We start from the raw sequence: 52899 nt of genomic DNA, 5'->3' as shown, positions 1-52899 counted from the left end.
ACTGGCTGATCCGCCGCAACAAGAGCGTGATGGAGAAGGTCCGCGCCTTCTCGGGCGACCTGCACAACGTGCTGCTGGCCGGCAAGAAGTGATCTGCCCCAAGACCTCGCCCTGAAGGCGAGGTCGCCCCCCGAGGGGAGCGAATTTCCCTGGGGCGGCCCGGCGGAAATTCCACCCCCTGATCTACCGAGGAGACACCGCATGGCGATGTCTGTTGGCTCTGCCGAAGACGGCGAAGAGCAGATGAACTCCACCATCAACACCACGCCCCTGGTGGACGTGATGCTGGTGCTGCTGATCATCTTTCTGATCACCATTCCGGCGATCACCCAGTCGATCCAGTTGTCGCTGCCCAAGGAGCGCAACGTGGTGACGGTGACCAAGCCGGAGAACATCCTGCTGGGCGTGTCCAAGGACGGCGACGTCTACTGGAACACCAAGCTGATGCCCGACAACGAGGCGCTGGTCGAGGCGCTGAAGAAGGAGTCGGTCAAGGATCCGCAGCCCGAGGTGCACATCCGCGGCGACGAGAACGTGCGCTACGAGTCCGTGGGCAAGCTGATCGTGGCCTGCCAGCGCGCCGGCATCGCCAAGGTGGCCTTCGTCACCGAGCCGCCGCCCAACCAATAAGGAGAACTGGCCATGGCCATGAGCGTTGGGTCGTCCGACGACGACATGATGGTGGACATGAACACCACGCCGCTGATCGACGTGATGCTGGTGCTGCTGATCATGTTCATCATCACCATCCCGGTGCAGACGCACGCGGTGAAGATGAACATGCCGGTCAACAGCCAGAGCGCGCCGCCGCCGACACCGCCGGAGATCATCCGCATCGACGTGGACTTCGACGGCACCGTCACCTGGAACGGCGAGACGGTGCCCAACCGCGCCGAACTGCAGGCCAAGCTCTACCGCATCGCCCAGCTGCCCGACCAGCCCGAGGTGCACCTGCGCCCGAACAAGCTGGTGACCTACAAGCATGTCGCGATGGTGATGGCCGAGGCGCAGCGCCTGGGCGTCACCAAGATCGGCATCGTCGGCAACGAGCAATTCATGAACTGAGGCTTCGGCCTCGCCTGTGCAGGGGATCGGCCGGACAACGGACCGGTCCCTTGTCACGTTGGAACCCCACTGCCACCTTTTCGACACGCTATGACCTCCCTGCGCGCCCTCACCCTTGCCCTGTTGACCGCCGGCTGCCTGACCGCGGCCCAGGCCCAAAGCCTGCGTCCCGAGGTGGGCAAGCCGCTGCAGCAGGCCAGCGAACTGCTGCGCGCCGGCAAGGCCAAGGAAGCGCTGGCCAAGGTCCGCGAGGCCGACGCCGTGGGCGGCAAGAGCGCCCAGGAGCAACTGATGATCGACCGCATGCGCGGAGCGGCCGCCCAGCGGGCGGGCGACAACGCCACGGCGGCGCAGGCCTTCGAGTCGGCCTTCAACTCCGGCAAGCTCTCGGGCGCCGAGCAGGTCCAGATGGCCGAGTCGCTGGCCTTTGCCTACTCGCAGCTCAAGGACAACGCCCGCGCCTCGCAGTGGGTGCAGAAGGCCCTGTCGCTGGGCAGCCAGAGCGCACAGCTCAAGCAGCTCCAGGCCTACCTGCAGGGCGCCAGCGGCGACTACAGCGCGATCGCCAAGGACGCCCAGGGCGCGATCTCGGCCGCCGAGCAGGCCGGCCGCCGCCCCGAGGAAGGCGACCTGCTGCGTCTGGCCGACGCCCAGCAACGCACCAACAACACAGCGGGCCAGTTCGCCACGCTGGAGAAGCTGGTCGCCTACTACCCGAAGAAGGACTACTGGGCCGCCACGCTGGGCCGCCTGCCGCGCAAGGCGGGCTTCTCCGACCGCTTCTCGCTCGACCTGATGCGCCTGCGCCTGGCCACTGGCAACCTGACCAAGACCGAGGAGTACATGGAGATGGCCCAGCTGGCCTTGCAGGCCGGTTATGCCGCCGAGGCCAAGCAGATCGTCGAGAAGGGCTTTGCCTCGGGTGCCCTGGGCACCGGGGCCGAGGCAGAGCGCCACAAGCGCCTGCGCGATCTGGCGGTCAAGCAGGAATCGGAGTCCTCGGCCAGCGTCGACAAGGACATCGCCGAGGCCACGGCGGCCAAGGACGGCAATGCACTGGTGCAGCTGGGCAGCGTGCTGGCCAGCGCCGGTCAGGCCGACAAGGGCATCAGCCTGATCGAGCAGGGCATCGCCAAGGGCAACCTGAAGCGGCCGGAAGACGCCAAGCTGCGCCTGGGCCGCGCGATGATGCTGGGCAAGAACAAGAGCAAGGCGCAGCAGACGCTGCGCAGCGTCCAGGGCACCGACGGCGTGGCGGACATCGCCCGCCTCTACGCCATTCTGGCCGGCCAGTCCTGAGCGACGTGACGCTGCCGACCTGGCTGGTACCGCTGGGCGGTGGCGTCCACCTGATCGACACCGCCTTCCAGCGCGACCACTTCGACGCCGCCTACCTGGTGGTCGACCAGGGCCGGGCCGCTTTCGTCGACACCGGCACCGGCCACGCCCTGCCCCGCCTGCTCGGCGCGCTGGAGGCCCTGGGCCTGGCGCGCGATGCCGTGGACTGGGTCATCCCCACCCATGTCCACCTGGACCACGCCGGCGGCGTGGGGCCGCTGATGCAGCACCTGCCCCGCGCCCGCGTGCTGGTGCACCCGCGCGGTGCGCGCCACCTGATCGATCCCAGTGCGCTGTACCAGGGCGCGTTGGCGGTCTACGGGCAGGCCGAGATGGACCGCTCCTACGGGCAGCTGGTGGGCGTGCCGGCCGAGCGGGTCGACAGCAGCCACGACGGCCAGCAGGTGGCGCTGGGCGGTCGGCAGCTGGCGCTGATCGACACCCCCGGTCACGCGCGTCACCACCATGCGATCTGGGACCCGGTGACCCGCGGCTGGTTCACCGGCGACACCTTCGGCCTGTCCTACCGCGAGTTCGACGTCGACGGCCGCGCCTGGATCCTGCCCACCAGCACGCCGGTGCAGTTCGAGCCCGAGGCGCTGGTGGCCTCGATCCAGCGCCTGCGCGCCCGGCAACCCGACTGCGTCTACCTGACGCACTACGGCCGCCTGGGTCAGGTGCAGGCGCTGGCCGACAGCCTGCTGGAACAGCTCGCGCAGATGGTGGCCCTGGCCGAGGCGGTCAGCCCCGGGCCGACGCGCCACGCGCAGCTGCGCGAGGGCCTGCTGCAGCTCTACCTGGACGCGCTGGCCCGCCACGGCTGCCCGATGGCGCGGGCTGCGGTGGCCGAGGCCCTGGCGATCGACATCGAGCTCAACGCCCAGGGCATGGGGATCTGGCTGGACCGGCGAGCGGCCTCGCCGTCGAATTGACGGTGGTCAGGCCCGTTGTTCGGCGGGCTGCGCGCCACGCGCGCCCCTAAGCTTCCGGGCAAGACCGTCGCCCCCTGCCTGCCCAGGGCCCGCCCATGCCGTTCACGAGCCCGCCATGCGTCTGAACCTGCCGGTGATCCCGGAGGAATACCTGCTGCCCCCCGGGGCCAGCCTGGTGTCGACCACCGACCTGAAGGGTCGGATCACCTACTGCAATGCCGCCTTCATCGAGGTCAGCGGCTACGCCCGCGACGAGTTGATGGGCCAGCCCCACAACCTGATCCGCCACCCGGACATGCCTGCCGAGGGTTTCCGCGACCTGTGGGCGACGATCGAGGCCGGCCGTCCCTGGACCGGCGTGGTCAAGAACCGCCGCAAGGATGGCCGCCATTACTGGGTCCAGGCGAACGTGACGCCCATCGTCGAAGACGGCCGCCCGGTGGGCTACCTGTCGGTGCGGGGCGTGCCCACGCGCGAGCAGGTGGCCGCCTGCGAAGCGCTGTACGCGACGATGCGCGCGGAAGCCCAGGCCGGCCGACTGCTGCACGTGCTCAAGGCCGGCCGCGTGCTGCGCACCGACTGGCGCGGGCGCCTGGCCGAGGCGCTGCAACTGGGACTGGGCCAGCGTGTGAGCCTGAGTGTCGGCGCCCTCGGCCTGGCGGCGCTGCTGACCGGCGCCGGCCTGTCGCGCCTGCTGGAGGGGCAATGGCTGATCCTGGCCTTCATGGCCGCGGGTGCGCTGGCGGCGCTGGGCGGAGGCTGGTGGATCAACCGCCTGACGACGCGCCCGATGCTGGCGCTGCTGCGCACCGCCAACCGCATGGCCGCCGGTGACATGACCCAGGTCCTGGCCAGCGACCGCGACGACCTGGTCGGCCAGTTCACCCGCGCCCTGAACCAGCTGAACGTGAACCTGCGCTCGATCGTGGCCGACGCCCGTGCCGAGGTCGACCGCATGCGCGCCGCGGCACGCGAGATCGCCGTGGGCAACCAGGACCTGTCGCAGCGCACCGAGAGCCAGGCCGCGAACCTGCAACGCACCGCCTCGTCGATGGAGGCCATCACCGGCACGGTGCGCCACAACGCCGACACCGCACGCCAGGCGGCGCAATGCGCCCAGCAGGCCAATGCCGTGACGCTGGAGGGCGCCGACGCGGTACAGCAGGTGACGGCCACGATGCACGGCATCCGCGACTCCTCGGGCCGCATCGACGAGATCATCGGCGTCATCGAGGGCATCGCCTTCCAGACCAACCTGCTGGCCCTGAACGCCGCGGTCGAGGCCGCACGCGCCGGAACCCAGGGCCGCGGCTTCGCGGTCGTCGCGGGCGAGGTGCGTGCACTCGCGCAGCGCAGCTCGGCCGCGGCCCGCGAGGTCAAGCAGATCATCGACGACTCCAGCCACCGCGTGGCCACCGGCAACCAGTTTACCGAGGCGGCCGGCGGCACCATGGGCCATGCGATGAGCTCGGTACGCCAGGTCGGCCAGCTGATCGACGAGATCAGCCAGGGCGCCGATCGGCAGCTGCGCGACATCTCCGAAGTGACCGCCGCGGTGTCCAGTCTGGACGAGATCACCCAGAAGAACGCGGCGCTGGTGGAGCAGGTGGCGGCGGCGGCGATGCAGCTGGAGTCCCAGGCGATGGCGGTGGCTGACGCGGTGTCGGTGTTCCGCCTGCAGCAGGGCGAACACCGCACGCTGCCCGATGCGGTGGCGCTGCGCAAGGCGGCCCGGGCCGGCGCCTGATTCCGCGTTAAGCTGGCTGGCATGTACCAGCCCGCCCATTTCGCCGAGCACGACCCCCAGACCTGGCTGGCACTGATGCGCGCGCATCCGCTGGCCACGCTGGTGCACCACGACGCCTCCGGGCAGGCCACGATCGACCCGCTGCCGCTGCGCGTGACGCAGCAGGCCGACCGTCTGCTGCTGCAGGGCCATGTCGCGCGCGCCAACCCGCTGTGGCGCCATGCCGATGGCCAGACCGTGCTGGCGGTCTTCCATGGGCCGCAGGCCTATGTGTCGCCAGGCTGGTACCCGTCCAAGGCAGCCACCGGCAAGGCGGTGCCGACCTGGAACTACGTGCTGATCGAGTGCCGGGCCCGGCTGCGTGCGGTGGATGACCCGGCCTGGCTGCGCGCCTTCCTCGACCAGCTGACCGTCGACCACGAGGCGCACCGCGCGCCCGGCTGGCAGCTGGAGGACGCGCCGCCCGACTACATGGCCGCGATGCTGCGCGGCATCGTCGGCGTGGAGCTGCAGGTGCAGGCCGTGGCCGCCAAGTTCAAGCTCAGCCAGAACCGCGACCCCGCTGACCGCCAGGGCGTGCTGGCGGGTCTGGACGCCGAGCCGGATCCGGCCGCTGCGGCCCTGGCCGCGCTGATGCGCCGCTGATCAGCGCGGCCCCGGCCGCACTGGTGCGCCGCTGATCAGCACGGCCCTGGCCGCACTGGTGCGCCGCTGATCAGCGCGGCAGCGCCGCGGCCTCGCGCGCCAGCTGGGTGATGCGGGCCCAGTCACCGCTGCGCACCGCGTCGGCCGGCGTCAGCCAGGAACCGCCGCAGACCTTCACATTGGGCAGCGCCAGGAAGTCCGGCGCGGTGGCCAGGCTGATGCCCCCGGTGGGGCAGAAGGCCACATCCGGAAACGGACCGGCCAGGGCCTTGAGCATCGGGATGCCGCCGGCCGCGGTGGCCGGGAAGAATTTCAGGAAGGACAGGCCATCGGCCTGGGCCGCCATCACCTCGCTGGCGGTGGCCACGCCGGGCAGCAGTGGCAGGCCGATCTCGCGGCAGGCCGCACCCAGCTCGGCGGTGTAGCCCGGGCTGACGCCAAAGACCGCGCCCGCCTCGTGCGCGGCGCGCGCATCAGCGGCGTTGCGCAGCGTGCCGGCACCGACGATGGCGCCCGGCACGGCGCTCATCGCGCGGATGGCTTCCAGCGCCACCGGGGTGCGCAGCGTCACTTCCAGCACCCGAACGCCGCCGGCCACCAGGGCCTGTGCCAGGGGCACGGCGTCGGCCAGGCGGTCGATGACGATGACGGGAATGACGGGGCCGTGGTCGACCAGTTCCAGGGTGTTCATGGTGTGTCAGTCAGGGAAGTCGGGGTTCACAACCAGGTGCAGGCGCCCTGCTCGGCGCTGACCACATGGCGGCGCATGCCGGCGAACAGCTCGCGGCCCAGACCGCGGCCGTGGGCGGCGGCGCGCGCCGGGTCGCGCTGGGCGGGCTCGCGGGCGGCCCAGTCGGCGTCATCGACCAGCGCCTCCAGCGTGCCGGCCACCGCGTCCAGGCGCAGCAGATCGCCGTCGCGCACCCGGGCCAGCGGGCCGCCGGCCAGGGCTTCAGGGCTGACGTGGATCGCCGCGGGGACCTTGCCCGAGGCGCCGCTCATGCGGCCGTCCGTGACCAGGGCCACGCGGTAGCCCTTGCCCTGCAGCACCGCCAGCGGCGGGGTCAGCTTGTGCAGCTCGGGCATGCCATTGGCCTGCGGGCCCTGGAAGCGCACCACGGCGATCACGTCGCGGTCCAGTTCGCCCGCCTTGAAGGCCGCCTGCAGCGCCTCCTGGCTGTCGAAGACGCGCGCCGGCGCCTCGATCACATGCCGGTCTTCCGGCACGGCCGAGACCTTGATCACCGCGCGACCCAGGTTGCCGGTCAACAGCTTCAGGCCACCGGTGGGCGAGAACGGCGCGGCGGCGCCGCGCAGCACCGACTCGTCGGTGCTGGCCGCGGCCGTGGGCTGGTAGGTCAGCGCGGCGCCGCTGATCACCGGCCGCTGTGCCTGGGCCCGCAGGCCGCCCTCGTGCACGGCCTGGGTGTCGTGCATCAGGCCGGCATCGATCAGCTCGCGGATCACGAAGCCGGGGCCGCCCGCGGCCTCGAACTGGTTCACGTCGGCGCTGCCGTTGGGGTAGACGCGGGCCAGCAGGGGCACCACGCCCGACAGCTCGGAGAAGTCGCCCCAGTCGATCAGGATGCCGGCGGCGCGGGCCACGGCCACCCAGTGGATCAGGTGGTTGGTCGAGCCGCCGGTGGCCAGCAGGGCGATCATGGCGTTGACGATGCAGCGCTCGTCCACCTGCACGCCGATGGGCTGGTTGCGGCGGTCGCGGCGCAGCTCCAGCGCAGTGCCCACGGCGGCCCGGGTCAAGGCCTCGCGCAGCGGCGTATTGGGCGGCACGAAGGCGGCGCCCGGCAGGTGCAGGCCCATGGCCTGCAGCAGCATCTGGTTGGAGTTGGCGGTGCCGTAGAAGGTGCAGGTACCGGGGCTGTGGTAGGCCGCCTGCTCGGCGGCCATCAGTTCCTCTCGGCCCACCAGGCCCTGGGCGGCCTGTTCGCGCACCTTGGCCTTGTCGCTGTTGGACAGGCCCGAGCCCATCGGCCCGGCCGGCACGAAGACACAGGGCAGGTGCCCGAAATGCAGCGCGCCGATCAGCAGGCCCGGAACGATCTTGTCACAGATGCCCAGCATCAGCACGGCGTCGTAGACATCGTGGCTCAGCGCGATGGCGGTGGCCATGGCGATGGTGTCACGCGAGAACAGGCTCATCTCCATGCCCTCGAAGCCCTGCGTCACGCCGTCGCACATCGCCGGCACGCCGCCAGCCACCTGGGCGGTGGCACCCAGGCTGAGCGCCGTCTCGCGGATCAGCGTCGGGTAGCCCTCATAGGGCTGATGGGCCGACAGCATGTCGTTGTAGGCGGTGACGATGCCCAGGTGCGGCGCGCGCTCGGCCACCACACGCAGGCGTTGATCGCCAGGCATCGCGGCGAAGGCATGCGCCACGTTGGCGCAGCCCATGCGGTCGGCGCCCCGGGGACGCTGGCGCAACTGCTCGACGCCGTCCAGGTAGCTTCGCCGGCTGTCCTGGCTGCGCTGCCGGATGCGCTCGGTCACGGCATGGACAACGGGGTGGAGCGGGGTGCTTGACGGATTCATCCGGGGGCCCTGGGAAGCGTCTGAGGGGTCTGTAACCATGCCTGCGATTATCAGGTAACTTGGTTACATGGTCAAACCCCCGCGGACACATCCACAATGCGCGCATGCACCTGGCCCTGCCCGACGCCCGCGACCCCGCGCCGCTGCTGGACCGCACGCTGCACGAATGGGGCGGCCACGGACCGCTGTGGCTGTTCGCCTACGGCTCATTGATCTGGAAGCCCGATTTCGACCCCGCCGAGCAGCGCCCGGCACAGGTGATGGGCTGGCACCGCTGCCTGCGCATGCGCTCACGGATCAACCGCGGCACCCCGGAACAGCCCGGCCTGGTGCTGGCCCTGGTGCGCGGCGGCAGCTGCCACGGGCTGGCACTGCAGTTGCCGCCGGCACAGGCCGAGGCCACGCTGCGGCAGCTGTGGCTGCGCGAGATGCCCACCGGCACCTACACACCGCGCTGGCTGCGCTGCCAGACGCCGCAAGGGCCGCTGCGGGCGCTGGCCTTCACCCTGGACAAGCACAGCCCGGCCCATGTCGGCGCGCTGGCTGATCACGACCTGCTGCACATCCTGCGGCATGCCCAGGGTCGCTACGGGCGGACGCTGGACTATCTGGTGCAGACCGAGGAGGCGCTGCGCCGCCACGGCATCACCGACCGCCACCTGGCCCGGCAGGTGCGACTGGCGCGCCAGCACCAGCTACTCTGAGGGCGTCAGCGCGTCCTCGCCTCGGCCCGACAGCTGGGCGCGCAGCGCGGCCAGGTCGGACTCGGTGTCCAGATCCACCAGCACGCCCGGGTCATCGACCTCGATGCCCTGCGTGGGATAGCGCACCAGCAGGCGCCGTGCACCTTCGTCGCCTTGCAGGCGGACCAGTTCGGAATACAGCTCGCCGCCAAAACCCACCGGGTGGCCCCGCCGGCCCCGGAACTGCGCATAGGCAATGGGCTGGCTCTGCAGGGCCGCCGCCACCTGCTGCAGCGTGCGCGGGCGCACCAGCGGCATGTCGCCAGGCAGCATCAGCCAACCTGGCGCCGAGGCGCGGGCCGACACCCCCGCGGCGATGGAGTCGCCCATGCCGCCGCGCGGCTGGCCGCCGGGTCCGCCCAGCACCACCAGATCGCGCCGCGCCACCAGCGGGGCCACGTCCTCGGCCAGGGCCGGCGTGGTGACCACCACCACCGGCAGGCCGCTGGCAATCGCGTGGCGCACGGTCATGGCCAGCACGCTGCCCTCGCCCAGCGGCTCGGCCAGCTTGTGGCGCGGACCGTGGTAGCGGGAGCCCAGGCCGGCAGCCAGCACCAGGACGACAGGAAGCTTGGTCATGACGGCCTGAGCATCGCGCCGCCGACCGGGGGCGCAAAGCTGGGACGTTCACCTAAGGCCTTGCACCTAGGGCCTGTTCCCACTACTGGAAGGGTTGCGAAGGCCCGCCAAATCGGACCAATCTAGACGCAGCGCACAGCCCGCACTGACGTGCGGGCAAGCGGTGCAACGACGAGTGGCCCGATTTGGCGGGCCTTCCCGAAGGGTTGAAGCCCAGAAAGGTCGCATGCGGCGTTGCACATCCGCGCCGGGTATCCAACCCGGCTGTGGTGTGCGCCTTGCCTGCGACCTTTCTGGGCACCAACGCAATCCCTTCCCGTAGTGCGAACAGGCCCTCGGGTTGAGCACGAACACTACACTGGGGGCATGAAGGACATTGCCGACCTGCGCAAGAGCTACGAGCGCGCTGAGCTTGAGGAACACCTGGCCGCCGATGACCCGCTGCGGCAGTTCGAGACCTGGCTGCAGGAGGCCATCGACGCCGGTGTGGCCGAGCCCAACGCGATGACGCTGGCCACGGTGGGCGCCGATGGCCGCCCGTCCACCCGCATCGTGCTGATCAAGGGCGTCGATGCCCGTGGCCTGGTCTGGTACACCAACTACGAGAGCCGCAAGGGCCAGGAACTGGCCGCGAACCCGGTGGCCGCGCTGCAGTTCCACTGGGTGGTCATGGAGCGGGTGGTGCGCGTGGAGGGCCGGGTGGAGAAGGTGTCCGCGGAGGAATCCGACGCCTACTTCCAGTCGCGGCCACTGGACTCGCGGCTGGGCGCCTGGGCCTCGCCGCAGAGCCAGGTGATCGCCTCGCGCGCGGTGCTGGTGGCCAATGCCGCCAAGGCGGCGGCGCGCCATGGCCTGCATCCGCCGCGGCCGCCGCACTGGGGCGGCTACCGCCTCGTGCCGGAGCGCTGGGAGTTCTGGCAGGGCCGCGTGTCGCGCCTGCATGACCGCCTGAGCTACCGGCTGGCGGACGGCCGCTGGCTGCGCGAGCGACTCGCCCCCTGACACTCAGCGGCCCAGCTGCGCCGCCTGGGCATCCATGTCGTCCAGGAAGCGCTGCACATCCAGCGGCTTGGTCCAGTAGTCGTGGAAGCCGGCCGCCAGGGCCGCCTGCATGTCATCGGGCATCGCGTTGGCCGACAGGGCCATGAAGCGCGACCCGGCCAGCGCCGGCAGCTGACGCATCCGCTGCAGCAGCTCCAGCCCGTGGCAATCCGGCAGCTGCATGTCCAGCAGCACGATGCGCGGTGCGTGCCGGGCCGCCAGCGCCAGGCCCTCGGCGCCATCGCCGGCCGTGCGCAGATGAAACCGCGGCCGCAGGCTCAGTGCCTGGCTGACCAGCAACTCGTTGACCGCGTTGTCCTCCACGTAGAGCACCTCGATCGGCCCCTGGGTCGGCGCGCTCGGTGGCACGGGTGAACGGGCCGTGCCCTGGCGCGACGCTGGCACGGTGCTCTGCTCGGGCGGCACCACGGCCGCCAGGTCGACACGGAACACCGAGCCCTGACCGATCTGGCTGCTCACCGCCAGCCGCCCGCCCATGTCGGTGATCAGCTGGCGCACGATGGACAGGCCGATGCCATTGCCGGGAATGCCCTCGCGTTCGGCCCCCAGGCGATTGAAGGGTTCGAACAGGTGCACCTGCTGTTCGGGGCTGAGGCCGCGTCCGTTGTCGCGCACCGCCATCGACCAGGCGGGCGTGCCGTCCAGATCGGCGCCGCTCAGCTCGATCCAGACCTGACCGCCCGCGCGGTTGTACTTGATCGCGTTGGTCAGCAGGTTGGTCAGCACCTGGCCCAGCCGGCGCCGGTCGGCCTGCACCCAGGCCGCGGTGTTCATGGCCTGGCGCGCCTCGATCTGCACGCCATGCGCCTGGGCCAGCGCGTCGACCCACTGGCACACCTCGGCCAGCACCTCGCTGACCGGCACCGGCTGGGTGGTCAGGTGGGTACCGGCGGCGTCGGCGCGTGACAGCGAAAGCAGGTCGTCGATCAGCTCCATCAGGTGGCCGCCAGCGGCCCGGATGCAGCGCAGCCGCTCCTGTTGCGTGGCACTCAGCGCATCCAGCGCCATCAGTTCGGCAAAGCCCAGCACCGCGTTCATCGGTGTGCGCAGCTCGTGGCTGACCCGTGCCATCAGCGCCGACTTGGCCAGGCTGGCCTGTTCGGCGCGGTCGCGCTCGCGCGCCAGTTCCTCGCTGCGGCGGCGGCCGGTGATGTCGATTGCCACACCGGTCACGGCCATTGGCTGGCCCGCGCTGTCGCACTGCAGGCGGCCGAAGGACAGCAGCCAGCGCTGGCTGCCGTCGGGCCATTTCACCGCATGCTCGACCCGGAAATCCCGGCCGTGCAGGCGGCAGCGTCGCAGCGCTTCGCGGGTATCGGCCAGCGCGCCGCGATCCAGGGCCTCGGCCATCACCCGCAGCGGCGACACGGACTCGGTGGGCGGTCGACCAAACAGCGCGTACATCGACGGGCTCCAGCGCGCCTGCCGGCCGTCGAGCGGCACTTCCCAGACGCCGATGCCCGCCGCCTCGATCGCGAAGCGGTCACGTTCGCGCTCGCGCTCGGCCTGCCACTGGGCCTCGCGTTGCGCGGTGACGTCGACGTGCATGCCGAAGGACAGCCGGTGGCCCTCGCGCCAGTGGCGTTGGGTCCAGGACTGGATCCAGCGCGTCTGTCCCTCTGGGGTGAGGATGCGGAAGGTGATCTCCGAGGTGGCCGGCCACTCGCTGATGTGGCGCCGCTGCCGGTCGATCAGCATCGGGCGGTCGAGGGCGTGCACATGGCGCTCCAGGAACTCGTCCAGCGAGGGGGTGCCCTCCGAGGGATCGCGGTGGTGCAGGCGGTACATCTGCTGGTCCCACTCCAGCAGGCCGCCGTCGAGGTCACGCCACCAGAAGCCCACGCCGATCGCGTCGGTCACCAGGCGCATCCGGTCCATCAGGGCCAGCGCGCGGTCGCGCTCCTGGCTGAGCTCGCTCAGGTCCAGCGATACGCCCAGCAGCGTGCGCACCACGCCATCGGCATCGCGCCGCGCCACCCGCCGGGTCAGCAGGCGTCGCCAGCCGCTGTCACCATCGCGGTAGCGCGCCATCACGTCGACCACCGACTGGCTGTGGCTGGCCTCGGCCGCCGCGTTCACCACGCGCGCGAGGTCATCCGGGTGGATCAGCGCGCGCACCTCGGCCAGCGGCATCGGCGCTTCACGCGCCGGCAGCCCGATCATGCGGTAGCCTGCCTCGTTGAACTGCACCGTCTGTGTGGCGACATCCACCCGCCAGACCGACACGCCAGCCATCGCCAGCACCGAGGACAGGTCGTCACTGGCTTCGCGCTCGGCCTGGTGCCGCACCACGCTGTCGGTTTCGTCGAACAGCAGGCTCACCAGACGCCGGCCGTGGCCGCCGCGGGCCGCCAGCACCTCGGTCAGCGACAGCAGGTGGCGGGTCTGCCCATCGGGGCGGCGGACGCGAAAGCGCAGGCTGTAGCGGCCGGGCTCGGCCGACAGCACCTGGTGGCGCTCCAGGAACGCGGCGCGGTCGGCCTCGTGCACCATGGCCAGCGCCTGCTCGAAGTCCGGTGTGCCTTGCGCGGGCGGCACACCCAGCATCTCGAAGACATCGCCGTCCCACTGGCCAATGCCGGTATCCAGGTCGCGCACCAGGCTGCCCACGGGGCCATGGCCGCGCAGCAGTTCCAGCAGTTCGGTCACACTGACCAGCCCGCTGGAGCCCAGCTCGAAGCGTTGCAGCCACCAGCCCTGCGCCGCACCCAGGGCCTGGGGCGTGAACTGCAAGGCGATCCCCGGCGGCGCCAGAGTCAGCAGGCAAGGCCGGTCGGTGGGCGCCTCGGCCAGCCGGGCCAGCACCTGCGACCAGGCCTCGGGCGGCGGCTGCTGCTCGCTCAGCCAGTCCTGGGCTGCACGATTGCCCTGCCAGCCATCGGCAGCCAGGCGCCACGATGGCATCGGCACCTCAAACCACCACAGGGCCAGCGGATCATCGCCGGCAGCGGCTGGCGCGGCGGGTGCGGACATCGCGGAGATCTCGCAGCCGGTATTCAGCGACGCAGCAGCGAGGTGAAACGCTGCTGGAACTTGGCCACCTTCGGCCCGACGACGAAGGCGCAATAGCCCTGCCAGGGGTTGCGCTCGAAGTAGCGGTCGTGCTCGGGCTCGGCCGGCCAGAAGCCGCTCAGCGGCGCCAGCTCGGTGACCACGCCGCCGCCCAGCAGCGCGTCGGCCTCGGCGGTGACGGCACGCACCACCGGCTCGTCGGCCGGGTCGCTCCAGTAGATGCCCGAGCGGTACTGCGGACCGACGTCGTTGCCCTGCCGGTTCAGCGAGGTGGGGTCATGGACCGCGTAGAACACCTCCAGCAGGGCCCGCAACTCGACCTGGGTGGGGTCGTACTGCAGTTGCACCACCTCGGCGTGGCCGGTGTCGCCTCGGCAGACCTGCTCGTAGCTGGGCTGCGGCAGGTGGCCGTTGGCATAACCCGACTGCACCGCGGTCACGCCGGCCACGCGCAGGTAGACCGCCTCGAGGCACCAGAAGCACCCTCCGGCGAGCGTGATCGTGCACATCCGCATGTTGTTCCCGCCTTCGCCCGACATGGGTCGATTATGCGTGTGCGCCCCGCGCCGCGCGGGGCGGGGAGACCCCGTCCCGGCAGGGACTCAGCGCACGTCGATCTGCAGGCTGGCCCCGGGCGGCGGGCCCTCCTGGCCCGACAGGCGCGGCGCGGCCAGGAACAGCCGCTCGTTGGCCAGGCCGCGGGCGCGCAGCGCGTCTCGGGCGGCCTCGGCGCGTCGGGTGGCCAGGGTCCGTGCGCTGGCCTCATCCGCCGGCATGGCGGCCTGCAGCATGGCTTCCATCTGCGCCGGCTCGGGCGTGGTGGCCAGGCCCAGCAGGTTGCGCGGCTTGTTGGGCAGCGGGGTGTCGGCGTACAGGCGGCGCAGCGCGGCCTCGCGGCGCGCGGCGTCCCAGGGCTGGGCATCACCATCCTCGCTGCGGCCCACGCTGCGCAGGCGCTGCTCCAGGGCAGCCGCCTGCAGCGCCGCGCGCTCGCGCAGCGGATCGGCAACGCCGGTGATGGTGAGCTGCAGCGCCGGACGCTCGGCCAGCGAGCGAGCCACCTTGCCCAGCGCTTCATCGGCCGCCGGCGCCAGGCGGGCCGTGCCGGGCTCGAAGGCCACCTGGCCCAGGTCCTCGCCGCCGCCGCCCCCGGAGAGCAGCGCGAAGGGCGCCGTCAGCGCCTTGGTCAGCAGGTTCAGGATCAGCTTGATCACCAGTCCGCCGACGCTGAACTCGGGGTCGTTGATCGAGCCGCCGATCGGCAGGTCCAGGTCGATCACGCCGTTGCGGTCCTTCAGCAGGGCCACGGCCAGCAGCACCGGCAGGCGGGTGGCATCGGGGCTGTCGACCTTGTCGCCGAAGGTCAGCTGGTTCAGCACGATCTGGTTGCGCGCCTCCAGCCGGCCGTCGGGCTGGACCTGGTAGCGCAGGTCCATCGACAGCTTGCCGCGCTCGATCGCATAGCCGGCGTACTTGGCGGCGTAGGGCGACAGCGGCGTCAGCTCCAGGTCGGTGGCACGGGCGCGGATGTCCAGCACCAGCGGATGGGCGGTGGGCTTGAGCTTGCCCCGGATGTCGAGCTGTCCGGTGCCGGCCACCCGGCCGGCCAGTTCCACCGTGGCCAGGTCCTCGGCATCCCAGCGGTAGGCGCCGATGGTGCCGCCCAGCTCGCTGATCGCGGCGCTGTAGTTGGGACGGATGTAGCGGTCGGCGAAATCCACCCGGCCGTTGCGCAGTTCGACGCCGCCCAGCACCAGTTGCAGCGCAGGCGCGCTGGCCGACGCCGCGGGCGCTGCCGCGCTGGCGGCTGCGACCGACGCAGCGACCGGCGCCGAGGCCGCCACGGACGGTGCCACTGCGCCCGACTCGGACGCGGACTGAAGGTCGTTGAGGTTCAGGTGGCCCTGCTCGGTCACCACCAGCGAGGCATAGAAGTCGCTCAGGCCGACCTTCCTGAGCACCAGCCGCGGCGCCTGTCCGGGCGCCGAGCGCCACTCCAGACCGTCGAGCGACAGCTCACGCCAGCTGAGCAGTTCGTCGCCGGCCGAGGGCTTGCCCCGGGCGCCGAGCAGGCGCAGGTCGGCCACCCGCGCCTGGCCGGCCGCCGACACGGCCAGCCCGGCGGGCTGCACCTGGGCGTCGACACTGCCCTGCCAGTCGATCGCGGCGCGCGCCAGCGTCACCGGCAGCGCATCAGCGGCATAGGGGGCCAGCAGGTGGGCCGGCCACTGCTGTGCCTGGATCTTGCCCTGCCAGGCCAGCGACGGCGCCAGCGAGAGCCGACCGTCCCAGCGCAACTGGCCGGCGCGCGGCGCGCCGCGCTGGGGCCGCTCATTGGCGGCCGCCAGCCGCAGCTCGCCGCTCACCGGCATGGGCGCGCCAGCCACCGCGGGCCAGCGCAGCGGGCCGAGCTGCAGCGCCACGCCATCCAGCAGCATGGCGACCGGGTCGCCCCCGGTGGCGGCGTCCTGCCATTGCAACTGGCCGCCGCGCACCTGGAGCCGCTCCAGCGCCAGCGTCCAGGGCGCCGACTCACCAGAGGCCGCAGCCGGCTGCGGCACCAGCCAGTCCTGCGCGCTGAGCCGCCCGGCCGCGTCGCGCGACAGCACCGCCTGCGGCGACTGCCAGGTCACCCGGTCGATGCGCACGGCGCGGCGCGCCGGATCCACCTGCACCGGGCCCAGCTCCAGGGCGGTCCAGGCCAGCGGGCGCTGCGTGCCGTCGGTCAGGCGCAAGTCGTCCAGGCGCGCGCGCTGGAGGCTCAGGGCCGTCGGCAGGCCTTCGGGCAGGCCGGTCCAGTCGGCCTGCGCCTCGACGGTGAGGCGGCCGTCCAGGCGCGGTTGCAGCAGCGCAGCCAGATAGGGCCGCCAGGGTGCCAGTCCCAGGTCGCTGGCCTGCAGGCGGATGCCGCTGCGCGCGGCGCTCAGCGTGGCCTGGGCACGCAGCTGGCCCGCCGCCGAGGCTGCCGGGGCCACCGCCGCTGGCAGCCCCATGGTGGCCTCTGCCTGAACCGTGGCGTCGCCCACGGGCCAGCGCAGGTGCTGCACGCTCAGTCCGATGTCCTGCAACGCAAGCTGCGCAGCGGGCTGGGTGGTGGCGTCCTGCCAGGTCAGCGCGTGGTCGGTCAGCTGCAGGTCGTCCAGTTGCACGGTCCAGGCGGCCGATGCTGGCGACGCCGGCGTCGACGCGGGTGACGACGGGGGCGCCGCAGGTGACACGGCAACGCGTCCGGGCGTGGGTGCGGTCATCCAGCCCGCGAGCCGGCCCGAGGCCTCGCGGCGCAGCTGCCAGCGCGCGCCGCTCCAGACCAGCCGCGCCAGATGGACCTGGCGTTGCAGCGGCTTGACATCGGCCAGACTCAGGTTCAGCTGCTGCCAGGCGAGCAGCGGCTCACCGCGCGCGGACACCAGCTGCGCATCACTGATGCCGAGCTGGCCTTGCAGGCTCACCGTGGGCGCGGCACCGACCGGCGCGCTGAAGCGCAGGCGCAGCGCCGAGTGCAGGCGGCCCGCCTGCAGGTGCACTGGTACCGCCTCCGGCCAGTAGGCCTGCCAGTCGGCCAGGTCCAGGCCGTTCAGGTCCAGGCGCAACTCGCCGGCGCGCTCCTTGGCGAAGGGGCGTGCCTGGGCGCCGGTGTCGACCTCGGTGCCGTTCAGGCGCAGTCGCAGCCGCGGCTCGACCAGGATGGCCACGTCGTGCTCATCGAGGTTCGACACCACCGGCAGGCCCAGCTCGATCGCGGTGAGCCGGTGCACCCGCTTCGCAGGCCGGTCATCCAGGGCGATGTCGCCATCGGTCACGCGCAGGTTGTACAGCGCCAAGCGCAGCGGCGCTGCCCCAGGCTCGGACGGTTGCGCAAAGCGCGCGAGCAGGTCATCGATGCTGTAGCGGTTGGCGTCCAGGCGCGCCAGGGTCAGGCGCGGCCGCTCGATCTGCAGCGCGTCCAGCACCGGCGCACGCTGCCACAGGCTGGCCAGCGACAGGTTGGCCGAAACGCGGTCCACCTGCAGCAGCGGCGGCGTGTCCGCAGACTGCCCAGCCACGGTGAGGCCCTCGACCTGGGCGTTGAGGGTGAGCGGGTTGAAGGCCAGGCGCTCGATGCGCACCGCGCGACCCAGGGCCTGGCTGGCTTCGCGCTCCACCATGCCGCGCAGCAGGCCGGGCAGCACCAGGGCCAGCGCCACCAGCACGAGCCAGAGGATGGTGACGGCGGCGGCGATCCGCGCCAGCCGACGCACGGCCGGCTGCTGCCAGCGTTGAGGACGGTGCGCGGGGGTCGGCGGCGGTTTCGGGGACATGGGCGACAGCGCAGGTGAAAAGAGGATTCTGCGCGATCCGTGACCCAGGCTGTGCCCGCCGCCGCGCGCTGCAGATACCCCAGAAACGACGAAGCCCCCCAAGCCGATGACGACCGGGGGGCCTGTGGGCAGCTTCACTGCCCAGTGGAGATCCGGCGGTAATCGGGCCGGGGCTCCATGGGACGCCGGAATGGCGCCCGGTGGGATGCCATCGCAGTGGACGGCGATGCAAGATTACGCCCGGCGCGCGGCGGATGCAAGCGGTATTCGCGTCCTTGAAGAGGACTTGATCAGGCTCAGGAAAACAGCCGCTGATACAGCGCGTCCATGCGCTCCTGCACCGCGCCGTCCATGGTGATCGCCCGGCCCCATTCGCGCTGGGTTTCACCCGGCCATTTGTGGGTGGCGTCCAGCCCCATCTTGCCGCCCAGGCCGCTGACCGGCGAGGCGAAATCCAGGTAGTCGATCGGCGTGCCGTCCACCAGCGTGGTGTCGCGCACCGGGTCCATGCGGGTGGTGATGGCCCAGACCACCTCCTTCCAGTCGCGCACGTCGATGTCGTCGTCGACGACGACGATGAACTTGGTGTACATGAACTGGCGCAGGAAGCTCCACAGCCCGAACATCACGCGCTTGGCGTGGCCGGCGTAGGCCTTGCGGATCGAGACCACCGCCATGCGGTAGCTGCAGGCCTCGGGCGGCAGGTAGAAGTCGACGATCTCCGGAAACTGCTTCTGCAGGATCGGCACGAAGACCTCGTTGAGCGCCACGCCCAGCACCGCCGGCTCATCGGGCGGCTTGCCGGTGTAGGTGCTGTGGTAGACCGGATCGCGGCGGTGGGTCAGGCGGTCGATGCGCAGCACCGGGAACCAGTCCTGCTCGTTGTAGTAGCCGGTGTGGTCGCCGTAAGGACCTTCGAGCGCGTGCAGGTAGCCGCCGATCGACTTCAGCGGCACACCCTGCTCGCTCACCCCTTCATAGCCGTCGGCAGCGGTCGGGATGTGGCCCTCGAAGACCACCTCGGCGCGCGCCGGCACCTGCAGCCACAGACCGCCCTCTCCCACCTGGGTGTCGACCAGTTCCGTCCGCCCGCCGCGCAACAGGCCGGCAAACTGGTACTCACCCAAGGTGTCCGGCACCGGGGTCACGGCACCCAGTGTGGTGGCCGGGTCGGCCCCCAGCACCACGGCGATCGGGAACGGCTGTCCTGGGTTGGCCGCCGCGAACTCGCGAAAATCCAGCGCGCCACCACGGTGCGCCAGCCAGCGCATGATGACCTCGCGCCGGCCGATGACCTGCTGACGGTAGATGCCCAGGTTCTGCCGGCTGCGGGGCCGCGCCACCGACTGCGGACCGCGGGTGACCACCAGGCCCCAGGTGATCAGCGGCGCAGCATCGCCGGGCCAGCAGGTCTGCACCGGCCAGCGGCCCAGGTCCACCTCGGCGCCCTCGACCACCATCTCCTGGCAGACGCCCTTGCTGACCCGCGCCGGCTTCATGTCCCACAGCGCCTTGGCCATGTCCCACAGGCGTCCGGCCTCGCGCAGCGAACGGGGCGGGTCCGGCTCCTTCAGTGCGGCCAGCAGGCGGCCCACGTCGCGCAGCGCGCCCACATCGTCCACGCCCAGACCCCAGGCCACCCGGCGCGGCGTGCCGAACAGGTTCAGCAGCACCGGAATGTTGTAACCAGGCGTGTTCTCGATCAACAGCGCCGGGCCGCCGGCGCGCAGCACGCGGTCGGCGAGTGCTGTCATTTCAAGCCGCGCCAGCACTGGCTCTGCGACCCGGCGCAGTTCGCCACGGTGTTCGAGCTGCGCCATGAAGTCGCGAAGGTCCTTGTATTTCATAGCCAATTGTTATTGATTTCAGTGGCCTTATGCTTGACCAGTTATTTTGACGCTTCCTACAATCCGCCCCGACGTTCGAATACGGGTTTCCCCTGCTGAATGCAACAACAGCCTGGAGGGAACCCGACGCCTGGTCTGCGAACACAAGGCCCACGATGGCCCGCCGCTGCGGCGCGCGACCACTGATTATCACCACCGGCCGCCCCGCCACTGGGGCCTGGGCCCTCCCGCCACCGGTGGTACAGACGAAAGGATGGACATGCGCTTTTCACGATGGTGGAAGGACGTGACCGAGGCTGGCCGCCACAGCGCAGGCGTGTTCCTGCGCGACGTGGGCGGCGGTCTGCTCGAGGTCAGCCACAATATGCTGGCGCTGCTGGGCCTGCTGGTGCTGGCCGCCGTGGCCTTCGTGGCCGGGCGCGCCGACCTGCGCACCAGCTTCGAGCAGCAGGCCCTGGGCTGGCTGCAGGAGCGTCACGCCGAGCGGCAAGGCCCCGAACTGCTGGACATGCCGGCTGATCCGGCGATGGTCCGCACGCTGGCGACCGAAGTGCACACGCTGAACCGGCCGCAGGCCGCCGTCACGCAGTGGATCTCGCGCCGCTACCGCGTGGCGCCGGAGCCGGTGGCCCGCCTGGTGCAGGAAGCCTGGACCGTGGGCCAGCGCGCGGGCCTGGAGCCCACGCTGCTGCTGGCCATCATGGCCATTGAATCGGGCTTCAACCCGTTTGCGCAGAGCCCGGTGGGCGCGCAGGGCCTGATGCAGGTGATGACCCGTGTGCACAACGACAAGTACGAGTCCATGGGCGGCCGCCTGGCCGCCTTCGACCCGGTGAGCAACCTGCGCGTGGGCGTGGCCGTGCTGCGCGAGTGCATTGCGCGTGCCGGCTCGCTGGAAGGCGGCCTGCGCTACTACGTGGGTGCGGCCAACCTGGACGACGACGGCGGCTACGCCGGCAAGGTGCTCTCAGAGCACCGTCACCTGATGGCGGTGGCGGCAGGCCAGAACGTGCCGGTGACGGCACCGAACACCGTGATCGCCGCGCCCAGCACGGCCAGTGCGCCTGCGGCCGCCGCCGCGGCCAGTTCTCCGCTGACCACCGACCCCGTGCACGAGCAGGTGGCGCTGGCCGGCTGAGCGGCACACCCGTTACACTGCGGGCTGACAACACGACATCACGCGCGACTGGCGACAGGGCGTGACGGCCACCCTCCCCGGGTGGCGTCCGCTGCGAGGTGGATCACCACCGGGAAGCGCGGGGGCCGACATGTGATGCGGCCCTGAACTGCCGTTCGCCTGGGCAACCCGCCGATGGCCGCCATGCAGCGACCATCGCGCCGGGCCGCGCCACGCCACACCAAGGATGACATCCATGTTCGACCGCACCCAATCGACGATCGACCGTGTCGACCCGGAGCTGTTCGCCGCCATCGAGGCCGAGAACCGCCGCCAGGAAGAGCACATCGAGCTGATCGCCTCCGAGAACTACACCTCGCCGGCCGTGATGGCTGCGCAGGGCTCGCAGCTGACCAACAAGTACGCCGAAGGCTACCCGGGCAAGCGCTACTACGGTGGTTGCGAGAACGTCGACGTGGTCGAGCAACTCGCCATCGACCGCGCCAAGCAGCTCTTCGGGGCCGAGTACGCCAATGTGCAGCCCAACAGCGGCTCGCAGGCCAACCAGGCGGTGTTCTTCGGCCTGCTGCAGCCGGGCGACACCATCATGGGCATGAGCCTGGCCGAAGGTGGCCACCTGACGCACGGCATGCCGCTGAACATGTCGGGCAAGTGGTTCAAGGTGGTGTCCTACGGTCTGAATGCCCAGGAAGACATCGACTACGACGCGATGGAGCGGCTGGCCCACGAGCACAAGCCCAAGCTGATCATCGCCGGGGCATCGGCCTTCGCGCTGCGCATCGACTTCGAGCGTTTCGCCCAGGTGGCCAAGGCCGTCGGCGCCTACTTCATGGTCGACATGGCGCACTACGCCGGCCTGGTGGCCGCGGGCGTCTACCCCAACCCGGTGCCGCACGCCGACGTGGTCACCTCGACCACCCACAAGAGCCTGCGCGGCCCGCGTGGCGGCATCATCCTGATGCGCGGTGAAGAGGTGGCCAAGAAGATCAACTCGGCGATCTTCCCCGGCATCCAGGGCGGTCCGCTGATGCACGTGATCGCCGGCAAGGCGGTGGCCTTCAAGGAGGCGCTGTCGCCCGAGTTCAAGGCCTACCAGCAGCAGGTGGTGAAAAACGCCGCCGTGCTGGCCGAGACGCTGAAGGCGCGCGGCCTGCGCATCGTCAGCGGCCGCACCGAGAGCCACGTGATGCTGGTGGACCTGCGTCCCAAGGGCCTGACCGGCAAGGAGGCCGAGGCCATCCTGGGCCGCGCCCACATGACCTGCAACAAGAACGGCATCCCGAACGACCCACAAAAGCCCATGGTCACCAGCGGCATCCGCCTGGGCACGCCGGCGATGACCACGCGCGGCTTCCAGGAAGAGGAGGCCCGTCAGACGGCCCACCTGATCGCCGACGTGCTGGACAACCCGCACGACGAGGCCACCATCGCCCGCGTGCGCGAGCAGGTGTCGGCGCTGACCCGCCGCTTCCCGGTCTACCGCTGATCGGTATCCCCAGGCGGAGACGGCGATGCGCTGCCCCTACTGCGGACACGACGAGACCCAGGTCGTCGAGACCCGGGAGTCCGATGAGGGCGACGTGGTGCGCCGGCGGCGCAAATGCCACCGCTGCGAGAAGCGCTTCACCACCTACGAGCGGGCCGAGATCTCGCTGCCGGCGGTGGTCAAGCGCGGTGGTGCGCGGGTGGAGTTCGACCCCGAGAAGCTGCGCGCGTCCATGACCCTGGCGCTGCGCAAGCGTCAGGTGAGCATCGAACAGGTGGATGCCGCGCTGGAGCGCATCCAGGAGAAGCTGCTGGCCAGCGGCCTGCGCGAGGTGCCGTCCACGCGCGTGGGCGAGCTCGTGATGCGCGAGCTCAAGCGCCTGGACAAGGTGGCCTACGTGCGCTTCGCCTCGGTCTACCGCAGCTTCGAGGACGTCGACGAGTTCAGTCGGCTGATCAAGGAGATCTGAGGCCGGGCGCCACGCGCCCGGTGGATCTCAGCGCCAGCAGGTGGGAACGTCGCCGTACTGGCTGCCCTTCTGCCCCAGGTCATTGAGCGTCAGGTTGCCGCACTTGGCGTCGGCCGTCACCGGCTTGGCGGTCAGGGTGTAACTGCGCTCGTCCGAACCCACCGCCACTTCCACCGTGTAGGTCTTGGCGCCACCATCGCGGGGAATCGACTTGTAGGAATCGGGCATCTTCTTGTCGGCGTCCTTGTAGGTGTTCAGCGCCGCGTAGTAGCGCTGCATCCACTGTGCCGCTTCCATCAGCCCCGCCTGGGCCCCTGAGCGGCGGCCACGCGCCACCTGCTCGGTATACGCCGGGTAGGCGAAGGCCGACAGGATGCCCAGGATGGCCACCACGATCAGCACCTCGACCAGGGTGAAGCCCCGGGCGGGCGCGCGGGCGCTGGGGCCGGGACGGCCGGGCGACGATTCAGGGGTCATGCTGTCGTTCCTCACTTGGGCTGCGGCGGGTTGACGATCTCGCGCCAGACACGGTCAATGACCTTCTGGGCCGTGGTGCCGCAGGCCAGGCGGATGGCCTTGCCGCGCGGGTCGGTGTCGAAGTCCCAGACGATCTTGAAGCCGTCGACGCATTCGCTGTCGGGCGGCACGACCAGGCCGTCGGTGCCGTCGGCGTTCACGTCATAGGCACCCAGCGGCTTGTCGTTCTCGTCGATCTTGCCGTCGTTGTTGGTGTCGACGATGGGATCCTTGGGCGGCAGGCCTTCATGGGCACGGAAGATGAAGTTCGTGCCCGAACCGCTGGTGACCTCGCACTCGGCCGCCTTCGGCGCCGGCACCATGCTCTGCACGAAGATGTAGTCATCGAAGATCGGCTGCACCGGATAGATGACCCGCTGCCCGGCCTTGGTCAGCTCCAGGTACCAGCCCTTGCGGACATTCCAGTCCATGTCCTCGCCCTCGATCGGGTAGAAGGTGCGGGTGACACCGCCCACCGTGATGGTCGTGGCCGCACCCAGGGTGCGCTTGGACAGCACACCGCGGATATCGGTTCCGCCGTAGTAGGGGCTGCTCAGACCGTCGGTCGAATCCTTGGCCGGCGTGGGATCGAGCACGCCGTAGATCGTCTGCTGGCGGGCGGAATCGGCGTCGGTCTCGTTCAGCAGGCGACCCGTGCCGAACACGACGAGCTGGCCATTGCCGAACTTGAACGGCATGCTGTAGGGGGCCGTCGTGATCGATTGCGGCGTCACGCCATCGGGGTCAAAGGCCTGCAGCAGGGGCTTGCCGCCGTAGCCCACCTTCCAGGTGGCACTGTTGGTGGCCGAGGCGAACTCGACCCGCCAGAGCTGGCCCTTCATGTCGCCCACATAGGCGGCCATCACGGCACCCAGATCATTGCGCACCAGCGACACACCCATCGCGCCGTTGCCACCACTGGTATCCAGCACCACCTTGTCCACCGCACCCGTGGACAGGTCGATGATCATCAGCGCGGCCTTGCCGTCGGTGCTGTCGATGCCGTTGCCGACAAAGACCTTCCAGCCGTCGGACGCGGTACCGCCCTGGATCTTGCCAACCGCGACATCACCCATCATGTAGCCGAAGTCGGGGTCGTCGGTGCTGGAGCGCTGCCACAGCACGGTGTCGGCGTCCAGTGCGGTCGGGTTGGTCGTCGGCACATGCAGCGCATAGATCGCCCGGCCGCCCGCACCCATGGTGCCAACCACCACATTGGCCCACTTGGCTGCAGCGTCGCGGCGGGTCACGATGTAGGCGTCGGCCTCGATGTGCGGGCCGTCCACCACATACTGGTGGAAGTTGGATTCGGTGCCGTAGTTCTTGGCCGCGATCTTGGCCAGCTTGGGCAGACCCGGCGAGGGCAGGAAGCCCATCACCTCATCGCCGGTGCTGCTGTCGAACGCGTGCAGCATGCCACCGTTGCCGCCCAGGAAGACCACGCCCTTGGTACGGTCGACCTTGGAGGCCAGGTAGGTGGTGTATCCGGCATCGATGCCCGAATAATCCCGTTGGACCAGGTCCTTGACGTAGACCGGTGGCGAATTGACGAAGTCCGGGTAGCGGTTGCCGCTGCGCGTGCGGTAGGGCTTGTCGGCCGCCTCGTTGCTGGTGTCACCACGCACCCAGTCGGTCAGCGTGGGGCCGTCCACAGTGCCGTCGATCTTCATCGCGGCAGCGTTCGTGGCACCCATGCCATCGGTGGAGACCTTGGGCCAGGTGAAGGGCGTGGCCTTCTTGGCGTCCGGGTTCCAGACCAGCAGGTTGCGGGCCGTCCACTCCACCGGCTTGTTCGTGGCCGTCTTGGGCTGTGAAGCCTTCCAGACGGGCGCACCGCTCTCTGCACCGACATCGGTCAATGCATAGGCTTCCAGGTCACCGTACCAGGACACCGCCTGGTACTTCGGGACGAACTTGTAGGTCCCCAGCACCTTGGTGGAGGAGTTCAACGACACGCCGGCTTCCTTCGCGGTCTTCGAGATCGCCTTGCCGATCGCATCCCGCATGGCCTTGGACAGGTCCTCGTAGCTCTTGGCCGAATAGAAATCGCCGCCGGTGTTGACCGCTGCGTGCCAGAGGTCATCGACCTTCTGGGCCGAGCCCGCCGATGGATCGGGCCAGTTCTTCGCGCCGCTCTTGATCTGGGCCAGCGTGGTGGCCTTGTTGGCGGCCGTGGAATCCAGCGTGCCCACAACGCCCAGACCCACCGTGTACTGGGTCAGGTGCTGCCAGAAGGCGATGTCACCCTGGACCGGCGGCACCCGGTTCGCAATGCCCGGCTGCAGGTCGTTCTTGAAGTACTTGATCGCAACGTCCGCCAGCGTGTCGGAGTAAGGCGTGGTGCCGTCGGAATACGGCGGGACGGCCAGGTACTGCACGTCGGTGTAGTTGTCGGGGTTCAGGCTCCCCTCGTACTTCGGTCCGTTCGAGCCGTCGGCATTGCCGGCGGCGGTGTACGTGTCGTTGTAGTAGCCATCGGTCAACAGGAAGTTGGCCGAACGACGGCACGACAGCTTGCTCGACGCCGTGTCACCAGGCGTGCCCAGCCAGGGGTTGCTGCTGTCCTCCTTCTGGAAGTACTGGCCGATCTCGTCCAGCACGTTGCGCGTGGGCGTGCCCTCGAAGGAGGACACCTGGTGGATGCCCGACAGCACCGTCTTGAGCTGTGCAGCCGTCATCTGCTGGATGCCTTGCTGGACACGCGTCTTGGTTGAGCTGTTGTTGTAGGCGTTGAACTGGGCCCAGCCGACACGGATCTTGTCCTGGTAGTCGACCAGCGAGCGGCTGATGGCCGCCTTGGTCATGGTCTCGCGCAGGCGGTAGTAGGTGAACCAGTTGGCGAAGTTCTGCTGTTCCTCGGCCTGGGTGCAACGCGAGCCGGCGCAATCCTTGCGGTTGGCGTGCTTGGTGGCCGGTGCATAAGGTTCGGACGTGTCGTTGGTGGTGTTGAGGTTGTAGAAGGTGTACGACGTCTTCTGGTTGGGATCAACAGAGCCATCCTTCAACCGGTAGTAGATCGCCGGATTGAAGCTGCGCGAGGTCGGCGTGGCATCGCAAACCTTGTAGCTGGTGCACCAGGTCTGCTTGCCGGTGAAGATCTTGCTGAGGTCCAGCACACTGGTGGCATCGAAGACCGGATCCAGCCGGGCGTTGGTGTAGGTCGAATTCGCCATGTCGTTGGGCAGCGCATCGACGTTCTTCCAGGGCCGGTACCAGATGTCCGGGTTGTAGTAGAGCGCGTTGACATCGGGCGAGCGGAACTGCATCTCGAACACCGCCGCCTTGTTCGGTCCCAGCGCAGTGACGACGCCGCCCACGGTGTACGAGAAGGTGTACCAGTTGCCGTCGGTCCACTGGCGATAGGGTGAGCGCCGCTTGTCGTTCGGGTAACCCACCGGCCAGAAGCGCTGGTTCGCGTCGGTGGGCGAGGTGGCAATGATGACGCTCTTGCCATTGACCGTGAACGTCTCTTCGGGGATGAAGTCGAACAGCATCGACCCCGAGTCATCGATCGTCAGCATCAGGTTGGGCAGCGGCGGCGCCGCACTGCGCGCGGTCAGCGGCGACTGCGCCGGCTCGGCCCAGGCGTGGGTGGCTGCAGCCAGCAGCGCAGCGCCGGCCAGCGACCAGGCCTGGAGGGAATGGGATCGGTTCATGCGGGCCTCTCTGGATGCGGGCATGCTGCGCTCACTTGATGCGCAGGGTGGACTGCAGCCAGACCACGGAGCCGGCGGTCTGCCGGCCGGCGTCGGTCTGGTCGTAATCGGGGCTGAAGCCGCGGGCGGTGACGATGATGGTCCGGGTGCCCGGAACGGCGTCGCTCCACTCAGCCAGGCACTGCGGCACCGTGGTCGGCTTGAAGCTGCTGTCGCCAGAGGCCAGCACCGCGTCAGGCACCTTGATGGCCTGGACCGCGCTGCCGCCGTGCCAGGTGGTGAATGACTGCCAGTACGGGTCGCCCGGCGATGCGGCATTGATCGTGAAGCCGCCGATCCAGTCCTTGGATTCGCGCTCGATCTGGGTTTCGCAGAAGCGCAGCGCCAGCTGCGCCGCCTGCTGGGCCAGGGTGTGCAGCCGGGCGTTGTTCGAGACCACGTCGGAGGTCAGCGAACTGCGCATCACGGCGGCCGAGGCCAGGCCGATCACGACCAGCATCACCAGCGCGATGATCAGCGTCACGCCGCGCTGGCGCGAGGAGGAGGCGCCGCGACGGCGCGCAGACAGGGCGGGCTTCACAGGTTGGCCTTCAGGCGGTTATGGAGCAGCACGGTCGATCGGAACGCCCTGTACATGCGCTTGTCGGTGGGCGTGACCTGGGTATCGCTGCAGTTGAAGTAAGGGGTCTTGTCGTCCATGACCTCGTCGCTGCTCATCACGACCACGCACAGGCGAACCGCCACCACGTTGGCCATGTTCACCGCGGAGGCCTTGCCGTAATAGCCCACGGTCACCGGGTCGGCATTGAGGTTGGTGCTGATGCCGTAAAGCACCTGCAGGTCGGCGATGTTCTCGACCAGTGCCTGCGGCGTGCCGCCGCCATTGCCCCGGCAGAACAGTGCGCCGCGGCCATCCACCCCGCTGGCAACGTAGAAGGTGCTGGTGTTCAGGTAGTAGGCGTTGGGCGCCGTGCCGATGCTGGTCAGCGCGTTGCCCAGGCAGTCCAGCGGCTTGCCGCCGGAGGCGATGGAGTTGGCCGTGTCGGCCTCATAGGCCACCGACACCGCGTCCTTCAGGGCATCGTTGCCCGTGGTGTCGGCGCAGGCCAGCGCGTCAATGGCGGCAGTGACATCCTTGAAGCTGCCATCGCACCCCACCACTGCCGCACCGGTGTAGATGCGTTGAAAGCCGCTGGTGGTCACCCCGGAGGGTCGGCTGTAGCCGGCCTGGGCCAGGTGGGTGCGCAGCACGCCCAGCGCGGCGCTGGCGTCCTCGGTCATCTGGGTGAGCGCGCGGGTGTGGCGGCTGCTGACGGAAATCGCGAAGTAGCCGGCCAGCAACGCGGCCACGACCATCATCCCGACCATCAGGGACACCATCAGCTCCACCAGCGTGAAGCCGGCCTGTCCCGGTGCGCGGCGCATGTGGGCGGTCCTCATCACAGTGCCACCCGGAAATACATGCAGCGCGGCTGCGGGTTGAGGTCGCGGAAGCCCGGCGGACAGGTCTTGGCGTTCAGGCTGTCGATGTCCTGGAAGGCGCCCACCGACAGTGCGGTCGGGTCCAGCCACGCCACCCAGACGTCCACCGCGCCGCCGGCGGCATCCAGCGCACCGGCGTCGTAGCGCACGTAGCCGGTGCCGGACGGCAGGGCATTCAGCAGCGACAGCCGCCACTGCGCCATGTCCTGGTCGGCCAGCTCCTTGGGCTGGCAGTTCAACGGCAACGCGCAGTTCACCGGGGTCGGCGTGGCGGGCGGGCTGACGAAGGCATCGGTGTGGTCGTACAGGCTGCTGCGGGCCGCTCCAACATTGGCCTTCATGCGGTCGGCGATGTCAGAGGCCATCAGGCTGGCCACGGCGCGCATCTCGCTGGCCTTGCCCAGGCGGGTGGCCGAGGCCAGCAGGCCGCCCATGGCCACCACCCCCAGCGACACCACCAGGATGGACACCAGCACCTCGATCAGCGAGGCGCCTCGCTGCTGGTGGACGGAGGACCGAATCATGCGCATGCGCCCGCTCCCTTCAACAGCGCCACCCGGCCCTGACGATTCACGCAGATCGTGCGCGCCGACCGGTCGGACCCGGTATTGGGGGCAAAGCGCACCCAGGACTGGGCATCGTTCGTCAGTGCGGCGCCATCGGCGCGCAACAGGATGCCGGTGCGGGCCAGGGTCAGCGACTGCACGCTGCCATCGGCCGCCTTCAGGCCTGCCGGGCCGGCGAACACCCGCAGCACGGGTTCGCCGGCCTCGCGGATGCCGTTGTTGTTGTAGTCCACGAAACTGATCCAGCCCTGGCTCCAGGTCCGGGACCCGGAGCACTCGGCGTTGTCGGTGGTGAGGTTCTTGCCGGCGCACACCGACACCTCGACCAGCCGTTTCATCGCCTCGCTGCGTGCCTGGCGCAGCGAGGACACCAGTTCCTCGGCCTGGGACTCGGCGATCCGACCCCCGACAAAGTCCCGCATGAAGGGCACGGCGGACATCACCAGGGCGGCCAGCACGACCAGGGTGACGGCCAGTTCGACCACGGTGAACCCCCGGCCGGACTGGCGTGCCCGGTAACCGGGACGGATTGCGACGCATCTCATACCCGGATTGTCGGCCGGACCGGGGCCGGCTTGACGCGAGCGCCGGACAAAAGGCCGCCGGGCGGCGACGAACGGTCATGCCGAGCCCGCACAGGGCAGCGCCCGGGGGAGCATGCGCAGCCGGCCGGGCTTGTTGATGCAGGCGCGCCGGGCGCCGACGATATCGGGCGCGGCGGGGTCGCCACCCTCGGGCACGAAATCGAAGTGCGAGGCCGCGTTCAGGGAAATGCCGGTGGGCATGAAGCTGATGCGGCGCATCGTGGCGATCACCCGTGGCGCGTGCGGGGGCGGCTGGATGGCCTGCAGCAGCAGGTCACTCGGTTCGAGCAGGCCGCGCCGGTCACGGTCGACGAAGACCAGCCAGCCAGCGCTCCATTCCAGGCTGTTGGCACAGACGGCCGCGGCATCGCCGGCCAGCGGGTCGCGTGGGCAGACCGTGACCACCTCGGCACGGGCCATGGCCTCGGCTCGGGCGCGGGCCAGCGCCGTCACCAGGCCCTCGACCGACTGGTCGACGCTGCGGGCGCGCAGCATCTGCTGCGCCGGCTGCACCGCCGCCGACGCCAGGATGGTCAGCACGGCCAGGCCGATGACCAGCTCCAGCAGGCCAAAGCCGGCGACGGCGGGCGCACGCCTCGGGGGGCGTTGAGCGCGATGACTTGGCATGGGGTCTCCCTGGTACGCGCCATCGACTGCGGCGCTGGTCCGCCACGCCGGGGCAGGCATGCGCGGTACGTCGACATGCTGCACCGACGGCGGCCGCGCGTCCCTCCCTCTGAAGGGGGGACAATCGCCACTCAACCCCGTTACCGATGCACCCCACCGATCTCGACGCCCACCACCTCGGCCAGGCCCTGACACTGGCCCGGCACGCCATCGGCCTGAGCGAGCCCAACCCGCGGGTGGGCTGCGTCCTGGTGGCACCGGGGGGCCGGCAGGTCATCGGCGAGGGCTTCACCCAGCAGGCTGGCGGCCCGCATGCCGAGGTCATGGCGCTGCGCGACGCCCAGGCGCGCGGCCAGTCCACCCGTGGCGCCACCGCCTATGTGACGCTGGAGCCCTGCGCCCACCACGGCCGCACGCCCCCCTGCTGCGACGCCCTGATCGAGGCCGGCGTGGCCCGCGTGGTGGCCGCCGTGGGCGACCCCAACCCGCTGGTCAACGGCCAGGGCATGGCCCGGCTGGCGGGGGCCGGGATCCGTGCCGAATGGGGCCCGCCCGATCTGGCCGAGCAGGCGCGGGAGCTGAACATCGGCTTCTTCTCGCGCATGCAGCGCCGCCGGCCCTGGGTGCGGCTGAAGATGGCCGCCTCGCTGGATGGCCGGACCGCGCTGACCGACGGCCGCAGCCAGTGGATCACCGGTGGCGCCGCACGCGCCGACGGTCATGCCTGGCGCGCCCGCGCCGGCGTGCTGCTGTGCGGTGTCGGCACGGTGCTGGCCGACGACCCGCGGCTGGATGTGCGCGAGGTGGCGGTCGCCCGCCAACCGGTGCGGGCGATTGTCGACACCCACCTTCAGACGCCCCCCCAGGCGCGGCTGTTCGATGCCGGCCCCTCGCTGGTGCGCCTCTACACCGCCAGCGCCGATGGCGCCGCGGCCCAGGCGCTGAGCGAGCGCGGTGCCACCCTGGTGCCCTGCCCGCTGGTGGACGGCCGCATCGATCTGGCCGCGGTGCTGGCCGACCTGCACGCGCTGGCCTGCAACGAACTGCACCTGGAATGCGGCCCCACGCTGGCGGGCGCCTGGCTGCGCGGCGGCTGGGTCGATGAGTTGCTGCTCTACCTGGCCCCGATGCTGGTGGGGCCGGGACGGCCGCTGGCCGAGCTGACGGCCCTGCCGGGCCTGGACGCGGCCACGCGCTGGCGATTCCATGAGATCACCCCGGTCGGTGAGGACCTGCGCCTGCGCCTGCGCCGCTGACGCCTACAATCCGGGCGATGCCGATTTCCCCTGTCCCCGAGCTGGTCGCCGAACTGGCGGCCGGCCGCATGGTGGTCCTCGTCGACGAGGAGGACCGCGAAAACGAAGGCGACCTGGTCATGGCCGCCGACCATGTCACGCCCGAGGCGATCAACTTCATGGCCCGCTTCGGGCGTGGACTGATCTGCCTGACGCTCACCCGCGAGCGCTGCGAACGCCTGCGCCTGCCGCCAATGACGGCGCGCAACGGCACCTCGCACGGCACCGCCTTCACGGTGTCGATCGAGGCCGCCGAAGGTGTCACCACCGGCATCAGCGCCGCCGACCGCGCCCGCACCGTGCAGGCCGCGGTGGCCCGCGATGCGCGCGCCTCCGACCTGGTGCAGCCAGGCCACATCTTCCCGCTGCAGGCCCAGGACGGCGGCGTGCTGATGCGCGCCGGCCACACCGAGGCCGGCTGCGACCTGGCCGCAATGGCCGGCCTGAGCCCTGCCGCCGTGATCTGCGAGATCATGAACGACGACGGCAGCATGGCCCGGCTGCCCGACCTGGAAATCTTTGCCAAGACCCATGGCCTGAAGATCGGCACCATCGCCGACCTGATCACCCACCGCAGCCGCCACGAGACCCTGGTCACGCGCGCCGGCCAGCGCCGCCTGGTCACGGCCCAGGGCGAGTTTGACGCCCATGTCTTCCGCGACCACTCCGGCGGCGTGCACCTCGCGCTGTCGGTGGGCCGCTGGTCACCCACGGACGAGGTGCTGGTGCGCGTGCACGAGCCCTTCACCGTGGTCGACCTGCTGGACCATGCCAGCAGCAACCGCCATTCCTGGGGCCTGCCGCAGGCCCTGGCACGGCTGCAACAGGCGGGCCAGGGCGTGGCGGTGCTGCTGAACTGCGGCCGCGAATCCGCCGATGGCCTGCTGGCGCAACTGCTGCCCCAGGACGCCGACACCTCCCCGCGTCCCAGCGTGGACCTGCGCACCTATGGGGTGGGCGCGCAGATCCTGCGCGAGCTGGGCATCACCCGCATGAAGCTGCTTGGCAGCCCGCGCCGCATGCCCAGCATGACCGGTTTCGGGCTCGAGGTGAGCGGCTTCGTCGCTGCCGACTGAACACGAGGACCCCATGCAAGGCGCCAACCAGGGCCAAAGCGGATCGCTCGACGGCCACGAGCTGTCGATCGCCATCGTCCGTGCCCGATTCAATGACGACATCACCCGCAAGCTCGCCGAAGCCTGCCTGGCCGAGCTGGCCGCGCTGGGCGTGGCCGAGCGGCACATCGAGATGGTCACCGTCCCCGGTGCGCTGGAGGTGCCGGTGGCCCTGAAGGCCCTGGCCGACAGCGAGGACTTCGACGCGCTGATCGCGCTGGGCTGCATCATCCGCGGCGAGACCTACCACTTCGAGCTGGTGGCCAACGAGAGCGGCGCCGGTGTCACCCGGGTGTCGCTGGACCACCAGATCCCGATCGCCAACGCCATCCTCACCGTCGAGAACGAGGCCCAGGCCTGGGCCCGCGCCGAGGACAAGGGCCGCGATGCCGCGCGCGTGGCCGTCGAGATGGCCAACCTGCTGGACGCGCTGCCATGAGCGGCAAGAAACCCGGCAGCCGCGCGCCTCGCGATCCCGGACACCAGCAGCACATCGCCGCGCGTCGCCAGGCCCGTGCCTACGCGCTGCAAGGCCTGTACCGCTGGCTGCTCAACGGTCAGGATCCCTCCACGCTGCTGCCCGAGGTGCGCGAGTTCGCCCTGCAGTCCATCGTCGAGCGCCTGTCCACCCAGGGCGGCGCCGAGCTGTCGGCGCCCGAAGACCTCAGCGTCGACGAGGTGCAGGCGCAGATCCGCCGCCAGGCCGAGGCCGAGTTCGAGACCTGCGACACCGTGCACCTGGATGCCTTGCTCTCGGGCTGCATCGAGACCGCGCCGCAGCTCGATGAAACGCTGCGCCGCTACGTCGACCGGCCGACCGAGCAGCTCTCGCCGGTCGAACATGCGGCCCTGCTGATCGGCGCCTATGAACTGGCGCACTGCGTGGACGTGCCCTACCGCGTCGCCATCAACGAAGCCGTCAACCTGGCCAAGGCCTTTGGCGGCACCGACGGCCACAAGTACGTCAACGGCGTGCTTGACAAGGCTGCCGCCCAGCTGCGTCCCGCCGAGGTGGCGGCCGCCCGCGGGGGCTGAGCCTGCCCGAGCGATGCGCTGGACCCTGCCTTTCCTGCGCAAACGGCCGATGCCGGCTGATGCGGTGGACTCCGGCTTCGAGTCCACCGTGGTCGAGGACCTGCCCGCCGCGCTGCGTTCGGCCAGTGCCGCAGCGGCCCAGGCAGCGGCCGAGGGTCCGGCCACCCAGGCCTCGATCGGCCATGTCGGCCGCTACACGCTGCGCTCGGTGCTGGGCGAGGGCGGGCTGGGCACTGTCTACGCCGCCTGGGATCCGCTGCTGTCGCGCGCGGTGGCGGTCAAGACCCTGCACCTGCCGGCCTCGGCGGCGGGCGACTACGGCAGCTCGCTGGACGACCTGATCCTCAATGAGGCGCGTGCCGCCGCGCGGCTGTCGCACCCGCACATCGTCACGGTGTTCGATGCCGGGCCCTCCGAGCAGGGCGTCTACATCGCGATGGAGCCGCTGCGCGGACGCGACCTGCGCCACCTGCTGCGTGAACAGTGGCAACCCAGCCTGCTGGAGATCGCCCACCTGGTGCGGCGCGTGGCCGACGCGCTGGCCTATGCGCACGGCAAGGGCGTGATCCACTGCGACATCAAGCCCGCCAACATCTTCATGGTGGGCCGCAAGCTGCCCAAGGTGCTCGATTTCGGCATTGCCCGCGTCGCCCACCGCGATGTGCCGACGGTCGAAGGTCCGCTGGCCGGCTCGCCGTATTACCTCGCGCCCGAGCAACTGGCCGGCGGCGCGGTAGACCGCCGCTGCGACGTCTATTCGCTGGGCGTGGTGATGTTCGAGCTGCTCACCGGCCAGCGGCCCTACACCGGCGCGACCATCGAGGAAATCCACCGCGCCGTGCGCGAGGCCCCGCTGCCGCTGGCCCGCCGGCTCAATGCCAAGGTGCCGGCAGCGCTGTCGGCGATCGCCGCACGCGCCATGGCGCGCCGCCCGGAGGACCGCTATCCCTCGGCGCGGCACATGGCGATGGACCTGCGCCATTGGCTGGAATCGCCCGAAGCCGCCGCGCTGGGTGAAACCCAGGACCAGCAACGCCGACGCCTGCTGGTGCTGGCCGGCCTGTCGCTGGGTGCCGCGGGGGTGGCGGCCGGCCTGCAGGCCTGGTGGACCTCACAACGCCCGGCCACCGCGATCGGCCCGGGCCGACTGACCACCGAGGCGGCGCTGGCCAGCCCGCCACCCGGCACCGTGGTACCGCCCGCCCCGCCACCGGCATCGGCCGCAGCCGCATCGGCGCCGACGCCAGAGTCCGAGCTGGTGGCCGCCAAGCCCGCCGACACCGCCAGCCGCAAGCCCCCCCGCACCAAGGTGCGCCCGGTCGAGGTGACGGCGTCAGCGCCGCCACCGGCCCCACCCGCCCTCGGACGCGTGCAGTTGGCGGTCACCCCCTGGGGTGAGGTCGAGGTGGATGGCCGTCCGGTCGGGGTGGCGCCCCCGCTGCGTCACCTGGAGTTGCCGGCAGGTCCCCACACGATCACCGTGCGCAACGGTGATGCCCCCCCGCAGGTGCGCCACATCGAGGTCGACCCGGCCCAGCCCTCCACCCTGAAGTTCCGTTTCTGATGAGTCCTCTTGCCCTGCTGCGCACCGCCCTGGCCTGCCTGGTCAGCCTCTGGCTGGCCGCCTGCAGCACACCGCCCACCGGCGTCGCCGAGGTGCTCGACCGCCCGGCCGAGCGCCAGTTGATCGCCGGCCTGCGCCTGTACGACGACGCCCAGTACCCGGAGGCCGAGGCCGCGCTGCAGGAGGCGCTGCGCCTGCAACTGGCCAGCCCGCGCGACCGCGCGTCGGCGTACAAGACGCTCGCTTTCATCTTCTGCACCAGCCAGCGCGAGACCGAGTGCGAAGCCGCCTTCCGCGCCGCGCGGGCCGCTGATCCCCAGTTCCAGCTTGGCAAGTCCGAGGCCGGTCACCCGCTGTGGGGCCCGGTGTACCAGCGCAGCCTGCGCTGAGCCGCCGCATGAGCTTGGCCGCCGCCGCGTCAACGACCGTGTTCGAGTGGCCGGTGCGCGTCTACTGGGAGGACACCGACGCCGGCGGCATCGTGTTCTACGCCAACTACCTGAAGTTCATGGAGCGCGCCCGCACCGAGTGGCTGCGTGCGCAAGGCGTGGAGCAGCAGGCTTTGGCCGAGCGCGAGGGCGCCCTCTTCGTGGTCACCGACGCTCGGCTGCGCTACCTGGGCTCGGCCCGCCTGGATGACGCGCTGCAGGTCAGCGTCGAGCCGCAGCTGATCGGCCGCGCCCGGCTGAGCTTCCTGCAGCGCTGCCGCCTGGGCGAGCAACTGCTGTGTGAAGGCCAGATCACCGTGGCCTGCATCGACCGCGCCCAGCACCGGCCGCGCCGCATTCCCTCCGACATCATTGCCCGCCTGCAGCCGCAGGCCGACCTCACCGAATGAACCAGGACCTGTCCATCGTTTCCCTCGTGCTCCACGCCAGCTGGGTCGTCCAGTTGGTGGTGGCCGGCCTGCTGCTGATCTCGCTGGCCAGCTGGACCGTGATCTTCGCCAAGCTGGTGGGCCTGGGGCGCGTGCGCCGCGGCAACGACCAGTTCGAGCAGGAGTTCTGGTCCGGCAAGAACCTCACCGACCTGTACCAGGCGGCCGGCACGCGGCCGGACACCTCGCCGATGGAGCGGCTGTTCGCCAGCGGCATGCGCGAGTTCATGAAGCTGCGCGAGCGCCGCCTGGACACCGCCGCCCAGCTCGATGGCGCCCGCCGTGCGATGAAGGCCAGCCTGCAGCGCGAGCTCGATGCGATTGAAGGCAACCTGGGCTTCCTGGCCTCGGTGGGTTCGGTCAGCCCCTACGTGGGCCTGTTCGGCACGGTGTGGGGGATCATGCATGCCTTCGTCGGCCTGTCGAACCTGCAGCAGGTGACGCTGGCCACGGTGGCGCCGGGGATCGCCGAGGCGCTGGTGGCCACCGCGATCGGCCTGTTCGCGGCGATCCCGGCGGTGATCGGCTACAACCGCTTCGCGCGCGACATCGACCGCATCGCCATCCAGCTCGAGAGCTTCACCGAGGAGTTCTCCAACATCCTGCAGCGCAACGTGTCCGCCCCGCCGGCGGGCGCGACGCGCTGAGCCGGCCATGCCTGGCGTGATGTCCCGCGGCGGTGGCCGCCGACGCCGCTCGATGAACGAGATCAACATGGTCCCGTTCATCGACGTGATGCTGGTGCTGCTGATCATCTTCATGGTCACCGCCCCGATGATCACCACTGGCGTGGTCGACCTGCCCAGCGTGGGCAAGGCCAGGCAGCGCCCCAGCTCGGTGATCGAGGTGGTCGTGGCCGGCGACGAGAAGCTGAAGATCAAGGTCGACAGCGGCGAGCCCGCCACGATCGCCCTGCCCCAGCTGGCCGCCCGCGTGCGCGAGGCCCAGCAGGGCCGCGACGACGTGCCGGTGGTGATCTCGGCCGACCGCCAGGTCAAGTACGAAAGTGTGGTGCGCGTGATGGACACGCTGCAGCGCGCCGGCGTGCAGCGGGTGGGCCTGTCGGTGCGCTCGGGAGCCTGACATGGTGCCCCCACGCTCACTGTCGTTCGCTGCCCCCCAAGGGGGCGCTCAGTGGCTTCGGACGGCCGGGCGCCACTGGCCTATGACGCCCCCACGCTCACTGTCGTTCGCTGCCCCCCAAGGGGGCGCTCAGTGGCTTCGGACGGCCGGGCGCCACTGGCCCATGACACCCCCACGCTCACTGTCGTTCGCTGCCCCCCGAGGGGGCGCTCAGTGGCTTCGGACGGCCGGGCGCCACTGAGATGGCCTCCCTGGGTCTGCCCCCTCCGCTGATGGTGCCGCGCGAGTCGCTGCGCCCGCCCAGCGCCGACAGCCCGCGCGCCGGCCTGGCGATGTCGGCCCTGGCCCATGCGGGGCTGCTGGCGGCGCTGGCCCTGGGTGTGCAGTGGCGCACCGAGGAGCCCGCTGCCGTCAGCGCCGAGCTGTGGGCCGCGGTGCCGCAGATCGCCGCCCCCGCCCGGCCTGAGCCGGCCGAGACCCCCGAGCCCACGCCGCCACCGCGCCCGGTGGTGACGCCCCCGGCGCCGCCCCCGGCGGCCGAACGCGAGGCCGACATCGCGATCGAGAAGGCCCGCCGCTTGCGCGAGGAGAAGGCCCGCCAGGACGCCGAGGACCAGCGCCGCAAGGAGCGCGAGCAGAAAGCCCAGCAGGACAAGGCCCAGCAGGAGAAAGCCGAGCGCGACAAGGCCGAGAAGCTCGAAGCCCAGCGCAAGGAGAAGGCCGCCGAGGCCCAGCGCGAGAAGCTGCGCCAGGAGCAGATGCGGCGCATGGCCGAGCAGCTGGGCGGCGGCCCCACGGGCACGGGCGCGCCTGGCAGCACCGGCGCCGCGGCGCGCGACGCCGGGCCCTCGGCCAACTACGCCGGGCGCATCGTCGCGCGGATCAAGCCCAACATCGTGCTCACCGAAGAGGTGGCGGGCAATCCGCGCGCCGAGGTGGAACTGCGTGTGGGACCTGACGGCAGCATCGTCGGGCGACGCATCAGCCAGAGCAGTGGCTCCAAGGTCTGGGATGACGCCGTGCTGCGCGCCGTCGACCGCACCGGCGTGCTGCCGCGCGACACCGACGGCCGCGTGCCGCCGACCATTGTGGTCGGATTCAGACCCCGGGACTGATGACCATGGACGACTTCGCCAACCGCGTCGAGGCGCTGCGACCGCAGCTGATGCGCTATGCCCGCAGCCAGCTGCGCCACGAGGCCTGGGCCGAGGACGCGGTGCAGGACACGCTGCTGGCAGCCCTGGAGAAACCGCAGTCCTTCGCGGGCCAGTCGCAGCTGCGCACCTGGCTGGTGGGCATCCTCAAGCACAAGCTGGTCGACCAGCTGCGCCGCCAGCACCGCGAGGCCGCCCTGCCCGGCGAAGACGACGAGACCGATCTGGACGAGCTGCTGTTCGACAAGTCCGGCCACTGGCTGGATGCCCCGGCCGACTGGCCCAGCATGCCCGACTCGGCGCTGGGTCAGCGCCAGTTCCTGACGGTGCTGGACGCCTGCGTGGAGAAGCTGCCGTCGGTGCAGGGCCGCGTGTTCCTGATGCGTGAATGGCTGGAGCTCGACAGCGACGAGGTCTGCCAGACGCTGGCCATCACCCCGTCCAACCTGTGGGTGCTGCTGCACCGGGCGCGGCTGCGCCTGCGCGAGTGCCTGCAACAGCAATGGTTCGGCCAGGACATGGCCGTGAAGGGCGCCCGATGAAACCCTGGCTGACCTGCCGACAGGCCGCCGGCCTGATGCTGCTGCGCCAGGACCTGGCGCTGAACTGGGTGCAGCGCCTGCGGCTGCGCGCCCATCTGGCGATGTGCGACGCCTGCACCCGGTTCTCGAAGCAGCAGGACCTGATCAGGGGCGCCATGGGCCCCTGGCGTGCTTACCGCGACAGCGAACGGCTCGACGAAGGCGAGCGCAGCGACTGAGTCGCCTGGCGCGCCGCCTGCTTCACGGCCGGCTTCACCGCCTTGCCCTGGTCGATGTAGGCATTGACCCGCGGCGGGATGATGACCACCGTGCTGCCATCAGGGAAGTAGCCGGTCTCCGATTCCAGCACCCCCATCGCCTTGCCGTTCAGGGCCAGCGGCTGCCAGGTGCGGCGGCGCAGCAGGCTGCCACCGGTGGTGCGCTCGGTGACCAGCGCACCGCTGCCATCCACGGTCCAGGCGCTCAGCGGCGCCCGGCTTTCGGTGCCGGCCACCAGGTCCTTGCTGACGCGCTCGCCCGTGCCGTCCTTGTACAGGTAGAAGAAGAACGGGAAGGTGGACTTGGCGAAGATCGCCGATTCCCAGATCCGCGCGTTGGCTGCACCCGCGCCCCAGGCGGTGCCGGCCACCGGCTTCATCATCTGCGGCGACCACAGGTTTTGCGGCACGCCACCCAGCATGTCGGCCGAGAGCCACTGCTCCATGCCCCGGTTGTCGGCCAGCGCCAGGCGCAGGTAGCCGCGCTGGGCGCCGGTGGGCAGGCTCATCACGATCCAGCCGTCGGCATTGACGGTGTAAGGCACGGTGGCGCCGGAGCGGGCAAAGCTCAGGCTGCCGCTGCCGAAGGTGGCCAGGTCAGCGCCCAGCTGGTTGTTCACCACGGTGCCCGGGTCGGCGCTCAGGCCGGCCAGCGTGGAGCCGGGGACCAGATCGGCCAGACCGGGGATCTGGGCCAGGTTGCGGTGAATGGTGTTGGTGCCCTGGCCGGCCACGAAGCCGCCCCAGCTCACCACCTTGCCGGCGTCACAGCCGTCCAGCGTGGTGTCGGTGCCGGCGTAGGACAGCTCGGACAGGCCCTTGTTGGCCGTGCCGCTGCGCAGACGCGTGCCGACCTGGGTCGTGTCGTGGCGCACCCGGGTGGGCAGGCCGTCGCAGTCGGCGATCGGGCCGTCCTGCTCTTCGGTGTAGGGCGTGTCCAGGGTCACCACCTGGAAACCGGCCACCGTCGACACCGCGCCCTGGCCACGGCCCAGCGGGGTCACCACCACGGCACGGGTGCCGCTGTTCTTGAGCTCGATCAGCAGGGCGTCGGACTGGCCGAAGCCGTTCTCGGCCGCGTAGGCCACCGGCTTGGCGGCGAGCACCTGACCGCTGGCCAGGGCGGCGGCCAGCGCAAGCGCCGACGCAAAGAGGGGGCGGAAGGACAACGGCATCGGGAGACTCCTTGTACTGCTTGTCTCGGTTGGGGGATACAGCGTGGCGCGGAGTCTATGCAGGCCCGGCGTGGCTGGACATCCCCCCTTCTACTGAGACCTCAGTCGAGGGCGCCACCAAAGTCACGGCGATCCGGCCCGCCGGCCGCCACGGCCGCCAGCATCGCCCGCAACCCTCGCCACTGGTCGTCCAGGGGCAGCGGGCGACCGGGTCCGTCGCCCCCGGGCATGTCCGGCAGGCGCGGCACATGGACAAATCCCGCCGGGATGCTGGGGCGGTGCTGCAGGGCGTGCAGCAGCGTGTAGAAGATCTGGTTGCAGACGAAGCTGCCGGCGCTCAGCGACAACTCGGCCGGCACGCCGGTCTGCCGGGCGGCGTGCACCATGGCCTTGACCGGCAGGCGGCTGAAGTAGGCCGACGGCGCGCCGGCCACGACCGGCTGGTCCGTCGGCCGGACGCCGTCGTTGTCGGGAATGCGGGCGTCGACCAGGTTCACCGCCACGCGCTCGACCGACAGCGCGGCGCGCGAGCCCGCCAGACCCAGGCAGACCACCGCGGCCGGTTCATCCGCCAGCGCCTGGCCCAGGACCGCTGGCGCCGTGTCGAAGCGGCAGGGCAGGCAGCGGGCCCGCACCGTCCACGCGCCGAAGCGCTCACCGTCCAGCCGTCGGGCCAGTTCCCAGGACGGGTTCAGGGTATCGCCCGCGAAGGGCTCGAAGCCGGTCAGCAGCAGCCACGGTGGGCTCATCGGTCCTCCGCAACGGGGGGCGTCATGGTCGGGGCCGCACTGACGCAGCCGCCGGGATTGGGCGTCCGGGAGGCCCCTGTTCGGCGCTTTGCCGCATCCGGGTCACCACTAGGATCGATACCGCTCCGTCGTCCATTTTGCGACACCATGCCTGACAGCACGCCACCCGATCTCCCTCCCCTGGAGGGTCTGGACCTGATCGCCTCCGATCACCCGGGGACGTCGTCGCTCGCCTGGCCCGCCCCGCCCTACCCCGCCTACGCGCTGAGCCAGCCGCTGCTCAAGGGCGAGGAGTGCCTGATCGAGGGCCTGAACGGCCGCACCATGCAGGCCGAGCTGATCGCCTTCGAGCCCGCCATGGGCCACGTGATGGTGCGGGTGCCGCCCTCGCGCAACGCCATGCCGCTGCGCCTGACGCAGTTCCGCCGCGTGGCCCTGCCGCGCATCCTGCGCCCCGACCCGCCGCCCGGCCAGGCCCATCCCGAGGCGCTGATCGACTTCCATCCCCAGGTCGACTACCGCGTGGTGCTGCGCGATGCGCCGGCCCTGAGCGGCAAGACCATTGGCCATGTCGAGACGGCCCAGGGTCTGTACCTGTTCCCGCCCGTGGAACCCGCCAGCGACGAGGTGACCCGGCTGTTCGTGCCGCGCGACGCTTACCTGTCCTGGGACATGGGGCCCAGCCTGGGCCAGCAGCTGCTGGCCGACTCCTCGGCCACCCCGGACCAGATCCACGCCGCCCTGGCTGAGCAGGCCCAGTTGCGCCAGCAGCGCGTTGGCGACGTGCTGCTGCAGCAGAAGATCGTCACCCCGGAACAGCTCGCCACGGCGCTGGACACCCAGTCGCGCATGCCGATGGTGCGCATCGGCGAAGCGCTGGTGGCGCTGGGCTACATCAGCCAGCCGCAGCTCGAGGCCGCCCTGGACCAGCAGCGCAGCAACAAGGGCCTGCCGCTGGGCGAACTGCTGGTCAACCGCGGCGACATCAAGCGCCATGAGTTGCGCACCGCGCTGGCCCGCAAGATGGGCTATCCGGTGGTGGACGTCGAGGCCTATCCGATCGATCCGGCCGTGATCTCGCGCCTGCCGCTGGGCGCCGCGAGGCGCCTGCTGGCGGTGCCGCTGTCCGAGATGAACGGCCGCCTGGTGCTGGCGATCGACGACCCGTCCAAGCGCCAGGCCATCGACGAGATCGAGTTCATCACCCAGTCCAAGGTGATGCCCGTCCTGCCGATCCAGGAGGACATGGCGCTGCTGGTGCAGTCCATCTATGCGCGCCACGGCATCACCGAGGCCACCGCCACCGCCACGCTGGAAGGCTCCGGCATGGCAGCGCTGGACGAAGGCGGCACCGGCAAGCTGCTGGCCGCGCTGGAAGACGCGCCCCAGGAGCGCGACCTGGTCGAGGACAAGCCGGTCGAGCAGTCCGACAACTCGCTGGTCCGCCTGATCAACACCATGATCTACGAGGCGCACCAGCAGAACGTCTCGGACATCCACATCGAGGCCCAGCCCGGCCGCGAGAAGGTGCGCATCCGCTTCCGCCGCGACGGCGTGCTCAGGCCCTACCTGGAGCTGCCGCACACCTACCGCCAGGCGCTGCTGGCGCGCATCAAGATCATGTGCGACCTCGACATCTCCGAGCGTCGCCGGCCGCAGGACGGCAAGATCAACTTCGCCCGCTTCGTGCCCAGCTGCCCGATCGAGCTGCGGGTGGCGACGATCCCCACCAACAACAACCTCGAGGACGCGGTGCTGCGGATCCTGGCCTCGGCCAAGCCGATCCCGCTGGCCAACCTGGGGCTGTCACCGGCCAACCGCAGCGCGCTGGTGCGCGCGATCGAGCGCCCCTACGGCATGGTGCTGTGCGTGGGCCCGACCGGCTCGGGCAAGACCACCACGCTGCACTCGGCGATGGCCGAGATCAACACCCCGGACCGCAAGATCTGGACGGCCGAGGACCCGGTGGAAATCACCCAGGCCGGCCTGCGCCAGGTGCAGGTGAACCCGAAGATCGACTGGACCTTCGCCCGCGCCCTGCGCGCCTTCCTGCGCGCCGACCCGGACGTGATCATGGTGGGCGAGATCCGCGACGCCGAGACCGCGCAGATCGCGGTGGAATCCTCGCTGACCGGCCACCTGGTGATGTCCACGCTGCACACCAACAGCGCCGCCGAGACGGTGACCCGCCTGCTGGACATGGGCATGGACCCGTTCAACTTCGCCGACTCGCTGCTGGCCGTGCTGGCCCAGCGCCTGGTGCGCCGCATCTGCCCGAAGTGCCGGCAGTCCACGCCCATCGGCGCCGAGCCGCTGCAGGAGCTGGTCGACGACTACCTGCATGCCTGGGGCGAGGCCGAGAACCGCCCCAACCCCGACGCGCTGATCGCCGACTGGACCACCCGCTTCGGCCGCGACGGCAAGCTGCTGGCCTGGCGCAGCCCGGGCTGCGATCACTGCGAGGGCAGCGGCTTCCGCGGTCGCGCCGGCCTGCACGAGCTGCTGAGCGTCAGCCGCGGCGTGCGCCACCTGATCCAGACCGGCTCACGCGCCGAGCTGATCCAGGCCCAGGCCATCGCCGAAGGCATGCGCACCCTGCGCCAGGACGGCATCGAGAAGGTGCTGCAGGGCATCACCACCATCGAGGAAGTGCGCGCCACCTCGAACACCTGAGCGCGGGAGGCCCGGCCTCCCGCTGCCTGCCTCAGATGCCGCTGCGCTGCAGCGGCGCCTCCAGCGCCAGCTTCAGCGTGCGGCTCAGGTCGGCCAGGTGCGCCGCCTTCATCGCCGACCCCTGGCCCGCAGCCTGCGCCTTGTCCAGCTGACGCACCAGCCGCTGCGCCTGGGCCCGCCACAGCGCGCGCGCGTCTGCCCGACTGCCGGGCGTGGGCCGCAACAGCCGCTCGGCCAGGCGCGAGGCATGCTCGCGCTGCAGTTCACGCCGCGCCGCCGGGATCTCGCCGCCGGCCAGGGCATCGGCCCAGACCGCCTTGCCGATGGTGTCGATCAGCTCCGACAACGCCAGCGCCTGGCCCGGACGGTCCACCTTGGCCTCGTTGTCCAGCACGCGTGCGGCCACGCTGTCGCTCATCAGCTGTGCCAGCACGGCGCGCTGCAGGTCGAGCACCATGCCCTCGACCGAGAAGTCGGTGGCCACCGGCTCGCCGCTGTCAAAACGGGCGAGGTAATCGGTCGAGAGCTTGCGCGCCAGCGCCGGCGAGATCGACAGCCCGTCGGCCGCCAGCACCTGGCTGGCCACCAGCTGCAGCGCCTCGCGCTGCACGGCCGGCGGCACGGGCTGCAGCGGGTCGCGGCCGCTGCCGGGGAAATCGCGCAGCGTGCGCAGGCCGCCGATCTGGCGCAGCAAGGTGCCCACCGAGCGGCCGGCATCGCGCAGCGCGTAGCTGATCGAGCGGCGCAGCACGGTGTAGTCCTCGGTGGGCTTGAGCGGCCGGTTTTCCTGGCGATGGATCAGGTCGCGGGCGATCGCCAGGCGCTTGCGGGCGAACAGCACCGGGTCGGTGCCCAGGTCCATCTGCAGCGAATCGGGGTCGATGCCCAGCGAGTTGTCCTCGTCGGTGCCGTAGGCCAGCTCGGGCTCGGCGCTGCGGCCAGCGATGCGCATCAGCTCGGACGCTTCCTGCGTCGGCTCGATCGGCTTGTAGCCATACTCGATGGCCCAGTAGTCGTAGGGGCCCAGCACGGTCTGGAAGGGCATGCCACCGCGCTGGCCCGGGGCCGGCAGGTTGATCGGCGCGTACTCCATCACCGAGCCGGCCAGACCGTTGCGGCGGGTGAACTCGGGGTCGTCGAGCTGCGCATCGGTGTAGATGCGCGAGGATCGGAAGTTGTGGCGCAGGCCCAGGGTGTGGCCCACCTCGTGCAGCGTGGTGTCCTCCAGGTAGGCCTGCACATAGGCTTCGGCCTCGGGGCTGTCGGGGTCGAGTTCGCCGCGGGCCTCCAGCACGTCCAGCGCATAGGAGAGCTGCTCGGCGGCCTCGTCGGCGTGCTGGCAGGCCTCGGCGCCCGGCGCATGCAGGTGCGGCGCCTGCAGGATCGCTTCCCACTGGGTCACCGAGCGCGGTGCCAGCACCTGCGCCCGGGTGTGGCGGATGGCGCGGCTGGACAGGCTCTCGAAGCCGATATCGGCATCCAGGATCTCGCCGGTGCGCGGATCCACCTGGCTGGGCCCGATGGCGCCGAACTGCGGCTTGGCGTTGGTCATCCAGCGGATCGATGCCGCGCCCACGTCCAGCGTGTCGAAGCTGTCCTCGGGCCCCTGCTGCTTGACGACCAGCGCGTCCTTGAAGCCGATGCGCTCGAAGGCCGCGTTCCAGCCCAGCACGCCGCGGGTGATCGCGTCACGGTACTTCAAGGGAATGTTGCGGTCCAGCCAGAAGGTGATGGGCTTGACCGGCTCGGACAGGGCCGCCGCCGGGTCCTTCTTCTCCAGGCGCCAGCGGTTGATGAAGCGCTGGCGCGGCTGCTGGCGCAGGTCATTGCCGAAGTCGTCGACCGAGGTGGTGAAGTAGCCCACGCGGGGGTCTGCACGGCGCGCGGGCATCGGCTCGGCCGGCAGGCGCACCAGCGAGTAGTGCAGCGTCAGGAACAGGCTGCGCGCATCGGGCAAGGTGGTGGGCAGCGTGGGCTGCGGCGTGGTGGGCGGCGCGCCCGGCTGGGGCTGCGCCAGGGTGGGCGCGACGTAATGCGCCTGCACGCGCAGCACGGTCTCATCCGGGTTGCCGCGCAGGTCCACCACGGCCGAGTTGGCCTTGTCGAAGCTGTAGGTCTGCCGGTACTGGCGCTGCAGCGTCATGCCCATGCCCAGCAGGTCGGTGACGAACAGCGCGTTGGCATCGATCAGGATGGCCTTGCTGTCCGGGTGGGCCTGGCTGGCCACGGCGGTGCTGCCCAGCAGGCTGTCCGAGAAGGCCGACTTCACGGCGGCCGCCTCCGGCGAGCCCGCGGCGGCGGTGTACTGGTCGTTGCGCGCCACCATCTGCACCTGGTTGGCGATGCGGCGGAACTCCACCACCTGGGCACGGCCCCAGGGCTGCCAGCGGCCCACCATCAGGCCGCCGAACAGGCCGTTCTCGCCCAGACCCTGGGCCAGCTTGGGCGACAGGAAGAAGGGCTTGCCCAGGTCCTCGGGGCGCAGCTCCAGCCAGACCTTCTCGTCCTTCTGCCACAGCGGCAGCAGGCCGTCGATGCGCTTGGCATCCTTGGTGACGGTGGCGAAGGCCGGCGGGCCACCCGCCGCCGGTGCCGCACCTGCCGCCCCCGGCGCGGCGGGCGCGGCGCTCGCGGTGCCGCTGCGGGCTGGCTCAGGCTTGCCGGCCGTCGGCTTGGCGGCGTCGGTCGTAGCCGGGCCGCCGCCCAGGCTCGGCAGGCTGGCACAGCCGCCCAGCAGCAGCAGGGCGGACAGGCTCACGGCGGTGGGAACCAGGGATCGGTGGGTCAGGCTCATCGCACGGGGTGGGTACAACGGGAACGAAGATCGGCAGCTCATGGCTGCACGGGCGAAGGCTCGGCGACGGTGGCCGCCAGGCCATGGAAACAGGTGCGCAGCAGCCACTCGACCAGGGTCTCGTCGGCGTAGCGGCCGGTGGCGCGCATCACCCCCAGCACCGGGTCGCAGGCGCGGGCAAACAGGGTGAACAGCACCAGCTCGACCGGCAGGCCGGGGTCGAGGTCGCCGGTCCGTTGGGCCTCGACGATCCAGGCGCCCAGGTGCTCGCTGACCTCGTCCAGGCGGGTCATGTAGCGGCGGTCGGCCACCAGGGCGCTGCGCAGCGCGGAGTTCTGCGCCGGCAGCGTGGGCATCTTGCCGGCCAGCTGGGTGTGGAGGGCCCAGCGGACCACCCCCTGCAGGCGGTCGATCGCGCGCGCGCCCGGCTGGGCCTGCAGGCGCTGCAGCTCGGCGTGGCAGGCGTCGAGCAGTTGCACCATCGCGGCGGCGGCCAGCGCCTCCTTGGAATCGAAGTGCTTGTACAGGCTGGCCTTGGCGATGCCGACCTCGGCAGCCACCTCGTCCAGCGTCATCAGCTCGTAGCCCTTTTCGGCCAGCAGGTGCACCACCGCGTCGAGGATGGCCTGCTCGCGCACCTGCAGCACCTGGGTCTTGAAGGACAGCTTCACCATCGCCCGATTCTAGGGGTCGACGGTCATCAGCGCGATTGCCGGGTTGATTTTGTGACTCATCAGTCACGAAAAAGACTACTTGGTCAGCATGGCGATTACCAATCAGTCATGCTTATACCGTCCAGTCACCAAATGAACCGACTGGTCTCAACCCAGGAGACTCCAATGAACCGACTGACCCGACGCGCCGCCCTGGCGAGCTCCGTGGCCCTGCTGGCCGGCCTGACCGCCTGCGGCGGCGGCGGTGACGATCCGAGCCTGCTGAGCGTGACCCAGATCGATCCGAACCTGAGCATCCTGGTCGAGGCCGTCGAGGCCGCCGGGCTGCAGTCCGCCCTGACCGCCGCCGGTCCGTCGACGCTGCTGGCGCCCACCAACGCGGCGTTCGCCAGCCTGCTGGCCGAGCTGGGCGTCGACAAGGCCACGCTGCTGGCCAACAAGCCACTGCTGACGGCGGTGCTGACCTACCACGTCATTGGCGGTCGGGTCACTGCCGCGGACGTGCCGCTGGGCAGCCCGATCGAGCCCGTGGGCGGCGGCTTCTTCAAGGCCGAGGCCTCGGGCTCGACCCTGGTCTTCACCGACGGCCGCAACCGCCGCAGCACGGTGCTGGAGGCCGACCGGCACGCCAGCAATGGCGTGGTCCATGTGGTCGACAAGGTGCTGCTGCCGGCCAACCGCGACATCGTGGCCACCGCCGTGGCCGCCGGCACCGCCAGCCCGCCGGAATTCACGATCCTGGTCGAGGCGCTGCAGGCCGCCGGCCTGGTCTCGGCGCTGCAGGCCGATGGGCCGTTCACCGTCTTCGCGCCCACCGACGCCGCCTTCGCCGCACTGCTGACCGAGCTGGGTGTCACCAAGGCCGCGCTGCTGGCCAACACCACGCTGCTGACGCAGGTGCTGACCTACCACGTCGTGCCCTCGCTGGTGCTGAAGGCCCAGGTGCCGGTGGGCAGTGCGATCACCACGCTGCAAGGCGGCACCTTCACGGTGGACAGCAGCCTGAAGATCACCGACGCACGCGGACGCCAGGCTGGCATCGTCGCCACCGACGTGCTGACCAGCAACGGCGTGATCCACGTGATCGACCGCGTGATCCTGCCCTGACCGCACCACAGCGCACGGAAACGACAAGGCCGCCCGAGGGCGGCCTTGTTCATGGGCGCGATGCCACGCGGGCGATCACTTCAGGGCCTTGTAGCGCAGGCGGTGCGGGCGCGCGCCCTCCTCGCCCAAGCGCTTCTTCTTGTCCTCTTCGTACTCGTGGTAGTTGCCGTCGTAGAAGAACCACTGCGAGTCGCCCTCGCAGGCCAGGATGTGGGTGCAGATGCGGTCGAGGAACCAGCGGTCGTGCGAGATGATCATCGCCGAGCCGGCGAACTCCAGCAGCGCCTCTTCCAGCGCGCGCAGGGTTTCCACGTCCAGGTCGTTCGACGGTTCGTCCAGCATCAGCACGTTGCCGCCCTGGGCCAGGGTCTTGGCCAGGTGCAGGCGGCCACGCTCACCGCCTGAGAGGCTGCCCACCAGCTTCTGCTGGTCGTTGCCCTTGAAGTTGAAGCGGCCGATGTAGGCGCGGCTGGGCATGACGAACTTGCCCACGACGATGTTGTCCAGGCCGCCGGACACGTCCTCCCACACCGTCTTGTCGGCGGCCAGGCCTTCTCGGCTCTGGTCGACGAAGGCCAGCTTGGCGGTCTTGCCAATGCTGACCTCACCCGCATCGGGCTGCTCGACACCCTGGATCATGCGGAACAGCGTGGACTTGCCGGCGCCGTTGGGGCCGATGATGCCGACGATCGCGCCGGCCGGCACCTTGAAGCTGAGGTTGTCGATCAGCACGCGGTCGCCAAAGCTCTTGCTGACGCCCTTGAACTCGATCACCTCATTGCCCAGGCGCTCGGCCACAGGGATGAAGATCTCGTTGGTCTCGTTGCGCTTCTGGTATTCGACGTCGCTCAGCTCCTCGAAGCGGGCCAGGCGCGCCTTGCTCTTGGCCTGGCGGCCCTTGGCGTTCTTGCGCACCCACTCCAGTTCCTGCTTCATGGCCTTGGCGCGGGCATCCTCGGCCTTCTGCTCGGCCTCCAGGCGCTTTTCCTTGGCGTCCAGCCAGTCGGAGTAGTTGCCCTTGTAGGGGTGGCCGTAGCCGCGGTCGAGTTCCAGGATCCACTCGGCGGCGTTGTCCAGGAAATAGCGGTCGTGGGTGATGGCCACCACGGTGCCGCTGAAGCGCTTGAGGAACTGCTCCAGCCATTCCACCGACTCGGCGTCCAGGTGGTTGGTGGGCTCGTCGAGCAGCAGCATGTCGGGCTTGGACAGCAGCAGGCGGCACAGCGCGACGCGGCGCTTTTCGCCGCCGGACAGCGGGCCGATCTTGGCCTCCCAGGGCGGCAGGCGCAGCGCGTCAGCGGCGATGTCCAGCAGGTGGTCGGTGTTCTCGCCACCGGCCGCCGCGATGATGGCTTCCAGCTCGGCCTGTTCGGTGGCCAGGGCGTCGAAGTCGGCGTCCGGCTCGGCATAGGCGGCGTAGACCTCGTCCAGGCGCTTCTGCGCCGCCAGCGCGCCGCCGATGCCTTCCTCCACCGCCTCGCGCACCGTCTGCTCGGCGTTCATCTGCGGCTCCTGGGGCAGGTAGCCGATCTTCAGGCCCGGCATCGGCGTGGCCTCGCCCTCGATGTCCTTGTCGATGCCGGCCATGATCTTCAGCAGCGTGGACTTGCCCGAGCCGTTCAGGCCCAGCACGCCGATCTTGGCGCCGGGGAAGAAGGACAGGCTGATGTCCTTCAGGATCTGCCGCTTCGGCGGCACGATCTTGCCGACGCGGTTCATGGTGAAGACGTATTGGGCCATGGGTCAAGCCTGTGGGGTTCGGGTGGGGGCCGGTGGCAACCGGCATTTCCGGGCAGCGCTGTCTGTACAGCGCAACGCCCTGCATCGGGATCAACCCGTGATTATCGCCGGAACCCCACCACCCGCGGATCCCCCCCCGGGTTGGTGGGCTTGGATTGCGCGCTCACGCCGTGAAGAATCGGCCTCGGCTGAGCGCGATCCGCCGGCCAGCCGGAACTTCCGGACCACCCACCCACATCCGACAGGAGTGTTGACCCGTGCAGACCAAGATCCTGACCCACGCCCTGGCCCTGGCGCTGACCGCGCTGGCAGCTGCCCCCGCCCTGGCCGCGACCGACACCGCCCAGGCCCGCGCCGAGGCCCATCTGGCCCGCTTCGCGGCGCAGACCTTCCACGGTCCGGACCACCGCTACAGCGTGCGAGACGTGGTCGTCGATGCCGACGGCACCGAACATGTCCGCCTGGACCGCCAGTACAAGGGCCTGCGCGTGATCGGTGGCGACGTGGTCGTGCACTCGCACGGCTCGGGCAGCTTCCTGGGCGTGTCGCAGACGCTGCAGCGCGGCATCGACGTCAGTGCCACGCCGGTCTACGGTCCGGCAGCGGCCCAGGCAGTGGCCCAGGGCCGCGTGGCCGGTGACGCGCGCGGCAGTGCCCCTGAGCTGGTGGTCTACGCCCGCGGCGACCGCGCCCGCCTGGCCTGGGACACCCGCGTCTTCGGAACCCGCCCCGACGGCACCCCGATCGAAGCCCATGTGATCGTCAGCGCCCGCACCGGCAAGGTGCTCGACAGCTGGGACGACGTGCATGACGCCGCCGCGGCCGGCACCGGCAACAGCTTCTTCAGCGGCAGCGTGCCGCTGACCACCGACCTGGTGGGCAGCACCTACTCGTTGCGCGACCCGAGCCGCGGCAACACCTACACGATCGACATGAAGAACCGCACCAGCGGTGGCAGCATCTTCACCGATGCCGACAACACCTGGGGCAATGGAGCGACCAGCGACACCGCCACGATCGGTGTCGATGCCCAGTACGGCACCGCGGTCACCTGGGACTACTACAAGAACGTCCATGGCCGCAACGGCATTGCCAACAACGGCGTCGGCGCCTACAACCGGGTCCACTACAGCCGCCGCTACAACAACGCGTTCTGGTCGGACAGCTGCTTCTGCATGACCTACGGTGACGGCGACGGCACCACCTTCAACCCCTTCGACTCGCTGGACGTGGCCGGCCACGAGATGACCCACGGGGTGACCAGCCGCACCGCCAACCTGACCTACTCGGGCGAGTCGGGCGGCCTGAACGAGGCGACGTCGGACATCTTCGGCACCCTGGTCGAGTTCTACGCGAACAACGCCAGCGACGCCGGCGACTACCTGATCGGCGAGAAGCTCTACAAGGCGGGTGGCGGCAAGGCGCTGCGCTACATGCACAGCCCCAACAGCGACGGCGCCTCGGCCGACTGCTGGTACTCCACCCTGGGCTCGCTGGACGTGCACTACAGCTCGGGCGTGGCCAACCACTTCTTCTACCTGCTGGCTGAAGGCAGCGCACCGGCCAGCGGACCGGCCAGCCCGACCTGCGTGGCCGGCAACACCAAGAAGGCCACCGGCAGCGCCAGCCTGAGCGGCATCGGCCGCGACAAGGCCGGCGCCATCTGGTACCGCGCGCTGACGGTCTACATGACCAGCAGCACCAAATACGCAGGCGCCCGCACCGCCACGCTGAACGCCGCCACCGACCTGTACGGTGCCGGCTCGGCCGAGTGGAACGCGGTGGCCGCCGCCTGGTCGGCCGTGCTCGTCAACTGAGGCTGAAGCGGCGTTGCCGGGCGCCCCGGCAACGCCTGCTCAGCGCACCGCCCGCGTGGTGTCGGACAGCGGCGCCAGCATGTCCAGCGGTACGGTCTGGGTCTCGGGCATCGCCCCGGGCTCGGGCCGGTTGTGCTCGTTCCAGGTGTCCATCAGGCCCAGCAGCCGCTCCAGCGGCAGTGGGCGCGCGGCCAGGAAGCCCTGGATCTCGCTGCAGCCGGCCTGTCGCAGCACCTCCAGCTGGGCGGGTTCCTCCACACCTTCGGCCACGGTGCGCATGCCCAGCGTGTTGGCCAGCGCGACGATGGTGCGCACGATGGCGCGCGCATCGTGGTGGGTCAGCAGCTCACGCACGAAGGCGCGGTCGATCTTCAGCGTGTCAAACGGGAAACGGCGCAGGTACTGGAAGGCCGAATAGCCGGTGCCGAAATCGTCCAGCGCGATCTGCACCCCCAGGCGCTTGAGCGCATGCAGGTTGCGCAGCGCGGTGGCCGCGTCGTCCATGAAGACCGACTCGGTGATCTCCATCTCCAGCCGCCCCGGCGCCAGCCCGGTCTCGGCAAACGCGGCCTCGACATCGGCCAGGAAATCCTCGCGCATCAGCTGCAGCGGTGAGACGTTGACCGAGATCAGCAGGTCCGGCAGTTGATCGCGCGCCACGCGGCAGGCCTCTTTCAGCACCCATGCGCCCATGTCGCCGATCAGGCCGGACTTCTCGGCCACCGGCACGAACTCGCCGGGCGAGATCGAGCCCAGCTCAGGATGGTTCCAGCGCAGCAGCGCCTCCACGCCGCGCATCTGCCAGGTGGCGATGTCGACCTTGGGCTGCCAGTGCAGGCTCAGCTCGCCACGGGTCAGGGCCTGGCGCAGCTCAGCCTCGATCGTGACCAGGCGCCGGCTGCGCTC

The 52899-nt window shown here is 70.4% G+C and carries 46 protein-coding genes, 1 pseudogene and 1 riboswitch (1 of these 48 cut by a window edge); of the genes and pseudogenes, 27 read left to right on the top strand and 20 right to left on the bottom strand.

Annotated features, from left to right (window positions below):
* The 7 genes and pseudogenes from KAK07_RS25760 to KAK07_RS11575 all read left to right on the top strand — a co-directional run.
* Positions 1-92, top strand: a pseudogene (locus KAK07_RS25760) (MotA/TolQ/ExbB proton channel family protein); the annotation flags it as partial.
* 109 nt (positions 93-201) lie between these two features.
* The gene (locus tag KAK07_RS11600) at positions 202-630 is read left to right on the top strand and encodes an ExbD/TolR family protein (RefSeq protein WP_210860815.1); all 429 of its coding nucleotides are present in this window, start codon (positions 202-204) and stop codon (positions 628-630) included.
* A gap of 12 nt (positions 631-642) precedes the next feature.
* On the top strand, positions 643-1065 hold the full coding sequence (locus tag KAK07_RS11595; RefSeq protein ID WP_210860813.1) for an ExbD/TolR family protein: 423 nt from the start codon (positions 643-645) through the stop codon (positions 1063-1065).
* A gap of 123 nt (positions 1066-1188) precedes the next feature.
* Entirely contained in the window at positions 1189-2364 is a 1176-nt protein-coding gene (locus KAK07_RS11590; RefSeq protein ID WP_247661369.1) for a tetratricopeptide repeat protein, read from the top strand.
* Positions 2365-2369: 5 nt separating this feature from the next.
* Positions 2370-3335 carry an MBL fold metallo-hydrolase gene (locus tag KAK07_RS11585; protein ID WP_210857041.1) on the top strand — a complete coding sequence of 322 codons (966 nt, stop codon included), beginning with the start codon at positions 2370-2372 and terminating at the stop codon, positions 3333-3335.
* 115 nt (positions 3336-3450) lie between these two features.
* Entirely contained in the window at positions 3451-5082 is a 1632-nt protein-coding gene (locus KAK07_RS11580) for a methyl-accepting chemotaxis protein (RefSeq protein ID WP_210860811.1), read from the top strand.
* A 21-nt stretch (positions 5083-5103) separates the two neighbouring features.
* On the top strand, positions 5104-5727 hold the full coding sequence (locus KAK07_RS11575; protein ID WP_210860808.1) for an FMN-binding negative transcriptional regulator: 624 nt from the start codon (positions 5104-5106) through the stop codon (positions 5725-5727).
* A 70-nt stretch (positions 5728-5797) separates the two neighbouring features.
* On the opposite strand, the gene eda is transcribed toward KAK07_RS11575, so the two are convergent.
* Positions 5798-6418 (bottom strand): bifunctional 4-hydroxy-2-oxoglutarate aldolase/2-dehydro-3-deoxy-phosphogluconate aldolase, encoded by a 621-nt coding sequence (gene eda, locus KAK07_RS11570; protein ID WP_210860806.1) that lies wholly within the window; start codon positions 6416-6418, stop codon positions 5798-5800.
* 26 nt (positions 6419-6444) lie between these two features.
* Positions 6445-8277 (bottom strand): phosphogluconate dehydratase, encoded by a 1833-nt coding sequence (gene edd / locus KAK07_RS11565; RefSeq protein WP_210860804.1) that lies wholly within the window; start codon positions 8275-8277, stop codon positions 6445-6447.
* A gap of 104 nt (positions 8278-8381) precedes the next feature.
* On the opposite strand from edd, the gene KAK07_RS11560 reads away from it, so the two are divergent.
* Complete coding sequence (locus tag KAK07_RS11560; protein ID WP_210857036.1) at positions 8382-8981, top strand: gamma-glutamylcyclotransferase; 600 nt, start codon at positions 8382-8384, stop codon at positions 8979-8981.
* Here the strand turns inward: KAK07_RS11560 and KAK07_RS11555 are convergent.
* The gene (locus tag KAK07_RS11555) at positions 8973-9599 is read right to left on the bottom strand and encodes a nucleotidyltransferase family protein (RefSeq protein ID WP_210857035.1); all 627 of its coding nucleotides are present in this window, start codon (positions 9597-9599) and stop codon (positions 8973-8975) included. The genes KAK07_RS11560 and KAK07_RS11555 overlap by 9 nt on opposite strands.
* 366 nt (positions 9600-9965) lie before the next feature.
* Between KAK07_RS11555 and pdxH the strand changes: the two genes are divergently transcribed.
* Positions 9966-10601: a pyridoxamine 5'-phosphate oxidase gene (gene pdxH, locus KAK07_RS11550; RefSeq protein WP_210857034.1), complete on the top strand. Its 636-nt coding sequence runs from the start codon at positions 9966-9968 to the stop codon at positions 10599-10601.
* Between the two features lie 3 nt (positions 10602-10604).
* Here the strand turns inward: pdxH and KAK07_RS11545 are convergent, their stop codons facing one another.
* The 4 genes from KAK07_RS11545 to KAK07_RS11530 form a co-directional block, all read right to left on the bottom strand.
* The gene (locus KAK07_RS11545) at positions 10605-13634 is read right to left on the bottom strand and encodes a hybrid sensor histidine kinase/response regulator (RefSeq protein WP_210860802.1); all 3030 of its coding nucleotides are present in this window, start codon (positions 13632-13634) and stop codon (positions 10605-10607) included.
* Positions 13635-13657: 23 nt separating this feature from the next.
* Positions 13658-14212 carry a peptide-methionine (S)-S-oxide reductase MsrA gene (msrA, locus tag KAK07_RS11540; RefSeq protein ID WP_247664323.1) on the bottom strand — a complete coding sequence of 185 codons (555 nt, stop codon included), beginning with the start codon at positions 14210-14212 and terminating at the stop codon, positions 13658-13660.
* A gap of 63 nt (positions 14213-14275) precedes the next feature.
* Positions 14276-17971, bottom strand: a complete 3696-nt coding sequence (locus tag KAK07_RS11535) for a DUF748 domain-containing protein (protein WP_210860801.1) — start codon at positions 17969-17971, stop codon at positions 14276-14278.
* A 296-nt stretch (positions 17972-18267) separates the two neighbouring features.
* The gene (locus KAK07_RS11530; RefSeq protein WP_210857031.1) at positions 18268-19818 is read right to left on the bottom strand and encodes a UbiD family decarboxylase; all 1551 of its coding nucleotides are present in this window, start codon (positions 19816-19818) and stop codon (positions 18268-18270) included.
* A 259-nt stretch (positions 19819-20077) separates the two neighbouring features.
* On the opposite strand from KAK07_RS11530, the gene KAK07_RS11525 reads away from it, so the two are divergent.
* The 3 genes from KAK07_RS11525 (at position 20078) to nrdR (ending at position 22911) form a co-directional block, all read left to right on the top strand.
* A complete protein-coding gene (locus KAK07_RS11525; RefSeq protein ID WP_210857030.1) occupies positions 20078-20956 on the top strand; it encodes a lytic transglycosylase domain-containing protein in 879 nt (292 codons plus the stop codon).
* Between the two features lie 34 nt (positions 20957-20990).
* Positions 20991-21128, top strand: a riboswitch (ZMP/ZTP riboswitch).
* Between the two features lie 63 nt (positions 21129-21191).
* On the top strand, positions 21192-22442 hold the full coding sequence (gene glyA / locus KAK07_RS11520) for a serine hydroxymethyltransferase (RefSeq protein ID WP_210857029.1): 1251 nt from the start codon (positions 21192-21194) through the stop codon (positions 22440-22442).
* Positions 22443-22467: 25 nt separating this feature from the next.
* The gene (nrdR, locus tag KAK07_RS11515; RefSeq protein WP_210804042.1) at positions 22468-22911 is read left to right on the top strand and encodes a transcriptional regulator NrdR; all 444 of its coding nucleotides are present in this window, start codon (positions 22468-22470) and stop codon (positions 22909-22911) included.
* Between the two features lie 27 nt (positions 22912-22938).
* On the opposite strand, the gene KAK07_RS25270 is transcribed toward nrdR, so the two are convergent.
* From KAK07_RS25270 to KAK07_RS11480, 7 genes are all read right to left on the bottom strand, one after another.
* Positions 22939-23388 carry a type IV pilin protein gene (locus KAK07_RS25270; RefSeq protein ID WP_210857028.1) on the bottom strand — a complete coding sequence of 150 codons (450 nt, stop codon included), beginning with the start codon at positions 23386-23388 and terminating at the stop codon, positions 22939-22941.
* Between the two features lie 11 nt (positions 23389-23399).
* Positions 23400-27083 carry a pilus assembly protein gene (locus tag KAK07_RS11505; protein WP_210860799.1) on the bottom strand — a complete coding sequence of 1228 codons (3684 nt, stop codon included), beginning with the start codon at positions 27081-27083 and terminating at the stop codon, positions 23400-23402.
* A 31-nt stretch (positions 27084-27114) separates the two neighbouring features.
* A complete protein-coding gene (locus KAK07_RS11500; protein ID WP_210857026.1) occupies positions 27115-27663 on the bottom strand; it encodes a pilus assembly PilX family protein in 549 nt (182 codons plus the stop codon).
* Entirely contained in the window at positions 27660-28523 is an 864-nt protein-coding gene (locus tag KAK07_RS11495; RefSeq protein ID WP_210860797.1) for a PilW family protein, read from the bottom strand. The genes KAK07_RS11500 and KAK07_RS11495 overlap by 4 nt, the downstream gene beginning before the upstream one ends.
* Positions 28523-29095: a type IV pilus modification protein PilV gene (gene pilV / locus KAK07_RS11490; protein ID WP_210857024.1), complete on the bottom strand. Its 573-nt coding sequence runs from the start codon at positions 29093-29095 to the stop codon at positions 28523-28525. Before pilV ends, KAK07_RS11495 begins: the two co-directional genes overlap by 1 nt.
* The gene (locus tag KAK07_RS11485; RefSeq protein WP_210857023.1) at positions 29086-29616 is read right to left on the bottom strand and encodes a GspH/FimT family pseudopilin; all 531 of its coding nucleotides are present in this window, start codon (positions 29614-29616) and stop codon (positions 29086-29088) included. Before KAK07_RS11485 ends, pilV begins: the two co-directional genes overlap by 10 nt.
* A gap of 135 nt (positions 29617-29751) precedes the next feature.
* Positions 29752-30342 carry a type II secretion system protein gene (locus tag KAK07_RS11480; RefSeq protein WP_210860795.1) on the bottom strand — a complete coding sequence of 197 codons (591 nt, stop codon included), beginning with the start codon at positions 30340-30342 and terminating at the stop codon, positions 29752-29754.
* Between the two features lie 146 nt (positions 30343-30488).
* Between KAK07_RS11480 and ribD the strand changes: the two genes are divergently transcribed.
* The 12 genes from ribD (at position 30489) to KAK07_RS11420 (ending at position 39225) form a co-directional block, all read left to right on the top strand.
* The gene (gene ribD, locus KAK07_RS11475; protein ID WP_210860793.1) at positions 30489-31598 is read left to right on the top strand and encodes a bifunctional diaminohydroxyphosphoribosylaminopyrimidine deaminase/5-amino-6-(5-phosphoribosylamino)uracil reductase RibD; all 1110 of its coding nucleotides are present in this window, start codon (positions 30489-30491) and stop codon (positions 31596-31598) included.
* Positions 31599-31615: 17 nt separating this feature from the next.
* A complete protein-coding gene (ribBA, locus tag KAK07_RS11470) occupies positions 31616-32713 on the top strand; it encodes a bifunctional 3,4-dihydroxy-2-butanone-4-phosphate synthase/GTP cyclohydrolase II (RefSeq protein ID WP_210860792.1) in 1098 nt (365 codons plus the stop codon).
* A gap of 13 nt (positions 32714-32726) precedes the next feature.
* Positions 32727-33191, top strand: coding sequence for a 6,7-dimethyl-8-ribityllumazine synthase (gene ribH, locus KAK07_RS11465; protein ID WP_210860791.1), 465 nt, complete (start codon positions 32727-32729; stop codon positions 33189-33191).
* A complete protein-coding gene (nusB, locus tag KAK07_RS11460; RefSeq protein WP_210857018.1) occupies positions 33188-33787 on the top strand; it encodes a transcription antitermination factor NusB in 600 nt (199 codons plus the stop codon). Before ribH ends, nusB begins: the two co-directional genes overlap by 4 nt.
* 13 nt (positions 33788-33800) lie before the next feature.
* The gene (locus tag KAK07_RS11455) at positions 33801-35351 is read left to right on the top strand and encodes a serine/threonine-protein kinase (RefSeq protein ID WP_210860789.1); all 1551 of its coding nucleotides are present in this window, start codon (positions 33801-33803) and stop codon (positions 35349-35351) included.
* A complete protein-coding gene (locus KAK07_RS11450; RefSeq protein WP_210857016.1) occupies positions 35351-35740 on the top strand; it encodes a TssQ family T6SS-associated lipoprotein in 390 nt (129 codons plus the stop codon). The genes KAK07_RS11455 and KAK07_RS11450 overlap by 1 nt, the downstream gene beginning before the upstream one ends.
* Before the next feature lie 8 nt (positions 35741-35748).
* A complete protein-coding gene (gene ybgC / locus KAK07_RS11445; protein ID WP_210860787.1) occupies positions 35749-36189 on the top strand; it encodes a tol-pal system-associated acyl-CoA thioesterase in 441 nt (146 codons plus the stop codon).
* Positions 36186-36875, top strand: a complete 690-nt coding sequence (tolQ, locus tag KAK07_RS11440) for a protein TolQ (protein WP_210857014.1) — start codon at positions 36186-36188, stop codon at positions 36873-36875. Before ybgC ends, tolQ begins: the two co-directional genes overlap by 4 nt.
* 7 nt (positions 36876-36882) lie before the next feature.
* The gene (gene tolR, locus KAK07_RS11435; protein ID WP_210860785.1) at positions 36883-37311 is read left to right on the top strand and encodes a protein TolR; all 429 of its coding nucleotides are present in this window, start codon (positions 36883-36885) and stop codon (positions 37309-37311) included.
* A gap of 242 nt (positions 37312-37553) precedes the next feature.
* Positions 37554-38426 carry a cell envelope integrity protein TolA gene (gene tolA / locus KAK07_RS11430; protein ID WP_247664322.1) on the top strand — a complete coding sequence of 291 codons (873 nt, stop codon included), beginning with the start codon at positions 37554-37556 and terminating at the stop codon, positions 38424-38426.
* Positions 38427-38431: 5 nt separating this feature from the next.
* On the top strand, positions 38432-39007 hold the full coding sequence (locus KAK07_RS11425) for a sigma-70 family RNA polymerase sigma factor (protein ID WP_210857012.1): 576 nt from the start codon (positions 38432-38434) through the stop codon (positions 39005-39007).
* Entirely contained in the window at positions 39004-39225 is a 222-nt protein-coding gene (locus tag KAK07_RS11420; protein WP_210857011.1) for a zf-HC2 domain-containing protein, read from the top strand. The genes KAK07_RS11425 and KAK07_RS11420 overlap by 4 nt, the downstream gene beginning before the upstream one ends.
* Here KAK07_RS11420 and KAK07_RS11415 read toward each other — a convergent pair.
* Both KAK07_RS11415 and pcp read right to left on the bottom strand, forming a co-directional pair.
* Positions 39180-40439 carry a hypothetical protein gene (locus tag KAK07_RS11415; RefSeq protein ID WP_210860783.1) on the bottom strand — a complete coding sequence of 420 codons (1260 nt, stop codon included), beginning with the start codon at positions 40437-40439 and terminating at the stop codon, positions 39180-39182. The genes KAK07_RS11420 and KAK07_RS11415 overlap by 46 nt on opposite strands.
* Before the next feature lie 101 nt (positions 40440-40540).
* A complete protein-coding gene (pcp, locus tag KAK07_RS11410) occupies positions 40541-41188 on the bottom strand; it encodes a pyroglutamyl-peptidase I (RefSeq protein ID WP_210860781.1) in 648 nt (215 codons plus the stop codon).
* Between the two features lie 147 nt (positions 41189-41335).
* Between pcp and KAK07_RS11405 the strand changes: the two genes are divergently transcribed.
* Positions 41336-43861: a GspE/PulE family protein gene (locus tag KAK07_RS11405; protein WP_247664321.1), complete on the top strand. Its 2526-nt coding sequence runs from the start codon at positions 41336-41338 to the stop codon at positions 43859-43861.
* Positions 43862-43892: 31 nt separating this feature from the next.
* On the opposite strand, the gene KAK07_RS11400 is transcribed toward KAK07_RS11405, so the two are convergent.
* Positions 43893-46655 carry a zinc-dependent metalloprotease gene (locus KAK07_RS11400; protein ID WP_210860779.1) on the bottom strand — a complete coding sequence of 921 codons (2763 nt, stop codon included), beginning with the start codon at positions 46653-46655 and terminating at the stop codon, positions 43893-43895.
* A gap of 38 nt (positions 46656-46693) precedes the next feature.
* On the bottom strand, positions 46694-47329 hold the full coding sequence (locus tag KAK07_RS11395) for a TetR/AcrR family transcriptional regulator (RefSeq protein ID WP_210857007.1): 636 nt from the start codon (positions 47327-47329) through the stop codon (positions 46694-46696).
* Between the two features lie 165 nt (positions 47330-47494).
* Here KAK07_RS11395 and KAK07_RS11390 point away from each other — a divergent pair, with 165 nt between their 5' ends.
* On the top strand, positions 47495-48436 hold the full coding sequence (locus tag KAK07_RS11390; RefSeq protein WP_210860777.1) for a fasciclin domain-containing protein: 942 nt from the start codon (positions 47495-47497) through the stop codon (positions 48434-48436).
* 75 nt (positions 48437-48511) lie between these two features.
* Here the strand turns inward: KAK07_RS11390 and ettA are convergent, their stop codons facing one another.
* Positions 48512-50176: an energy-dependent translational throttle protein EttA gene (gene ettA / locus KAK07_RS11385; RefSeq protein WP_210857005.1), complete on the bottom strand. Its 1665-nt coding sequence runs from the start codon at positions 50174-50176 to the stop codon at positions 48512-48514.
* A 257-nt stretch (positions 50177-50433) separates the two neighbouring features.
* Here ettA and KAK07_RS11380 point away from each other — a divergent pair, with 257 nt between their 5' ends.
* Positions 50434-51993 (top strand): M4 family metallopeptidase, encoded by a 1560-nt coding sequence (locus KAK07_RS11380; RefSeq protein WP_210860775.1) that lies wholly within the window; start codon positions 50434-50436, stop codon positions 51991-51993.
* A 39-nt stretch (positions 51994-52032) separates the two neighbouring features.
* On the opposite strand, the gene KAK07_RS11375 is transcribed toward KAK07_RS11380, so the two are convergent.
* Positions 52033-52899, bottom strand: the 3' end of a protein-coding gene (locus tag KAK07_RS11375) for a putative bifunctional diguanylate cyclase/phosphodiesterase (RefSeq protein WP_210860767.1). 1557 nt of this gene lie beyond the right edge of the window; the window shows 867 of its 2424 coding nt (coding positions 1558-2424); its start codon lies off the right edge, out of view — the gene reads right to left on this strand; it ends in the stop codon at positions 52033-52035.

The sequence above is a fragment of the Ideonella alba genome (assembly GCF_018069875.1).
GTDB classification, from domain to species: Bacteria; Pseudomonadota; Gammaproteobacteria; order Burkholderiales; family Burkholderiaceae_C; genus Ideonella; species Ideonella alba.
The sequence above is the reverse complement of the archived record's forward strand: the minus strand, read 5'-3'. Positions and strand labels throughout refer to the sequence as shown.

Excerpts from the sequence above, each read along its gene's own strand:
- tolA (WP_247664322.1), top strand. The coding sequence starts at position 37,554 with ATGGCCTCCCTGGGTCTGCCCCCTCCGCTGATGGTGCCGCGCGAGTCG.
- KAK07_RS11530 (WP_210857031.1), bottom strand. The coding sequence starts at position 19,818 with ATGAAATACAAGGACCTTCGCGACTTCATGGCGCAGCTCGAACACCGT.
- ribD (WP_210860793.1), top strand. The coding sequence starts at position 30,489 with ATGCACCCCACCGATCTCGACGCCCACCACCTCGGCCAGGCCCTGACA.
- KAK07_RS11545 (WP_210860802.1), bottom strand. The coding sequence starts at position 13,634 with ATGTCCGCACCCGCCGCGCCAGCCGCTGCCGGCGATGATCCGCTGGCC.
- KAK07_RS11535 (WP_210860801.1), bottom strand. The coding sequence starts at position 17,971 with ATGTCCCCGAAACCGCCGCCGACCCCCGCGCACCGTCCTCAACGCTGG.
- pdxH (WP_210857034.1), top strand. The coding sequence starts at position 9,966 with ATGAAGGACATTGCCGACCTGCGCAAGAGCTACGAGCGCGCTGAGCTT.
- pilV (WP_210857024.1), bottom strand. The coding sequence starts at position 29,095 with ATGCGCATGATTCGGTCCTCCGTCCACCAGCAGCGAGGCGCCTCGCTG.
- KAK07_RS11480 (WP_210860795.1), bottom strand. The coding sequence starts at position 30,342 with ATGCCAAGTCATCGCGCTCAACGCCCCCCGAGGCGTGCGCCCGCCGTC.
- nusB (WP_210857018.1), top strand. The coding sequence starts at position 33,188 with ATGAGCGGCAAGAAACCCGGCAGCCGCGCGCCTCGCGATCCCGGACAC.
- msrA (WP_247664323.1), bottom strand. The coding sequence starts at position 14,212 with ATGTCGGGCGAAGGCGGGAACAACATGCGGATGTGCACGATCACGCTC.
- KAK07_RS11595 (WP_210860813.1), top strand. The coding sequence starts at position 643 with ATGGCCATGAGCGTTGGGTCGTCCGACGACGACATGATGGTGGACATG.
- ybgC (WP_210860787.1), top strand. The coding sequence starts at position 35,749 with ATGAGCTTGGCCGCCGCCGCGTCAACGACCGTGTTCGAGTGGCCGGTG.
- tolQ (WP_210857014.1), top strand. The coding sequence starts at position 36,186 with ATGAACCAGGACCTGTCCATCGTTTCCCTCGTGCTCCACGCCAGCTGG.
- KAK07_RS11425 (WP_210857012.1), top strand. The coding sequence starts at position 38,432 with ATGGACGACTTCGCCAACCGCGTCGAGGCGCTGCGACCGCAGCTGATG.
- KAK07_RS11580 (WP_210860811.1), top strand. The coding sequence starts at position 3,451 with ATGCGTCTGAACCTGCCGGTGATCCCGGAGGAATACCTGCTGCCCCCC.
- nrdR (WP_210804042.1), top strand. The coding sequence starts at position 22,468 with ATGCGCTGCCCCTACTGCGGACACGACGAGACCCAGGTCGTCGAGACC.
- KAK07_RS11560 (WP_210857036.1), top strand. The coding sequence starts at position 8,382 with ATGCACCTGGCCCTGCCCGACGCCCGCGACCCCGCGCCGCTGCTGGAC.
- KAK07_RS11450 (WP_210857016.1), top strand. The coding sequence starts at position 35,351 with ATGAGTCCTCTTGCCCTGCTGCGCACCGCCCTGGCCTGCCTGGTCAGC.
- KAK07_RS25270 (WP_210857028.1), bottom strand. The coding sequence starts at position 23,388 with ATGACCCCTGAATCGTCGCCCGGCCGTCCCGGCCCCAGCGCCCGCGCG.
- KAK07_RS11525 (WP_210857030.1), top strand. The coding sequence starts at position 20,078 with ATGCGCTTTTCACGATGGTGGAAGGACGTGACCGAGGCTGGCCGCCAC.
- ribH (WP_210860791.1), top strand. The coding sequence starts at position 32,727 with ATGCAAGGCGCCAACCAGGGCCAAAGCGGATCGCTCGACGGCCACGAG.
- tolR (WP_210860785.1), top strand. The coding sequence starts at position 36,883 with ATGCCTGGCGTGATGTCCCGCGGCGGTGGCCGCCGACGCCGCTCGATG.
- KAK07_RS11505 (WP_210860799.1), bottom strand. The coding sequence starts at position 27,083 with ATGAACCGATCCCATTCCCTCCAGGCCTGGTCGCTGGCCGGCGCTGCG.
- KAK07_RS11395 (WP_210857007.1), bottom strand. The coding sequence starts at position 47,329 with ATGGTGAAGCTGTCCTTCAAGACCCAGGTGCTGCAGGTGCGCGAGCAG.
- ribBA (WP_210860792.1), top strand. The coding sequence starts at position 31,616 with ATGCCGATTTCCCCTGTCCCCGAGCTGGTCGCCGAACTGGCGGCCGGC.
- KAK07_RS11555 (WP_210857035.1), bottom strand. The coding sequence starts at position 9,599 with ATGACCAAGCTTCCTGTCGTCCTGGTGCTGGCTGCCGGCCTGGGCTCC.
- glyA (WP_210857029.1), top strand. The coding sequence starts at position 21,192 with ATGTTCGACCGCACCCAATCGACGATCGACCGTGTCGACCCGGAGCTG.
- KAK07_RS11400 (WP_210860779.1), bottom strand. The coding sequence starts at position 46,655 with ATGAGCCTGACCCACCGATCCCTGGTTCCCACCGCCGTGAGCCTGTCC.
- ettA (WP_210857005.1), bottom strand. The coding sequence starts at position 50,176 with ATGGCCCAATACGTCTTCACCATGAACCGCGTCGGCAAGATCGTGCCG.
- edd (WP_210860804.1), bottom strand. The coding sequence starts at position 8,277 with ATGAATCCGTCAAGCACCCCGCTCCACCCCGTTGTCCATGCCGTGACC.
- eda (WP_210860806.1), bottom strand. The coding sequence starts at position 6,418 with ATGAACACCCTGGAACTGGTCGACCACGGCCCCGTCATTCCCGTCATC.
- KAK07_RS11420 (WP_210857011.1), top strand. The coding sequence starts at position 39,004 with ATGAAACCCTGGCTGACCTGCCGACAGGCCGCCGGCCTGATGCTGCTG.
- KAK07_RS11600 (WP_210860815.1), top strand. The coding sequence starts at position 202 with ATGGCGATGTCTGTTGGCTCTGCCGAAGACGGCGAAGAGCAGATGAAC.
- KAK07_RS11405 (WP_247664321.1), top strand. The coding sequence starts at position 41,336 with ATGCCTGACAGCACGCCACCCGATCTCCCTCCCCTGGAGGGTCTGGAC.
- KAK07_RS11575 (WP_210860808.1), top strand. The coding sequence starts at position 5,104 with ATGTACCAGCCCGCCCATTTCGCCGAGCACGACCCCCAGACCTGGCTG.
- KAK07_RS11415 (WP_210860783.1), bottom strand. The coding sequence starts at position 40,439 with ATGCCGTTGTCCTTCCGCCCCCTCTTTGCGTCGGCGCTTGCGCTGGCC.
- pcp (WP_210860781.1), bottom strand. The coding sequence starts at position 41,188 with ATGAGCCCACCGTGGCTGCTGCTGACCGGCTTCGAGCCCTTCGCGGGC.
- KAK07_RS11390 (WP_210860777.1), top strand. The coding sequence starts at position 47,495 with ATGAACCGACTGACCCGACGCGCCGCCCTGGCGAGCTCCGTGGCCCTG.
- KAK07_RS11455 (WP_210860789.1), top strand. The coding sequence starts at position 33,801 with ATGCGCTGGACCCTGCCTTTCCTGCGCAAACGGCCGATGCCGGCTGAT.
- KAK07_RS11495 (WP_210860797.1), bottom strand. The coding sequence starts at position 28,523 with ATGAGGACCGCCCACATGCGCCGCGCACCGGGACAGGCCGGCTTCACG.